The 56,491-nt window shown below is 72.4% G+C and carries 49 protein-coding genes and 2 pseudogenes (1 of these 51 cut by a window edge); 31 read left to right on the plus strand and 20 right to left on the minus strand.

What is annotated here, in order from left to right:
* The first annotated feature begins 94 nt into the window (after positions 1-94).
* Positions 95-1,072, plus strand: a complete 978-nt coding sequence (locus IO24_RS0130835) for a D-2-hydroxyacid dehydrogenase (protein WP_031141337.1) — start codon at positions 95-97, stop codon at positions 1,070-1,072.
* A gap of 74 nt (positions 1,073-1,146) precedes the next feature.
* Here the strand turns inward: IO24_RS0130835 and IO24_RS0130840 are convergent, their stop codons facing one another.
* Both IO24_RS0130840 and IO24_RS0130845 read right to left on the minus strand, forming a co-directional pair.
* Positions 1,147-2,904 (minus strand): ABC transporter permease subunit, encoded by a 1,758-nt coding sequence (locus IO24_RS0130840; RefSeq protein WP_031141339.1) that lies wholly within the window; start codon positions 2,902-2,904, stop codon positions 1,147-1,149.
* A 5-nt stretch (positions 2,905-2,909) separates the two neighbouring features.
* The gene (locus tag IO24_RS0130845) at positions 2,910-4,421 is read right to left on the minus strand and encodes an ABC transporter substrate-binding protein (protein WP_031141341.1); all 1,512 of its coding nucleotides are present in this window, start codon (positions 4,419-4,421) and stop codon (positions 2,910-2,912) included.
* Positions 4,422-4,592: 171 nt separating this feature from the next.
* On the opposite strand from IO24_RS0130845, the pseudogene IO24_RS43560 reads away from it, so the two are divergent.
* The 3 genes and pseudogenes from IO24_RS43560 to IO24_RS0130860 all read left to right on the plus strand — a co-directional run.
* Positions 4,593-4,955 (plus strand): annotated as a pseudogene (locus tag IO24_RS43560) (oxygenase MpaB family protein); the annotation flags it as partial.
* Positions 4,956-5,016: 61 nt separating this feature from the next.
* Positions 5,017-7,248 carry a serine/threonine-protein kinase gene (locus IO24_RS0130855; RefSeq protein WP_031141343.1) on the plus strand — a complete coding sequence of 744 codons (2,232 nt, stop codon included), beginning with the start codon at positions 5,017-5,019 and terminating at the stop codon, positions 7,246-7,248.
* Positions 7,249-7,310: 62 nt separating this feature from the next.
* Positions 7,311-8,888: a phytoene desaturase family protein gene (locus IO24_RS0130860; RefSeq protein WP_031141345.1), complete on the plus strand. Its 1,578-nt coding sequence runs from the start codon at positions 7,311-7,313 to the stop codon at positions 8,886-8,888.
* 4 nt (positions 8,889-8,892) lie between these two features.
* On the opposite strand, the gene IO24_RS0130865 is transcribed toward IO24_RS0130860, so the two are convergent.
* Positions 8,893-10,608 (minus strand): serine hydrolase domain-containing protein, encoded by a 1,716-nt coding sequence (locus IO24_RS0130865; protein ID WP_078899430.1) that lies wholly within the window; start codon positions 10,606-10,608, stop codon positions 8,893-8,895.
* Positions 10,609-10,833: 225 nt separating this feature from the next.
* Between IO24_RS0130865 and IO24_RS0130870 the strand changes: the two genes are divergently transcribed.
* The 3 genes from IO24_RS0130870 (at position 10,834) to IO24_RS0130880 (ending at position 14,862) form a co-directional block, all read left to right on the plus strand.
* Complete coding sequence (locus IO24_RS0130870) at positions 10,834-11,946, plus strand: NAD(P)H-dependent flavin oxidoreductase (protein ID WP_031141349.1); 1,113 nt, start codon at positions 10,834-10,836, stop codon at positions 11,944-11,946.
* The gene (locus IO24_RS0130875) at positions 11,943-13,493 is read left to right on the plus strand and encodes an acyl-CoA synthetase (RefSeq protein ID WP_031141351.1); all 1,551 of its coding nucleotides are present in this window, start codon (positions 11,943-11,945) and stop codon (positions 13,491-13,493) included. Before IO24_RS0130870 ends, IO24_RS0130875 begins: the two co-directional genes overlap by 4 nt.
* Before the next feature lie 112 nt (positions 13,494-13,605).
* Complete coding sequence (locus IO24_RS0130880; protein WP_031141355.1) at positions 13,606-14,862, plus strand: DUF418 domain-containing protein; 1,257 nt, start codon at positions 13,606-13,608, stop codon at positions 14,860-14,862.
* 41 nt (positions 14,863-14,903) lie between these two features.
* Here IO24_RS0130880 and IO24_RS0130885 read toward each other — a convergent pair whose 3' ends face one another.
* Positions 14,904-17,330 (minus strand): penicillin acylase family protein, encoded by a 2,427-nt coding sequence (locus tag IO24_RS0130885; protein ID WP_031141357.1) that lies wholly within the window; start codon positions 17,328-17,330, stop codon positions 14,904-14,906.
* Between the two features lie 183 nt (positions 17,331-17,513).
* On the opposite strand from IO24_RS0130885, the gene IO24_RS0130890 reads away from it, so the two are divergent.
* Together IO24_RS0130890 and IO24_RS0130895 are read left to right on the plus strand one after the other, a co-directional pair.
* Positions 17,514-19,016, plus strand: a complete 1,503-nt coding sequence (locus tag IO24_RS0130890; protein ID WP_031141359.1) for a fatty acyl-CoA synthetase — start codon at positions 17,514-17,516, stop codon at positions 19,014-19,016.
* Between the two features lie 58 nt (positions 19,017-19,074).
* Positions 19,075-19,908 carry an alpha/beta fold hydrolase gene (locus tag IO24_RS0130895; protein WP_031141361.1) on the plus strand — a complete coding sequence of 278 codons (834 nt, stop codon included), beginning with the start codon at positions 19,075-19,077 and terminating at the stop codon, positions 19,906-19,908.
* Positions 19,909-20,020: 112 nt separating this feature from the next.
* On the opposite strand, the gene IO24_RS0130900 is transcribed toward IO24_RS0130895, so the two are convergent.
* Complete coding sequence (locus IO24_RS0130900) at positions 20,021-21,838, minus strand: alkaline phosphatase family protein (RefSeq protein WP_031141363.1); 1,818 nt, start codon at positions 21,836-21,838, stop codon at positions 20,021-20,023.
* 113 nt (positions 21,839-21,951) lie between these two features.
* Complete coding sequence (locus IO24_RS0130905; RefSeq protein WP_031141365.1) at positions 21,952-23,571, minus strand: acyl-CoA synthetase; 1,620 nt, start codon at positions 23,569-23,571, stop codon at positions 21,952-21,954.
* A 176-nt stretch (positions 23,572-23,747) separates the two neighbouring features.
* Between IO24_RS0130905 and IO24_RS0130910 the strand changes: the two genes are divergently transcribed.
* The 8 genes from IO24_RS0130910 to IO24_RS0130945 all read left to right on the plus strand — a co-directional run bounded on the left by IO24_RS0130910 (position 23,748) and on the right by IO24_RS0130945 (position 30,549).
* On the plus strand, positions 23,748-24,548 hold the full coding sequence (locus IO24_RS0130910) for a crotonase/enoyl-CoA hydratase family protein (protein WP_031141367.1): 801 nt from the start codon (positions 23,748-23,750) through the stop codon (positions 24,546-24,548).
* A gap of 118 nt (positions 24,549-24,666) precedes the next feature.
* Positions 24,667-25,608, plus strand: a complete 942-nt coding sequence (locus tag IO24_RS0130915; protein WP_031141369.1) for a Zn-ribbon domain-containing OB-fold protein — start codon at positions 24,667-24,669, stop codon at positions 25,606-25,608.
* Positions 25,605-26,669 carry a thiolase domain-containing protein gene (locus IO24_RS0130920; protein ID WP_031141371.1) on the plus strand — a complete coding sequence of 355 codons (1,065 nt, stop codon included), beginning with the start codon at positions 25,605-25,607 and terminating at the stop codon, positions 26,667-26,669. The genes IO24_RS0130915 and IO24_RS0130920 overlap by 4 nt, the downstream gene beginning before the upstream one ends.
* Positions 26,666-27,832: a thiolase domain-containing protein gene (locus tag IO24_RS0130925; protein WP_031141373.1), complete on the plus strand. Its 1,167-nt coding sequence runs from the start codon at positions 26,666-26,668 to the stop codon at positions 27,830-27,832. The genes IO24_RS0130920 and IO24_RS0130925 overlap by 4 nt, the downstream gene beginning before the upstream one ends.
* Positions 27,833-27,914: 82 nt before the next feature.
* Positions 27,915-28,157 carry a DUF397 domain-containing protein gene (locus IO24_RS0130930; protein ID WP_031141375.1) on the plus strand — a complete coding sequence of 81 codons (243 nt, stop codon included), beginning with the start codon at positions 27,915-27,917 and terminating at the stop codon, positions 28,155-28,157.
* Between the two features lie 161 nt (positions 28,158-28,318).
* Positions 28,319-29,221, plus strand: a complete 903-nt coding sequence (locus IO24_RS0130935) for a universal stress protein (RefSeq protein ID WP_031141377.1) — start codon at positions 28,319-28,321, stop codon at positions 29,219-29,221.
* A gap of 40 nt (positions 29,222-29,261) precedes the next feature.
* On the plus strand, positions 29,262-29,936 hold the full coding sequence (locus tag IO24_RS0130940; RefSeq protein WP_031141379.1) for a CGNR zinc finger domain-containing protein: 675 nt from the start codon (positions 29,262-29,264) through the stop codon (positions 29,934-29,936).
* Between the two features lie 115 nt (positions 29,937-30,051).
* Positions 30,052-30,549: a glycosyltransferase family protein gene (locus IO24_RS0130945; RefSeq protein ID WP_031141380.1), complete on the plus strand. Its 498-nt coding sequence runs from the start codon at positions 30,052-30,054 to the stop codon at positions 30,547-30,549.
* A gap of 69 nt (positions 30,550-30,618) precedes the next feature.
* On the opposite strand, the gene IO24_RS0130950 is transcribed toward IO24_RS0130945, so the two are convergent.
* Complete coding sequence (locus IO24_RS0130950) at positions 30,619-31,758, minus strand: aminoglycoside phosphotransferase family protein (RefSeq protein ID WP_031141382.1); 1,140 nt, start codon at positions 31,756-31,758, stop codon at positions 30,619-30,621.
* A 232-nt stretch (positions 31,759-31,990) separates the two neighbouring features.
* Here IO24_RS0130950 and IO24_RS0130955 point away from each other — a divergent pair, with 232 nt between their 5' ends.
* A complete protein-coding gene (locus tag IO24_RS0130955; RefSeq protein WP_031141384.1) occupies positions 31,991-33,484 on the plus strand; it encodes a DNA-binding protein NsdB in 1,494 nt (497 codons plus the stop codon).
* A gap of 6 nt (positions 33,485-33,490) precedes the next feature.
* Here the strand turns inward: IO24_RS0130955 and IO24_RS0130960 are convergent, their stop codons facing one another.
* The 3 genes from IO24_RS0130960 to IO24_RS0130970 all read right to left on the minus strand — a co-directional run bounded on the left by IO24_RS0130960 (position 33,491) and on the right by IO24_RS0130970 (position 37,885).
* Positions 33,491-34,894, minus strand: coding sequence for a PP2C family protein-serine/threonine phosphatase (locus tag IO24_RS0130960; RefSeq protein WP_031141386.1), 1,404 nt, complete (start codon positions 34,892-34,894; stop codon positions 33,491-33,493).
* 274 nt (positions 34,895-35,168) lie between these two features.
* A complete protein-coding gene (locus IO24_RS0130965) occupies positions 35,169-36,263 on the minus strand; it encodes a baeRF3 domain-containing protein (RefSeq protein ID WP_031141389.1) in 1,095 nt (364 codons plus the stop codon).
* Between the two features lie 50 nt (positions 36,264-36,313).
* Positions 36,314-37,885, minus strand: a complete 1,572-nt coding sequence (locus tag IO24_RS0130970) for an alpha/beta hydrolase (protein ID WP_031141391.1) — start codon at positions 37,883-37,885, stop codon at positions 36,314-36,316.
* Positions 37,886-38,280: 395 nt separating this feature from the next.
* On the opposite strand from IO24_RS0130970, the gene IO24_RS0130975 reads away from it, so the two are divergent.
* On the plus strand, positions 38,281-38,922 hold the full coding sequence (locus IO24_RS0130975) for a chaplin (protein WP_037668846.1): 642 nt from the start codon (positions 38,281-38,283) through the stop codon (positions 38,920-38,922).
* 10 nt (positions 38,923-38,932) lie between these two features.
* Here the strand turns inward: IO24_RS0130975 and IO24_RS0130980 are convergent, their stop codons facing one another.
* Together IO24_RS0130980 and IO24_RS0130985 are read right to left on the minus strand one after the other, a co-directional pair.
* Positions 38,933-39,667 carry a hypothetical protein gene (locus IO24_RS0130980; RefSeq protein ID WP_031141395.1) on the minus strand — a complete coding sequence of 245 codons (735 nt, stop codon included), beginning with the start codon at positions 39,665-39,667 and terminating at the stop codon, positions 38,933-38,935.
* Between the two features lie 239 nt (positions 39,668-39,906).
* On the minus strand, positions 39,907-40,392 hold the full coding sequence (locus IO24_RS0130985; RefSeq protein ID WP_031141397.1) for a nucleoside deaminase: 486 nt from the start codon (positions 40,390-40,392) through the stop codon (positions 39,907-39,909).
* Between the two features lie 151 nt (positions 40,393-40,543).
* Between IO24_RS0130985 and IO24_RS0130990 the strand changes: the two genes are divergently transcribed.
* Positions 40,544-41,320 (plus strand): GNAT family N-acetyltransferase, encoded by a 777-nt coding sequence (locus IO24_RS0130990; protein ID WP_031141399.1) that lies wholly within the window; start codon positions 40,544-40,546, stop codon positions 41,318-41,320.
* 341 nt (positions 41,321-41,661) lie between these two features.
* Here the strand turns inward: IO24_RS0130990 and IO24_RS0130995 are convergent, their stop codons facing one another.
* Positions 41,662-42,102, minus strand: a complete 441-nt coding sequence (locus tag IO24_RS0130995) for an SPW repeat protein (RefSeq protein WP_031141401.1) — start codon at positions 42,100-42,102, stop codon at positions 41,662-41,664.
* 229 nt (positions 42,103-42,331) lie between these two features.
* On the opposite strand from IO24_RS0130995, the gene IO24_RS45780 reads away from it, so the two are divergent.
* The 4 genes from IO24_RS45780 to IO24_RS0131010 all read left to right on the plus strand — a co-directional run bounded on the left by IO24_RS45780 (position 42,332) and on the right by IO24_RS0131010 (position 44,657).
* Positions 42,332-42,508 (plus strand): hypothetical protein, encoded by a 177-nt coding sequence (locus IO24_RS45780; RefSeq protein WP_167551642.1) that lies wholly within the window; start codon positions 42,332-42,334, stop codon positions 42,506-42,508.
* Between the two features lie 122 nt (positions 42,509-42,630).
* Positions 42,631-42,708 carry a putative leader peptide gene (locus IO24_RS47690; RefSeq protein ID WP_351405193.1) on the plus strand — a complete coding sequence of 26 codons (78 nt, stop codon included), beginning with the start codon at positions 42,631-42,633 and terminating at the stop codon, positions 42,706-42,708.
* A gap of 192 nt (positions 42,709-42,900) precedes the next feature.
* Complete coding sequence (ssuE, locus tag IO24_RS0131005; protein ID WP_031141403.1) at positions 42,901-43,455, plus strand: NADPH-dependent FMN reductase; 555 nt, start codon at positions 42,901-42,903, stop codon at positions 43,453-43,455.
* 50 nt (positions 43,456-43,505) lie between these two features.
* Positions 43,506-44,657: an LLM class flavin-dependent oxidoreductase gene (locus IO24_RS0131010; RefSeq protein ID WP_031141405.1), complete on the plus strand. Its 1,152-nt coding sequence runs from the start codon at positions 43,506-43,508 to the stop codon at positions 44,655-44,657.
* Between the two features lie 197 nt (positions 44,658-44,854).
* On the opposite strand, the gene IO24_RS0131015 is transcribed toward IO24_RS0131010, so the two are convergent.
* Positions 44,855-45,904, minus strand: a complete 1,050-nt coding sequence (locus IO24_RS0131015; RefSeq protein WP_031141406.1) for an acyl-CoA dehydrogenase family protein — start codon at positions 45,902-45,904, stop codon at positions 44,855-44,857.
* 69 nt (positions 45,905-45,973) lie between these two features.
* Positions 45,974-47,077, minus strand: a complete 1,104-nt coding sequence (locus tag IO24_RS0131020; RefSeq protein ID WP_031141407.1) for a substrate-binding domain-containing protein — start codon at positions 47,075-47,077, stop codon at positions 45,974-45,976.
* 79 nt (positions 47,078-47,156) lie between these two features.
* On the opposite strand from IO24_RS0131020, the gene IO24_RS0131025 reads away from it, so the two are divergent.
* From IO24_RS0131025 to IO24_RS0131040, 4 genes are all read left to right on the plus strand, one after another.
* On the plus strand, positions 47,157-47,606 hold the full coding sequence (locus tag IO24_RS0131025) for a MarR family winged helix-turn-helix transcriptional regulator (RefSeq protein WP_037668850.1): 450 nt from the start codon (positions 47,157-47,159) through the stop codon (positions 47,604-47,606).
* A 207-nt stretch (positions 47,607-47,813) separates the two neighbouring features.
* On the plus strand, positions 47,814-48,704 hold the full coding sequence (locus IO24_RS0131030; protein ID WP_031141409.1) for a glycoside hydrolase family 19 protein: 891 nt from the start codon (positions 47,814-47,816) through the stop codon (positions 48,702-48,704).
* A gap of 77 nt (positions 48,705-48,781) precedes the next feature.
* Positions 48,782-50,143: a phosphoinositide-specific phospholipase C-related protein gene (locus tag IO24_RS0131035; RefSeq protein ID WP_031141410.1), complete on the plus strand. Its 1,362-nt coding sequence runs from the start codon at positions 48,782-48,784 to the stop codon at positions 50,141-50,143.
* A gap of 42 nt (positions 50,144-50,185) precedes the next feature.
* Positions 50,186-51,094: an oxidoreductase gene (locus IO24_RS0131040; protein WP_031141411.1), complete on the plus strand. Its 909-nt coding sequence runs from the start codon at positions 50,186-50,188 to the stop codon at positions 51,092-51,094.
* Between the two features lie 7 nt (positions 51,095-51,101).
* Here the strand turns inward: IO24_RS0131040 and IO24_RS0131045 are convergent, their stop codons facing one another.
* Both IO24_RS0131045 and IO24_RS0131050 read right to left on the minus strand, forming a co-directional pair.
* The gene (locus tag IO24_RS0131045; RefSeq protein WP_031141412.1) at positions 51,102-51,560 is read right to left on the minus strand and encodes a pyridoxamine 5'-phosphate oxidase family protein; all 459 of its coding nucleotides are present in this window, start codon (positions 51,558-51,560) and stop codon (positions 51,102-51,104) included.
* A 48-nt stretch (positions 51,561-51,608) separates the two neighbouring features.
* Positions 51,609-52,010, minus strand: coding sequence for a tautomerase family protein (locus IO24_RS0131050; RefSeq protein WP_031141414.1), 402 nt, complete (start codon positions 52,008-52,010; stop codon positions 51,609-51,611).
* Between the two features lie 136 nt (positions 52,011-52,146).
* Here IO24_RS0131050 and IO24_RS0131055 point away from each other — a divergent pair, with 136 nt between their 5' ends.
* Both IO24_RS0131055 and IO24_RS0131060 read left to right on the plus strand, forming a co-directional pair.
* Complete coding sequence (locus IO24_RS0131055) at positions 52,147-52,539, plus strand: VOC family protein (RefSeq protein ID WP_031141415.1); 393 nt, start codon at positions 52,147-52,149, stop codon at positions 52,537-52,539.
* Positions 52,540-52,583: 44 nt separating this feature from the next.
* Complete coding sequence (locus tag IO24_RS0131060; RefSeq protein ID WP_031141416.1) at positions 52,584-53,663, plus strand: adenosine deaminase; 1,080 nt, start codon at positions 52,584-52,586, stop codon at positions 53,661-53,663.
* On the opposite strand, the gene IO24_RS0131065 is transcribed toward IO24_RS0131060, so the two are convergent.
* The 3 genes and pseudogenes from IO24_RS0131065 to IO24_RS0131075 form a co-directional block, all read right to left on the minus strand.
* Positions 53,645-54,160, minus strand: coding sequence for a mycothiol transferase (locus IO24_RS0131065; protein ID WP_031141417.1), 516 nt, complete (start codon positions 54,158-54,160; stop codon positions 53,645-53,647). The genes IO24_RS0131060 and IO24_RS0131065 overlap by 19 nt on opposite strands.
* Before the next feature lie 27 nt (positions 54,161-54,187).
* Positions 54,188-54,571, minus strand: a pseudogene (locus IO24_RS41100) (carotenoid oxygenase family protein); the annotation flags it as partial.
* 267 nt (positions 54,572-54,838) lie between these two features.
* Positions 54,839-55,753 (minus strand): LysR family transcriptional regulator, encoded by a 915-nt coding sequence (locus tag IO24_RS0131075; RefSeq protein WP_031141419.1) that lies wholly within the window; start codon positions 55,751-55,753, stop codon positions 54,839-54,841.
* Between the two features lie 117 nt (positions 55,754-55,870).
* Between IO24_RS0131075 and mgrA the strand changes: the two genes are divergently transcribed.
* A protein-coding gene (gene mgrA / locus IO24_RS0131080) for an L-glyceraldehyde 3-phosphate reductase (RefSeq protein ID WP_031141423.1) crosses the window boundary here: on the plus strand, positions 55,871-56,491 show its 5' portion. Its footprint extends 372 nt past the window's final position; the window shows 621 of its 993 coding nt (coding positions 1-621); it begins with the start codon at positions 55,871-55,873; the stop codon falls past the right edge of the window.

A 56,491-nucleotide genomic window follows, 5' to 3' on the forward strand; every position in this document is an offset into this window, starting at 1 on the left:
GTCAAGCAGTCCGGCCTCGGCCGCGAAGGCGGCCGCGTCGGCATCAGCGAGTTCCTCGAATACAAGTACATCGCCATCCCCACCGGAGCCTGACATGCCCGACCGCCTCGTCGTCCTGTACCGGGGCAACCGGCCACCCGCCACCGGGCTCATCGAACGCCTCGCGGACACCGTCTACGCCACCGAAGAGGAACTGCCCTACCTCCTCCCCGGCGCCGACGCCCTCCTGGCCTGGGTGACCATCACCCCGGCCATCCGCGAAGCCTGGCCCGACAACCCGGAGAAGGCACCCCGCTGGGTCCACGCGTCCTCCGCGGGCGTGGACTCCTTCCTCTTCCCCGCGCTGGTGGACGATCCGGGCGTGGTCCTGACCAACGCCCGCGGGGTCTACGACCAGCCGACCGCCGAGTACGTCCTCGGCCTGATCCTCGCCCTGGCCAAGGACTTTCCCGGCACCTGGGAACACCAGCAGCGCCGCGAGTGGCGTCCGCGTCCCAGTGACGGCATCACCGGACGCACCGTGCTGGTCTGGGGGACGGGGCCGATCGGCCGGGCCGTCGCCCGGCTGCTGCGCGCGGTCGGGATGCGGGTCTGCGGTGCGGGCCGCAAGGCCCGCACGGACGACCCCGACTTCGGCACGGTCCACGGTGCGACCACCCTGCACTCCGCCTTGGCGGAGGCGGACTACGTCGTTCTGGCCGCACCCCTCACCCCGGACACCCGGGAAATGGTCGACGCCCCCGTGCTCGCTGCCATGAAGCCGGGGGCGCGTCTGATCAACGTGGGCCGGGGCGGGCTCGTCGACGAGGAGGCGCTCATCGACCACCTCGCCGCCGGACGGCTCGCCGGCGCAGCCCTGGACGTGTTCGCCCGGGAACCGCTGCGCGCCGAATCGCCCCTGTGGGACATGCCCGGCGTGATGATCTCCCCGCACACGGCGGGCGAGACCACCGGCGAGCGGGAGGCGCTCGTCGAGGTGTTCCTCGACAACCTCACCCGGCACATCGAGGGCCGGCCGCTGCGCAACGTGGTGGACAAGCGGCGTGGATACGTGAGCGGCGTGGATACGTGAGCGACGAGACGCGCTCCGCCTGAGGGCGAGGAGCAGGCGCCCCGGCCGGTAACTTTCACCGGCCGGGGCGCGTGCTACTCGCCCTTTCCGCGTCCCAGCACGCCGGCCGTCACCGCCAGCACGGACAGCACCACGAGCGCGGCGGCCGGGCCGAGGACGGTCCAGGGGGCCAGTTCGGCGTACGGCTGGTTCTCCGAGAGGAGCCGGCCCCACTCCGGGGTGGGTGGCTGTTCGCCCAGGCCCAGGAAGCCCAGGGAGGCCAGGACCAGGACGGTCGTGGGCAGCCGGAGCACGGCGTTGCGCAGCAGGGCCGGGACCACCGAGGGCAGCAGGTGGCGGCGCAGGAGGTGCAGCCGCCCCGCGCCGAGCGCGACGGACGCGGCGATGTGCCCGCTCGCGCGTTCCTGTTCGAGCAGGGCCGCGGTCTGGGCGGCGTACGGGCTCCAGCCGACCACGCAGACCGCGCAGGCCGCGCCCCACACCGACGGTCCGGTCACGCCCGCGATCAGCAGGCCCGCGAGGACGGCGGGCAGGGTGGACACGACCTCCGTCGGGCCCGCGCTCGCTCTCGGTGCCATGCCCAGCAGCAGTCCGGTGACGGCGCTGACCGTCGTCACGACGAGGGCGACCCCGGCCGTGCGCATCGCCCCGTGGCCCAGCCGGGCCAGCAGGTCACGGCCCAGGGCGTCCGTGCCCAGCGGGTGTTCGAGGGACGGGGACAGCAGCCGTGCCGCCGTGTCGACCTGGAGCGGGTCGCGCAGGAGACCCGCCGTCACCAGGGCGAGCAGGGCAAGCGCACAGACCGCGGTGATCCAGCGCAGGGAGCGCGGCACCGTGAGCGGAGGCCGGTGCAGGGTCGGCAGGACACCGTCGCGCAGAGGCCGGCCGAGGAGTGTGTGGCGCAGGGCGCGGATCACCATGCCCGCGGCGACGCCCAGCAGGACCAGAGCCAGGGTCGCCGTCTGCAGTACGGGGAGGTCCTGCGCGACGGCCGCCTCCAGGGCGAGCCGGCCGAGCCCGGGAATGTTGAAGATCTTCTCCACGGCGACCGCACCGCCGACCAGGGCCACCACGCTCGGCAGCAGCTGCGGCAGTATGCCGGGCAGGGTGCGGCGCAGCCCGTTGCGGCCGATGCGACGGGGCGGGAGCCCGGTGGCGTAGGCCGTGCGCGCCCACGGTTCGTGGAAGGCGGCGGGCAGCGCCTGGTCGAGCATCCCGCCGAGCACCGCGCCCGACGGGACGCCGAGGGCGAGCGAGGGCAGCACCATCGACTGCGGCCCCTCCCACCCGCTGGACGGGAACCATCCCCACCACACCCCGCACACGGTGGCAAGCACCGAGGCGAGCAGGAACTTCGGCAGCGACGCGAGGACGGCGGCCGGGGTGCCCGTCCGGTCCTGCCACAGCCGGCGCCGGGAACCGAGGAAGACCGTTCGGGCACACACCAGTCCGGCGACCAGCGCCGTGACCGCGAACGCGCCCAGCATCAGCGTCAGGGAGACCGACAGGGCCGTCCCCACCTGCGGCATGACCGGTGCGCCGGAGACCCACGAGACGCCCGTGTCCCCGCGTGGCAGGCCGCCCAGCCAGTGCGCGAGGTGGACCCAGGGGCCCTCGTCCAGGCCCAGCTGATCGCGCACGGTGGCCAGTTCAGCCGGTGTGGGGTTCTGGTCGGCGGAGCGCGCGCGGAGCACCGTACGGGCCGGGTCGGCGCCGGACAGCCAGGGGAGCAGGGCCACGGCGCCGAGCAGTGCGGCGCCGGCGAGCACACGGCCGGCCGCCGCCGGCCACAGGGACGGGCGGGCGGCGGAGGGGCTGTGCGCGAGGCTCATGCGGGCTACTTCAGGCGCGTGTCGACGTCGATCAGGGACCGCTCGCGCGGGTCGAGGATCACGCCCTCGACGTCGTCCGCGATGCCCTGCAGGGCCTGCTCGTGGACCAGCGGCACCACCGCGTCGGTGCGCAGGATCTCCGCCTCCGCCCGCATGATCTTCTCCCGGCGGCTCTCGGTGGCCCGCTCCGCCGCGGCGGCCCGGATGGCCTTGTCCACCGCGGCGTTCTTCAGGCCGGCGATGTTGTAGACGCCCTCGCTGGTGAAGTCGCTGGCCAGGTAGTCGACCGCGTCACCGGTGTCGAGGAGCGTCACCCGGGAGAAGACGAGGGCGTCGTACTTCCCGGCGAGAAGGTCGCTCTCCATCTGTGTGTACTCGCGCACGTCCTGCTTCACGGTGAACCCGGCCTTCTCCAGCTGCTGCTGGAGCACGGTCGCCGCCTCGGGCAGTTCGGCCCGGTTGGTGTAGGTGGCCAGCCGCAGCGTCCTGCCCTTGGTGGCGGTCCTCACCTCGGCTGCGGTCGCGGCCTTGGCACGGCCCGTCACCTCGACGCGCTTGTCGGCCGCCCAGGGGACGGCGGGCCCGAACAGGCCCTGCGCGGGGTCGGCGTAACCGCCGAAGACGGAGTCGACCAGCGCGGAGCCGTCGACGGCCTCGCGGGCGGCGGCGCGCAGCCCGGCGTCCGTGAACAGGCCGCTGCCGGTGTTGAGGATCAGGCTGTCGGTGCGCACCGAGGGGACCTCGTGCCGGGTCGCCTTGTCGAGCAGTTTCGCCTGGGCGGTGGGGATCCACTCGGCGATGTCGGTCTCGCCGCCGCGCAGCGCGTTGGCACGGGCCGTCCCGTCCGCGATCCAGCTGACGTCGATGCCGGGCGCCTTCGCCTTGCCGTCCCAGTAGCCGTCGAAGCGGTCGAGAGTCGCCTTGGTCTTGCCGTTCAGCCGGGTGATCTCGAACGGACCGGTGCCGGTGCCGACGGGGCTGACGGTGCCGTCCTTCGCGTACGCCTTCGCCGACAGGATCGCCAGCGCGGGGCTGGCCAGCCGCAGCGGCAGCACCGGGTCGGGCGACTTGGTGGTGAGCGTGACGGTGTCGGTGTCCTCGGCCTTGGCGGTCAGTGACACGTCGCTCAGGACGCGGGGCTTGGGCTTGGCCGCGCCGGCGTGGTCGAGCGCGTTGACGACGGCCTGGGCGGTGAGCTCGGTGCCGTCCTGGAACTCGGCCTTGCGCAGTTCGAAGGTCCAGGTGGTGCCGCCGTCCTGCTTCCAGGACTTCGCCAGAGCGGGCTTGGCCGTGCCGTTCTTGTCGAGGGCGGTGAGGCCCTCGGCGACGGACAGCTTGCTCAGCACGGTGGCGTCGTTGCTGTACGGGGACAACGCCTGTGCCGGCGGCACGGCCAGCGCGACCCGCAGTCGCCCGCCCGATCCCGCGTCGGCGTCGCTGTCGCCGGGTGCGAAGCAGCCGGCCAGCAGAGGGGTGAGAGCGAGCGCCGCCATGAGGCCGCGGGATGTGGTGCGCATGTCGGATCCTGTCGTGCGGGAGGTCGGGCAGGCCGCTGCGGCCCGGGCCGGGTCGTGATCGGCGACGTCAGCATATAAGGGGAGCCTTACCAAACCCCCAGCCGGGTAGGTGAAAACTCAACGAATGGACGGTCACAGGCCGAACCCCCAATGCTCATGTGGGTGCGCGGCGCCGAGATGGCCGAGTACTTCGAGAAGGTGCGCCCGGGCCTGGCCGCCGGACCGGAGGCACGCGAGGTGGACGACTTCCTGCTCCGCCCGCCGACGCACCCGCTCCTCGTACCGGCGCGCGAGGTGCTGTGGCGGCGCGTGGCACACTTGGCGTACGCCTGCCTGCCGCCGTACGCCCACGAGTTGTACGGCAGACCGGCCCCCCGCACCAGCCACCGTCACCCGCCGACTGCGTCTCGCGGGCCTCCTGCTGCGCCGTGTTCCCGCACGTGTGCGGTGGCAACTCCCGCCCAAACACATGGTGCGGGCCACGGCGAGCTCGGTCCCGGCGCGCGTCCGGCACCGTACAAACTCGGACGATAAGCCGCCATACTGGGTGGGGCAGGGGGCGGGCGAACAGCTACCGGGGGGAGCGTCGCGCGACATGGGGGACAGCAAGCTCATCCATGGCCGGTACCGGCTGCTCGATCTGATCGGGCGCGGCGGCATGGGCGAGGTGTGGCGGGCACGGGACGAGTCCCTGGGCCGGCACGTCGCCGTCAAGTGCCTCAAACCGCTGGGCCCGAACCACGACCACGCCTTCACCCGCGTGCTGCGGGAGCGGTTCCGCCGCGAGGCCCGGGTGGCCGCCGCGCTGCAGCACCGGGGCATCACCGTCGTGCACGACTTCGGCGAGTCCGACGGCGTCCTCTACCTCGTCATGGAACTGCTGGACGGCCGCAACCTCAGCCAGCTCCTGGAGGACAACAAGCAGCACCCGCTGCCGGTCGCGGACGTCGTGGAGATCGCCGAGCAGGTCGCCGCCGCCCTCGCCTACTGCCACGAACAGGGCATCGTCCACCGGGACCTGAAGCCCGCCAACATCGTGCGGCTCGGCGACGGCACGGTGAAGATCTGCGACTTCGGCATCGCCCGCCTCGGCCACGACATCGGCTTCACCTCCCGGCTGACCGGCACCGGCATCGCCATGGGCACCCCGCACTACATGTCCCCGGAGCAGATCGGCGGCGACGGGGTCGACCACCGCAGCGACCTCTACTCGTTCGGCTGCGTCCTGTACGAGATCGCCACCGGCGTACCGCCCTTCGACCTCGACGACGCCTGGGCGATCCTCGTCGGCCACCGCGACACGCCGCCCCGCCCGCCGCGCGAGCACCGCGCCGAACTGCCCGAGTACCTGGAGCGGGTCGTCCTCGACCTGCTCGCCAAGGAACCCGGGCAACGTCCCGGCGACGCCCGCGAACTGGCCCGCCGGATCAGCGCCCACCGGGCCGCGCCGGCGTACGTGCCCGCCGTCGCGGCGGTCCGCCCGGCACCCGGGGTACCGGCCGGCGCGGGCCGGCTGCCGTCCTGGACCCGCGGCATGACCACCGGCCACAAAGCGACCGGTACGGGGCTGCGCACCACACCACCGGACCCGTCGGCAGGGCTGTCCGGCGAGTGGATCGCACGGCCCGCCACCGGCCCCGTCGTCGCCGAACCCGCCCCCGTGGAGCGGCCCGCCCCGCCCACGGAGGTCCTGACCGCCCTGGCCGGCCGGCACAACGCGGGCCTGAGCCTCGGCCGGCTCGGCCGCTGGGCGGAGGCGGGCGAGGTGCACCGGGCGGTCGCCGCCGAACGCGAGCACCTCCTCGGCCCCGACCACCCCGACACCCTCTCCAGCCGCTACGAGGTCGCCTTCACCCTGAGCCGCACCGGCCGCGCCGCGGACGCCCTGCGCGAGTACAAGCGCGTCACCGAGGCCAGGATCCGCACCCTCGGCCCCGAGCACGCCGACACCCTGGCCGCCCGCCAGGAGATGGCCTACGTCCTCGGTCAGCTGGGCCGCCCCTTCGACGCCCATCGCGTCTACACGTCGGTGCTCACCGCCCGCGAGCACCTCATGGGCCCGGACCACCCCGACACCCTGCGCTGCCGCCACAACCTCGCCTTCAACCTCAGCCGCCTCGGCCGCCTGGAGGACTCGTACCGCATGGCCCGCGAGGTGGCCGGCGCCCGCGCCCGCGTGCTCGGCCCGGACCACCCCGACACACTCGTCACCCGCTACGAAGTCGCCTACGCCCTCGGCCAGCTGGGCCGATGGGCCGAAGCCCTGGAGACCTACCGCGAGGTTGCCGAGGCCCGCGCACGCGCCCTCGGCCCCGACCACCCCGACACCCTCGCCGCCCGGCACGAGATCGGCATCAGCCTGGGCCGCCTCGGCCGCAGCACCGAGGCCCTGAACCTCTACAGCGGCCTGGCGCAGGACCGAAGCCGCAGCCAGGGCCCGACCCACCCCGAGACACTGCGCGCCCGCCACGGCCGCTGCGTCAACCTCGGGCGGCTCGGCCGCTGGGGCGAGGCCCTCGCCGAATCCCGCGACGTGGCCGCCCTCCGCGAGCAGGTCCTCGGCCCCGACCACCCGGACACGCTGGTCAGCCGCCGCGAGGTCGCCGTAGGCCTCGGCTGGCTGGGCCGCTGGGCCGACGCGCTCACCGAGTACCGGCGCGTGGCCGGCGCCCGCGCCCGCGTGCTCGGCCCCGACCACCCCGACACGCTCGCCAGTCGCAACGACGAGGCCCACTGCCTGGAACAGCTCGGCCGCGGTGCCGAGGCCGTCGCCCTGTACCGAAGAGTGGCGGCCCTGCGGGAACAGCGGGCCGCGGCGGGGCGCTGACCCCCGAGCGAGCGGTCAGGCTCCGTCTGGCCGACCCGGATCACTCCGTGTTACCAAGAATCATGACCGCACCCGAGGGACCCCGCGCACACCGGACGTACGACGCCGTCATCGTCGGCGGCGGCCACAACGGCCTGGTCGCCGCCGCCTATCTGGCCCGGGCCGGCCGCTCCGTGCTGGTTCTGGAGCGACTGGACCACACGGGCGGCGCGGCGGTGTCCACCCGGCCCTTCGCCGGGGTCGACGCCCGGCTGTCCCGCTACTCGTACCTGGTCAGCCTGCTGCCGAAGAAGATCGTCCGGGACCTTGGCCTGGACTTCCGGGTCCGCACCCGCACCGTCTCCTCCTACACACCCGCCGAGCGTGACGGCCGGTCCACCGGACTCCTCGTCGGCGGCGGCGAACGGCGCACCCGGGAGGCGTTCACCCGGCTCACCGGCTCCGACCGCGAATACCGGGCCTGGCAGGCGTTCTACGGCATGACCGGCCGCGTCGCCCGGCGGGTTTTCCCGACCCTCACGGAGCCGCTGCCCACGCGCGACGCACTGCGCCGCCACCTCGACGACGAGGAGGCCTGGCGGGTGCTGTTCGAGGAGCCGATCGGCGTCGCCGTGGAGGAGCGCTTCGCGGACGACCTGGTGCGCGGCGTCGTCCTCACCGACGCGCTCATCGGCACCTTCGCCGACGCCCACGACCCCTCCCTGAAGCAGAACCGCTGCTTCCTCTATCACGTGATCGGCGGCGGCACCGGCGACTGGGACGTACCGGTCGGCGGGATGGGAGCCCTCACCGACGCCCTCGCCGGCACGGCACGCGCGGCGGGCGCGGTCCTCGCGACCGGCCACGAGGCGCTGCGCATCGCCACGGACGGCCGAACCGCCGAGGTCACATATCGCACGGCCGACGGCGAAGGCACCGTCGCCGCCCGGCACGTCCTGGTGAACGCCTCACCGCAGGCCCTGGCGGAACTGACCGGCGACACGCCCCCGCCGCCCGCCGAGGGCGCCCAGCTCAAGGTCAACATGCTGCTCAAGCGGCTGCCGCGGCTGCGCGACAGCTCCGTCGACCCGCGCGAGGCCTTCGCCGGCACCTTCCACATCGCCGAGGGCTACGAGCAACTGGCCGCCGCCCACGCCCAGGCCGCCGCCGGCGACCTGCCCGCCGCGCCGCCCTCCGAGATCTACTGCCACTCGCTCACCGACCCGACCATCCTCGGACCCGACCTGGCCGAGCAGGGCTACCAGACGCTCACCCTCTTCGGCCTGCACACCCCGGCCCGCCTGTTCGAACGGGACAACGACGCCGTCCGCGAGGACCTGCTGAAGTCCACCCTCGCCCAGCTCGACGCCCACCTGGCCGAACCCCTCGCCGACTGCCTGGCCACCGACGCGGACGGACGCCCCTGCATCGAGGCCCGGACCCCGCTCGACCTGGAGCGGGACCTCGGCCTGCCCGGCGGCAACATCTTCCACCGCGAGCTGAGCTGGCCCCACGCCCAGGACGGCACCGGCCGCTGGGGCGTGGAGACCGGGCACGCCAACGTGCTGCTGTGCGGGGCGGGCGCGGTGCGCGGGGGCGGGGTCAGCGGGGTGCCGGGACACAACGCGGCCATGGCCGTGCTGGAGAACGGCCCCGAGTGAGCCCTCAGCCGGCCGCTCGCGTCCACCCGACGGTCCGCAGACGCGCCGCGTCCGCCGGACGCCTCTCGTCGAACAGGACGTCCCCGGCGGCCTCCACACGCAGCCCGTCCACATAGCAACCGCGGCCGACGTACAGCCGGTCCGTCGCGTACCGCCAGCGCAGTGCGACCCCCCGCGCGGCGGGGACGTCCGCGGTGAGCCGGTGCCAGGCGCGGCCGGACCAGCCGGTGACCGAGCCCGACGGGTGCGGCTCGGGGGCCGCGCCGCGCCGGGACGTCGTGAAGGGCACGGGCTGCCAGCTCGTGCCGCCGTCGGTCGAGGCCTCCAGGGTCAGGACGTCGGCCTTGGGTTCGGTGTCCCACCACAGCGCGCAGCGCAGCCGCGCCCGGCCGGCAGACGTGTCGAGCGCGGGGAGCGTGAGGGCCGCCGTCGTGGAGACCGCCATCCCGGAGAACCAGGCCGTGCGTCCCCGCGCCGGCCGGACCGGCACGGCCCGTGCCATGTTGTTCGCGGCGGCGACCCTGGGCGCTGACCCGGAGCGCCAACTCCGCACGGGATGCACCGAGTTGCCGAGGACGACGAGAAAGGAGTCGGTCGTCGGGTCGAGCACCAGCGAGGTGCCCGTGAAACCGGTGTGGCCGGCCGTGCGCGGCGTGGCCATCGCGCCCATGTACCAGTGCTGGTAGAGCTCGAAGCCGAGGCCGTGCTCGTCCCCCGGGAAGGCGGTGTTGAAGTCGGTGAACATCAGCTCCACCGACTCCGGCGTCAGGATCCGGGCCCGCCCGTAGACGCCGCCGTTGAGCAGCGTACGGCCGAGGACCGCGAGGTCCCACGCGTCGGAGAACACGCCCGCGTGGCCCGCGACACCGCCCAGGCTGAAGGCGTTCTCGTCGTGCACCTCGCCCCACACCAGGCCCCGGTCGAGCCCGGACCACGGCGGGCGCGCGTCCTCCGTGGCCGCGATCTTCGGCCGCCAGGACACGGGCGGGTTGTAGCGGGTGCGGCGCAGGCCGAGCGGCCCGGTGATCTCGTCGCGCAGGAGCGTGTCCAGGGTGCGGCCCGTGATCCGTTCCAGCACGAGCTGGAGCGAGATGAGGTTCAGGTCCGAGTACAGGTACGCCGCGCCGGGCGCGCTGACCGGCGCCTCGTTCCAGATGAGCTGGAGCTTCTCCTCGTGAGTCGGCGCGCTGTACAGCGGGATCCACGCGCGGAACCCCGAGGTGTGGGTGAGGAGCTGGCGGACCGTGATGTCCTGTTTGCCCGCGCGTCCGAAGTCCGGCAGGTAGGAGGCGGCCTTCGCCTCCAGCTCCAGTGCCCCTCGCTCCATCTGCTGCACCGCGAGGATCGAGGTGAACAGCTTCGACACCGACGCCAGGTCGAAGACGGTGTCCTCGGCCATGGGGATCTGCTCGCCGGGCGGGAACTCCACACCGGCGTCGGCCCTCTCGTCGTAGGCCCGGTAGCGCACCGCCATGCCGATGGGACGGTGCAGGGCGACGGTGCCGCCGCGTCCGGCGAGCAGGACGGCGCCCGCGTACCAGGGGTGCTCGGGGGAGGGGCCGAGGAACGCCTGCGCGTCGGTGACGAGCCGGCGCAGGTGGGAGGTGAGCAGGCCGGCGCGTGCGGCGGAGCCGTGCCGCAGGGTGGGGCGGTGGCCGGTCGCCGCCGGGGCGGGCCCGGCGGGCAACGAGGCGAGGGCGAGCGCGCCGCCCAGGGCCATGCCCGCTCTGCCCAATTGACGCCGGGTCGGTTCGCTCACCGCATCGTCGGTCACCGCGTACCCCTTCGCCTCGACCGCCTCGCGTGTCCTCGAAAGTATGTCCCTCACGCGCCGTCGGGAATCCGGCGGAGAATCCTGCACGGCGTCCCACCGGGACGCCAGTAAATCTGACGGAGCATCAGAGAACCTCTTCCGTCCTCCGGAGGACTCCGGCATCCTGCGCCCATGCAGACGGAGCTGAGCCAGACACTGGGAATCGAGCACGCCGTCTTCGGCTTCACGCCGTTCCCCGCCGTCGCCGCGGCCATCAGCCGGGCCGGCGGCTTCGGCGTGCTCGGCGCGGTCCGCTACACCGCCCCCGACGAGCTCAAACGCGACCTGGACTGGATCGAGGCACACGTCGACGGCCGGCCGTACGGCCTGGACGTCGTGATGCCGGCGAAGAAGGTCGAAGGCGTCACCGAGGCCGACGTCGAGGCGATGATCCCCGAAAGCCACCGGCAGTTCGTCCGGGACACCCTCGCCAAACACGGCGTGCCCGAGCTCGCCGAGGGCGAGGCGTCCGGCTGGCGCATCACCGGCTGGATGGAGCAGGTCGCCCGCAGCCAGCTCGACGTCGCCTTCGACTACCCGATCCGGCTCCTCGCCAACGCCCTCGGCTCCCCGCCCGCCGACGTCATCGCCCGCGCCCATGCCCAGGACGTCCTCGTCGCCGCACTCGCGGGCAGCGCCCGGCACGCCCGCAAGCACCGGGACGCCGGGATCGACGTCGTGGTGGCGCAGGGATACGAGGCGGGCGGCCACACCGGCGAGATCGCCTCCATGGTGCTCACCCCCGAGGTCGTCGACGCCGTCGCCCCGCTGCCCGTGCTGGCCGCGGGCGGCATCGGCAGCGGACAGCAGGTGGCCGCCGCGCTCGCCCTCGGCGCGCAGGGTGTGTGGCTGGGCTCCCTGTGGCTGACCACCACAGAAGCGGACCTCCACTCGCCCGCCCTGACCCGCAAGCTGCTCGCCGCCGGCTCCGGCGACACGGTCCGCTCCCGCGCGCTGACCGGCAAGCCCGCACGCCAGTTGCGCACCGAGTGGACCGACGCCTGGGACGACCCGGACGGGCCCGGCACTCTCCCCATGCCGCTGCAAGGGCTGCTGGTCGCCGAGGCCGTTTCGCGCATCCAGAAGTACGAGGTCGACCCGCTGCTCGGCACCCCGGTCGGCCAGATCGTCGGCCGGATGACCAGCGAACGCAGCGTCCAGGCCGTCTTCGACGACCTCACCCGCGGCTTCGAGCAGGCCGTGAACCGCGTCAACCGCATCGCCGGAAGGAGCGGACAGTCGTGAACACACCGCCAGTGGGCTTCTGGGCCCAGGCCACGAAGGACCCCGGCCGCACGGTGCTCGTCGCACCCGACGGCGAGGCCTGGACCGCCGGGCGCCTGCACGCCGCCGCCAACCGGCTCGTGCACGGCCTGCGCGCGGCCGGGCTGGAACACGGCGACACCTTCGCGGTGGTCCTGCCCAACGGCGTCGAGTTCCTCACCGCGTATCTCGCCGCCAGCCAGGCCGGGTTCTACCTCGTCCCCGTCAACCACCACCTGGTCGGACCGGAGATCGCCTGGATCGTCTCCGACTCCGGCGCCAAGGTGCTCCTCGCCCACGAGCGCTTCGCCGACGCGGCCCGCCATGCCGCCGACGAGGCAGACCTGCCGGGCACCCACCGGTACGCGGTCGGCACGGTCGAGGGCTTCCGCCCGTACGCCGAACTCCTCGAAGGCCGGCCCGAGTCGCCACCCGGCGACCGCACCCTCGGCTGGGTCATGAACTACACCTCGGGCACCACCGGCCGACCGCGCGGCATCCGTCGGCCGCTGCCCGGCAAACCGCCGGAGGAGGCGTATCTCGGCGGTTTCCTCGGCATCTTCGGCATCCGGCCGTTCGACGGCAACGTGCACCTGGTGTGCTCGCCGCTCTACCACACGGCCGTACTCCAATTCGCGGGCGCCTCCTTGCACATCGGCCACCGGCTGGTCCTCATGGACAAGTGGACGCCCCAGGAGATGCTCCGCCTCATCGACGCCCACCGCTGCACCCACACCCATATGGTCCCCACCCAGTTCCACCGCCTGCTGGCCCTGCCCGACGAGGTGAAGGACCGCTACGACGTCTCCTCCATGCGGCACGCCATCCACGGCGCCGCGCCCTGCCCCGACCACGTGAAACGGGCCATGCTCGACTGGTGGGGCCCCTGCGTGGAGGAGTACTACGCGGCCAGCGAGGGCGGCGGCGCGTTCGCCACCGCCGAGGACTGGCTGAAGAAGCCCGGCACCGTCGGCAAGGCCTGGCCCATCAGCGAACTCGCGGTCTTCGACGACGACGGCAACCGGCTGCCGCCCGGTGAACTCGGCACCGTCTACATGAAGATGAACACCGGCGGCTTCTCGTACCACAAGGACGAGGCCAAGACCCGCAGGAACCGCATCGGCGACTTCTTCACCGTCGGCGACCTCGGCCACCTCGACGAGGACGGCTACCTCTTCCTGCGCGACCGCAAGATCGACCTGATCATCTCCGGCGGGGTCAACATCTACCCGGCCGAGATCGAGTCGGCCCTGCTCGCCCACCCCGCCGTCGCGGACGCCGCCGTCTTCGGCATCCCGCACGACGACTGGGGCGAGGAGGTCAAGGCGGTCGTGGAACCGGCCCCCGGACACCGGCCAGGGCCCGCCCTCGCGGCCGACCTCCTCGACCACTGCGCGCACCGGCTCGCCGGGTACAAGCGGCCCAGGACCGTGGACTTCATCACCGAGATGCCCCGCGACCCCAACGGCAAGCTGTACAAGCGGCGGCTGCGGGAGCCGTACTGGGAGGGCCGGACGCGACCGGTGTGAGGCGGCGGTGCGGCTTTGGTCGCACCCGCGGGCCCGGGCGTCATCCTTTGGCCGCCGCTCACTCGCCCTCCGGCCGATGCCCGGCGCCACCCCGCCTTCCTAGCGTGAAGCCATGACGATCGCGACCGAAGAGCGACTGCCGCGTGGGGGTGTACGGCCGAACGAGCGGGCACTCGCCCCCGATCTCGCACGCGGGATCATGCTGCTCGGCATCGTGCTGTCCAACACCGCCTTCCACCTGTGGGCGGCCCGGCGAGGGCCCTCCGGATGGCAGCCCGTGGACGGCTCCTGGCTCGACCACGCCGTGCAGTTCACCATGATCATCGTGCTCGACCTGCGGGTCTATCCGCTCTTCGCCTTCCTCTTCGGCTACGGCATGATGCAGCTCTACCTCCGCCAGACCGCCGCCGGCGCCGACGGCCGCGCCGCCGCGAAGATCCTGCGCAGACGCGGCCTCTGGCTGATCGTCATCGGCCTCACGCACGCCGCGCTGCTGATGGCGGGGGACATCACCGGCTTCTACGGCGTCCTGAGCCTCGTCCTCGGGACGGCCCTCCTGCGGCGCGGCGAACGCGCCCTCAAGTGGTGGACCGGCATCGGCGTCGCCCTGCTCGTCCTCGTCTCGGCCGGGCCCGCCCTCGCGGCCCTGCTGCGGGGCGAGCTGGGCACGTTCGGCGACACCGGAGCCGACCCCGGCCTCGAGGCCTACGCACCGGACGAGGCCGACTGGCTCACCGCGGCGGGCATCCGGCTGGAGACCGGCCTGTTCGTCACCTTCGCCGCCGCCTCGCTGACCCTCGTCGGCGGCGGGTACGTCATCTTCCTGCTCGGCTTCTGGGCCGCCCGCCGCCGCGTCCTGGAGGAACCCGGCGACCACCGCACCCTGCTGCGCAGGACGGCGGTGCTCGGCATCGCCGTCGGCTGGCTCGGCGCGCTGCCCGCCGCCCTCGCCCACACAGGTGTCCTGCACGTGACGGACGCGATGCAGAGCGACAGCGGTGCACTCATGGTCCTCCGCGACATCACCGGCAACGCCGCGGGCCTCGGCTATGTCGCCGCCATCGCCCTCTTCGCACACAGGTGGACCACCCGGCGTCCCCGGCGTGGCGCGACCGCGGTGGCGGCCGTGGCCTCCGTGGGTCAGCGCTCCTTGTCCTGCTACCTCGCCCATTCGCTGCTCTTCGCCCCGGTGCTGGCCGCGTGGGGACTCGGCCTGGGCGGGCATCTGGGCAGCGCGACCATGGCGCTCTTCGCGTGCGCGGTCTGGCTGGTCACGCTGGCCGGGGCGTACGCCCTGGAACGGGCCGGCCGCCGCGGCCCTGCCGAAGCGGCCCTGCGGCGGCTGATGTACAGATCCCGCCGGGCCTGAACAGGGTGCCGCCCCACAGGGGCGGCACCCTTCGCGCACGGTCAGCGGCGCTCGTGCACCCGCACGACCTTCAGCTTCGGCGAGGACAGGATGTCCTTCTCGCAGAAGCGCGACGTCACCCACTTCTCACCGGAGAACAGCCGGGTCTGATCGGCGGAGTGCGGCGAATTCGGGTTCGACGACTGGGAGTACGTCAGCAGTGTGCGGGCCACCGGGCAGCGGCTGCCGTCCCAGCCCACCGCCTGCAGGTGGCTGGTCCCGAACGGCACCTCCGTGTAACCGCCGGCGGCCCCGTCCCACGTCGGCTCGATCACGTTCCACACGCCGAGCCGTCCCCCGCCGCCCGGCACGGGCAGGCGCTTCCCGTCGCGGACGACGAACTGGTGCGCGTCGAGCGGCGCGTCGAGCGCGATGCCCGCGGCCCGCAGCTCGGCCACCGCGTCGGCGAGGGCGGCGGGGAAGCCGGGGGCGTCCGTGTTCAGGGTGTTCGGGGTGCGGACCGGGTCCGCCGCCGAGAACGGCACCTTCCACAACCGGTCGGACGGCACCGCCTGTTCGAGCCTGCGCCAGAACCGGTCGAAGAGCAGTGCTCCCCGGCTCCCGGTGTCCATGGTGCGGTCCCACGCCTTCAGCACCCCGCAGGCCTCCGACACGTCGACGGCCTCACCGTCGCTGCCGGTCGCCGTACCGCCGGGCAGCGCGGCGCACGCCCGCGCCACGTCCCCGGCGGCGAGATCACCGGCGGGCACCCGGTTGGCGAACTGCTGCCGTTGCAGGTCGCGTACGGTCAGACCGCCGCGGTCCGCCATCGCCGCCACGTCCTCGATCGCGCCGCGGGTACGCAGGCCGAGCTGGGTGCCCACCGTGCCGAAGACCCGCTCATAGCCGGTGAGGGGGCGGTCGGCGTTGGTCATCCACGCGGTGCCGTTGGAGTTCTCCGCGTACGGGGCGTCCTTCAGCGTCGGCATCCGCCCCGGCCCGAAGATCCCCGGTACGACGGCGTCGGGGTCCCGGCCGAGAGCGCAGTCGCCGCGCGAGCCGTCGAGGATCGCGATCCCGGACGCCGGGTACATGGTCCTGCCGAGTTCCGTCGAACAGCGCCCGACCAGCTCGTCGGTGATGCGGGGGAGCACCTGCGACTGGGTGTAGAGGGAGTGCCCCGCCCGGTCGGCGGCGATCGTGTTCACCCAGGGGAGGCCCTGGTGCCGGTCGAGCGAGGCGAGGACGCCGGCCGTGCTCCGCGCCTTGCTGAAGCCGAGTGAGGTGTCGGCGAAGCGGAGGTTCGCGGCGTTGGGATCGTTCAGGGCGTACGCCGCCTCACCGGTCCACGGCAGCGGGACCTGGGCGCTGAGAGAGGTGACGACGGGGCCGTAGCGGGTCCACCACTGGGTGCGGGTCACCGGCGCGCCGTCCTTCACCGCGACCGTCACGGTCCGCTTCTTCATGCGTTCCGGCCTGCCGTCCACGAGGTAGGTCGTGGGATCGGCCGGATCGAGCGTCAGCCGGTGGAAGTTGGCCGGAATGCCGGTGGTGACGGTGTGGCTCCACGCCACATGTGCGTTGAACCCGATGGAGATCGCCGGGGTGCCGAGCAGGGACCCGCCGGACACGTTCAGCTCGCCCGGGATCGTCTGCTGCGACTGCCAGAAGCGGCGCCCGCCCTCCCACGGGTAGTGCGGGTTGCCCAGCAGCAGACCACGGCCGTTCGCCGTCGTGTCACCGTGGAAGGCGACCGCGTTGGAACCCATGCCGGGGTCGCCCCACAGCTCGTCCGCCGCCTTCGCCACGGCCTTCGCGCTCGGCGTGCGGGCCGACGAAGCCCCTGAGGAGGCGACTTTTCCGGTCGGCGGCCGCGCGGCCGTGATCGTGTCCACGAACCGCCCCTCGCCGGATATCGAGGCGATGGCCAGACCTCGGGCCGCCACGTCCAGCTCGGTGACCGGCCGGACCCAGGACGCGCCCGCACAGGCCGGATCCGTGATCTTCCGCTGCTTCAGCCAGGCGTTGTAACCGGCGGCCCAGCCCCGCATCAGGTCCCGGACCTCACGGCTGGGGCCCACGGGAGCGCGCTCGGCGAGCACCTTCTCCACGGTGCGGCTCTCACGCACCCCGCGGAAGTACAGGTCGCTGGCGAGGTTCGTCCTGGCCGCCGAGAGATCGCCGCCGGCGGGCGCGTCGGCACCGAAGTACCGGGACCGCTCGCCCCGCAGGGTCACGAACCCGTCGGCGAGCGCGCACACCTCGTCGGCGGCCTGCGCCCAGCCCGTACCGAAGCCCAGGTCCGCGTGGTCCTTCGCGAGAATGTGCGGAATGCCGTGTTCGGTGTAGCGGATGACGGCGGACAGGCCGTCGCGGGAGGGGTGTTGCTCTGCCCGCTCGGGGGCCGTGGCGGCGGCCGCGGGTAACGCGGACGCGGCGGTGAACAGGGCCGTGGCCCCGAGAGCGAGTCGTCTCAGACGGCTGCGCATCGTGCCCTCCAACATCGTCGAGGGAAAGGAGTGACGAGTGTACGAACCTGATTCGAACGCCCGTCGGTTTCATGACACCGGACGCCGGCGGAGGCGCCAGGGTTGCTCGGGGCCGGCCGGCGTCGCGGCTGCCCCGCTCCGGGTCCTTGACCTCCTCGGGCGGTGAACCGAGGATCATGTGTCATGACGACGCCCGGACACGGCAGCACGGTCGACGGAGTCCTGCGGCGCACCGCCCGGCGCACACCGGCGCGCGTCGCGGTGGAGTACGCCGAGCGGACCTGGACGTACGACGAACTCGACACCGCGGTCTCCCGCGCGGCGAGCGTCCTCATCGGACAGGGGCTGTCCCCCGGGGACCGGGTCGGCGCCTACGGCCACAACTCCGACGCCTACCTGATCGCCTTCCTGGCCTGCGCCCGCGCGGGCCTGGTGCACGTACCCGTCAACCAGAACCTCACCGGCGACGACCTCGCCTACATCGTCGGCCAGTCCAAAAGCTCCCTGGTCCTCACCGACCCCGGCCTCGCGGCACGACTGCCGCACAACGTACGGACGTTGCCCCTGCGCGACGCCGACGGCTCGCTGCTGGCACGGCTGCCCGAGGCACCCGCGTACGACGGTCCCGAGCCGCGCACCGACGACCTCGTGCAACTGCTGTACACGTCCGGGACGACCGCCCTGCCCAAGGGCGCGATGATGACGCACCGGGCCCTGGTGCACGAGTACCTGAGCGCGATCACCGCCCTCGACCTCAGTGCGGGCGACCGCCCCGTGCACTCCCTGCCGCTGTACCACTCGGCGCAGATGCACGTCTTCCTGCTGCCCTACCTCACCGTCGGCGCGACGAACATCATCCTCGACGCACCCGACGGCGACCGGCTCTTCGACCTCATCGAAGCGGGCCGCGCGGACAGCCTGTTCGCGCCGCCCACCGTCTGGATCGCCCTCGCGGGCCGCCCCGACTTCGCCACCCGCGACCTGAGCGGTCTGCGCAAGGCCTACTACGGCGCCTCGGTGATGCCGGTCCCCGTCCTCGAACGGCTGCGGGAGCGCCTGCCGGGCCTGGCCTTCTACAACTGCTTCGGCCAGAGCGAGATCGGCCCCCTGGCCACGGTCCTCGCGCCCGACGAACACAAGGGCCGCATGGACTCCTGCGGCCGGCCCGTCCTGTTCGTCGACGCCCGCGTGGTCGACGAGGACGGCAAGGACGTACCCGACGGCACCCCCGGCGAGATCGTCTACCGCTCCCCGCAACTGTGCGAGGGCTACTGGGACAAGCCCGAGGAGACCGCCGAGGCCTTCCGCGACGGCTGGTTCCGCTCCGGCGACCTCGCGGTACGCGACGCGCACGGCTACTTCACGATCGTCGACCGGGTGAAGGACGTCATCAACTCCGGTGGCGTCGTGATCGCGTCACGCCAGGTCGAGGACGCGCTGTACACCCACCCCCAGGTTGCCGAGGCCGCGGTCGTGGGCCTGCCGGACGAACGCTGGATCGAGGCGGTGACGGCCGTCGTCGTCCCGCGCGGCGAGGTCTCGGAGGCGGAACTGATCGACCACGTCCGCGACAGACTCACCCGCTTCAAGGCGCCGAAGCGGGTGGTGTTCGTGGACGAACTCCCGCGCAACGCCAGCGGGAAGATCCTCAAGCGGGAACTGAGAAACGACCTCGGGAACGGGTAGCGCGCCCGGCCGGAGAACCCGGTTGTGCCGGACCGCCCCGGACAGCAGGATCGACGACGTGCCGGTCTTCAGCGCCCCCGACGGAACCCGGCTCGCCTGTCACCTGCACGGTGAGGGCGAGCCGCTCGTCATCCTGCCCGGCGGACCCATGCGGGCCTCCGCCTATCTGGGGAACCTGGGCGGTCTGGACGCTCACCGGCAGTTGGTGCTGCTCGACCTGCGCGGCACGGGGGAGTCCGGGCCGCCGGCGGATCCGGGGACGTACCGCTGTGACCGGCTCGTCGACGACGTCGAGGCGTTGCGGCTCCATCTGGGACTGGAGCGGATGGACCTGCTCGCGCACTCGGCGGGCGGCAGTCTCGCCATGCTGTACGCGGCCCGGTATCCGGAGCGGGTGGGACGGCTGGCGCTGGTCACCGCCACCCCGTGGGCGCTGGGATGGCCGGCGACGGCAGGGGACCGGCTGACGGCGGCCCGGCTGCGGACGTCGGAACCCTGGTTCGCGGAAGCGTTCCCCGCGTTCGAGGCCTGGCTGGGCGGCACGGGTGACTTCGACCCGGTGTTCCTCCCGTTCTTCTACGGGCGCTGGGACGACACCGCCCGGGCCCACGCCGCCCGGGAGGAGGCCGAGACCAACGACGACGCGGCGGATCTCTACGGTGCCGAAGGCGCCTACGATCCGGACGCGACGCGCAGTGCGCTCGCCCGGCTGACAGCCCACGTGCTCGTTCTGGCCGGTGGAGTCGACGGCGGCCCGAGTCCGTCGCTGGCTCGGCGTGCCGCAGAGGTCTTCCCGGCTGCCGAGTTCACGGTGCAGCCGGGTGCCGGGCACTACCCGTGGCTCGACGACCCGGAGTGGTTCGTGCGGCGCCTGGCCGCCTTCTTCCCCTGACGGAGGGTCGCCCTTCTGCCGCAGGCAGAGCGGCCCCGCCGACCGCGGGACGCGGTGCCCTTCGCGTACGAGGCCCGCTCGGAGGAGTTCCCCGCCGCCGTGGAGGAGTTCCTCAGCCCTGCGGACCGTACGCCGTCATGAAGCGGTCGCGGAACTTGTCCATGCCCCACCGCGGGGCGTCCTCGGCCGGCTTGAGGCCGTCCGTCCAGCCCCAGTCGGCGACCCGGTCCAGGACCTTCTTGTCGTGGGCGACGATCGTCACCGGCACGTCCTTGCCGGTGTCCCCGGCGGTGACGGTCGGCACCGGCTGGTGGTCGCCGAGGAAGACCAGCACCGTGTCCTCGTCGCCGTAGCGCTCGACCCACTCGGTCAGGCTGCGGATCGAGTACTCGACGGCCCGCCGGTACTCGGTGCGCACCTTCTCCGGGTCCTTCCAGACCTCCGTGGGGTCGGTGCCCTCCTTCTTGATCCGGTGGAACACCGAGCCGTCGCCGAGGTCCTCCCAGTCGATCATGCGGGCGATGGGCGACCAGGGGTTGTGGCTGGAGGCCAGGATGATCTCCGCCATGATCGGCTCGCGGTCCTTCTTGCCGTGCTCCAGGCGCTGGAAGGCCTCCATGCTGAACTGGTCGGGCACGGGCGTCCAGCTGAAGTACGGGCCGTGGTAGCCGAGATGCTCGGAGTCGTAGATGTGGTCCAGGCCGAAGTACTTCCCCTCCGGCCAGGCCCGCCGCACCCCCGGCACGATGCCGACGGTCCGCCAGGCGCCCGTCTTCCCGAAGTACTTCGTCAGCGTCATGCGATCGCTCGTGGTCAGATTGCGGTACCGCTGCTGGTTCTTGATCCACAGTCCGGACAGGAAGGTCGAGTGGGCCAGCCAGCTGCCCGCGCCCGTCACCGGCGACTGCAGCCAGCCGCTGCGCGACTCGAAACCGGCCGCCTTCAGCGAGCCGGTGCCCTCCTTGAGCACCGCGTCGATCCGGGGCGCCATCGCCGGGTCGTCGATCGCGACCCGGCCGTAGCTCTCGATGAACGTGAACAGGACGTCCTTGCCGCGCAGCCCCGTGAGCAACTGGTCGGGCGGCGTCTTCGCGAAGGCGTCCAGGGCGGCCTGCTTCTCGAAGACGCGGGCGTCCTTCAGGCCCGCCCGGACCTGCTCCACCCGGTTGCCCAGGAACTCCGCGTTGCCCTTGGTGGCGATCGGGACGGTGCCGATCTGCACGCCCAGCGTCATGCAGGTGATCCACGCCGTGCCGAGGATCAGGACCGTACGGCCGGCGACGGGCCGGTTCCGGACCATCAGGTGCGTCAGCCGCACCACGGCGAGGGTGGTGAGGACCAGCACCGCGACGAACAGGACGATCACGCCGGCCACGGCCAGCACCTGGCCGGTACGGCCGAACGTCTCCCTCAGGAAGTCCGTGCCGTTCTCGATCAGTATCCAGTCCAGGACCAGGTCGAAGGGCCGGGCCAGGATCTGGTAGAAGCCCATGTCGACGAACTTCAGGATCGTGACCAGGCCCAGGAACGCGCCCGTGACGACCGCCGTGATCCGCCGGGGCTTCGGCGGCAGCGCGAGCAGCAGCCCGGCGAGCAGCACGCCCTCGGCGGGAATGCGGACGAACGACGCGAACTCGATCCGCTCGACCCGGTTCGGCACGAGCAGCGCGAACAGCACGAGGGCACCGGCCAGCACCGTTGTGCCGATGGAGATGCCTTGTGCCGTACGGGGGTGGCGACGCCGCCAGCCGAACCAGCCGGGCTTCGCCGTCGGCGGCTGCTCGGAAGCGGCCTGCGGTGCCGGGGCGGCGTCCTCGGGAGAGTCCGTGTCGGTGCCGCCCTCCGGATCCGCCGTACCGGTGTCGTCATCCGGTTCCGCCCTGCCCTCGGTCGTGTCCGAAAGCTGACGGGAGCGAGTGAAGAGCGACACCCGGGGGTCCTTCCGTGCGGTCTTGCTGGCATGGCTGACAGGGCTCGGTGACCGAGCCTGCCACCACCAGTACGTCCGCACGTCACCTGGGGTTCAATGGTCCGGCCGGAGATTCACCCGTCCGCCGTCACCGCCACCTCCCGCGCCCACCGGTAGTCCGCCTTGCCGCTCGGCGACCGCTGGATCGACTCGGTGATCACCAGCCGGCGCGGGATCTTGTAGCCGGCGAGCCGGTCGCGGCAGTGCGTCCGGATGTCCTCCAGCGACGGCCGTGCCGCACCCTCGCGCAGTTGCACCACCGCCGCCACCTGGTGGCCCCACCGGGGGTCCGGCACCCCGGCCACCAGCGCGTCGTAGACGTCCGGGTGGGACTTGAGGGCCTGCTCGACCTCCTCCGGGTACACCTTCTCGCCGCCGGTGTTGATGCACTGCGAGCCCCGGCCCAGGACGGTGACCACGCCCTCCTCGTCGACGGTGGCCATGTCGCCGAGCAGCACCCACCGCTCGCCGTCCCTCTCGAAGAAGGTCCCCGCGGTCTTGGCCGGGTCGTTGTAGTAGCCGAGCGGCACATGACCGCACTGGGCGATCCGGCCCACCTCACCGGCCGCCACCGGCGCGTACGTGGCCGGGTCGACCACCTGGGTGCGGGCGTTGACCCGCACCCGGAAGCCCCGCTCCGGACCCGAGTCCTCGGTCGCCGTGCCGTTGAAGCCCGACTCCGACGAGCCGAAGTTGTTCAGCAGCATGGCGTTCGGCACCAGCTCCTGGAACTGCCGGCGCACCGTGTCCGACAAGATCGCGCCGGACGACGACACGCTGAACAGCGACGAGCGGTCGATGTGCCGCAGCGGGCCGCTCAGCGCGTCGACGAGCGGCCGCAGCATCGCGTCCCCCACCAGCGAGATGCTGCTGACCCGCTCCTTCTCCACGGTCCGCAGCACCTCGTCGGGCACGAACTTGCGGTGGATCACGACCCGCTGCCCGAAGTTGAAGCCGATGAACGCGGTGAGGGTGGAGGTGCCGTGCATCAGCGGGGCCGTCGGGAAGAACGTGATCCCCGCGCCGCCGGCCGCGACCCGTTCGGCGAGCTCCTCCGGCTTCTTCACCGGCTCCCCGGTCGGGGCGCCGCCGCCGAGGCCCGCGAAGAACAGATCCTCCTGCCGCCACATCACGCCCTTGGGCATCCCGGTCGTGCCACCGGTGTAGATGATGAACTGGTCATCGGCCGAGCGGGCCGGGAAACCGCGCTCGGGTGACCCGGCGGCCTCCACCTGGGCGAACTCCACGCAGGGCACCTCCGCGGCTCCCGGCGCCGCAGCGCCCACCCGGATCAGGTGCCGCAGCTTCCCGGCCCGGGGCCGCGCCGCCGCCACGCGGTCCGTGAACTCCGCGTCGAAGACCAGCCCCACCAGATCCGCGTCCCGGTAGAGGTACACCAACTCCTCTTCCACATAGCGGTAGTTGACGTTGACCGGGACGATCCGCGCCTTCAGGCAGCCCAGCACCGTCTGCAGGTACTCCACGCCGTTGTAGAGGTGGAGCCCGACGTGCTCACCGGGCCGTATCCCGCTGTCGAGCAGGTGGTGGCCGACGCGGTCGGCCGCCGCGTCGAGCTCCGCGTACGTCAGGCGGCGCTCCGCTCCCGTGCCCGGATGGTCGGCGTACACCAGCGCCTCACGGTCGGGGACGACGTCGACGACCGACTCGAACAGGTCGGCAAGGTTGTACTCCACCGCTCCTCCTGACCCCGGGGCGTGCCTGGCATCGGACGGTTCGCCGGTCATCAGAGCAAAGGGCGGTCCAACTGTGAAGGGTCTCCGCGAAAGAATCTGACTGACTGTCAGAAAACCCTTGAAGTGCTTCCCGCCCTACTGCAACCTGTTCTCGTTCCATGAGAGGGGAGTTCGCCATGGGTGGGACGGAACACCTCACCGTGCAGCGCGAAGGCGCCACACTGGTGCTCACGCTCAACAGGCCACAGGCCAGGAACGCGCTCTCACTGCCGATGCTCGTCGGCCTCCACGACGGGTGGCTCGAGGCGGATGCGGACGACTCGGTGCGCTCGATCGTCCTCACCGGCGCGGGCGGCTCGTTCTGCTCCGGCATGGACCTCAAGGCCCTCGCCGGGAACGGCATGGCCGGAGAGGAGTACCGCGACCGGCTCAAGGCCGACCCCGACCTGCACTGGAAGGCGATGCTGCGCCACCACCGCCCGCGCAAGCCGGTGATCGCCGCCGTCGAGGGGTACTGCGTCGCGGGCGGCACCGAGATGCTCCAGGGCACCGACATCCGCGTCGCCGCCGAGTCCGCCACCTTCGGCCTGTTCGAGGTGCGGCGCGGCCTGTTCCCCATCGGCGGCTCCACCGTCCGGCTGCCACGCCAGATCCCGCGCACCCACGCCCTGGAGATGCTGTTGACCGGCCGCTCCTACAGCGCCCACGAGGCCGCCGCCATCGGTCTGGTCGGCCACGTCGTCCCCGACGGCACCGCACTCGCCAAGGCGCTGGAGATCTCCGAGCGGATCAACTCCTGCGGCCCGCTGGCCGTCGAGGCCGTCAAAGCCTCCGTCTACGAGACCGCCGAGATGACCGAGTCCGACGGCCTCGCCGCCGAACTCACCCGCGGCTGGCCGGTCTTCGGCACCGCTGATGCCAAGGAGGGCGCCCGCGCCTTCGCGGAGAAGCGACCACCCGTCTACAAGCGCGCCTAGCGCTGCGCCGGCTCAGGCCGGTTCAGAGCTGCGGGTCGTCGGTGGCCGAGCGCGCAGTTCCCCGCGCCCCTGAGGGGGCGCGCCCCGTGCACGCCGATTCGAAGGAGGCGGGCCCTCGATGTCCGCAGTTCTCAAGGCGCCGCTTGTCGTCGAATTTCCCTTCACCCGCTCCCTCGGGCCCGTCCAGAGTGCCTTCCTGACCGGTCTGCGGGAACGTGTGATCCTCGGGGTGAAGACCCGCGACGGCCGTATCCTGGTCCCACCCGTCGAGTACGACCCCGTCACCGCCGAGGAACTCCGCGACCTGGTCGAGGTCGCCCCCACCGGCACGGTCACCACCTGGGCCTGGAACCCGGCCCCACGCCGCGGCCAGCCCCTCACCACGCCCTTCGCCTGGGTCCTGGTCCGCCTCGACGGAGCCGACACGGCCCTTCTCCACGCCCTCGACGCCCCGGGCCCCGCCGCCGTGCACACCGGCATGCCGGTCCGCGTCCGCTGGGCCGCGGCACGCACCGGTGCCATCACCGACATCGCCTGCTTCGAGCCCTACGACGGCCATCGAGCCGAACCGGCAGGACACCAGGGCGAGTTCGAGGATCCCGTCACCGGCATCGTCGCCGCCGCCCGCCTCGACTACACCTACTCGCCCGGCCGCGCCCAGACCGCCTACATCAACGCCCTCTCCGGCCGGCGGACCGTCGGCGAACGCTGCCCGTCCTGCCGCAAGGTCTACGTCCCCCCGAGGGGCGCGTGCCCCACCTGTGGCGTCGCCACGTCCGAGCAGGTCGAGGTCGGTCCCCGCGGCACGGTGACCACGTTCTGCATCGTCAACATCAAAGCGAAGAACCTCGACATCGAGGTGCCGTACGTCTACGCCCACATCGCCCTCGACGGCGCCGACCTCGCGTTGCACGGCCGGATCGGCGGCATCCCGTACGACGAGGTCCGCATGGGCCTGCGCGTCGAACCCGTGTGGACCGACGGCGCCCGCTACCCCGACCACTACCGGCCCACCGGAGAACCCGACGCGGACTACGACGCCTACAGGGAGCTGCTGTGACGAGCGCACCGCGGGACCGCGAGATCGCCGTCGTCGCCTTCGCCCAGACCGACCACCGGCGCACCAGCGACGAGTTCTCCGAGGTGGAGATGCTGATGCCGGTGCTGCACGAGGTCCTCGACCGGACCGGCCTGAAGACCGCCGACATCGACTTCACCTGCTCCGGCTCCAGCGACTACCTCGCCGGCCGCGCCTTCTCCTTCACCCTCGCCCTCGACGGCGTCGGCGCCTGGCCCCCGATCTCCGAGTCGCACGTCGAGATGGACGGCGCCTGGGCCCTGTACGAGGCCTGGACCAAACTCCTCACCGGCGACGCCGACACCGCCCTGGTCTACGCGTACGGCAAGTCCTCGCCCGGCTCGGTCCGCGACGTCCTGACCCGCCAGCTCGACCCGTACTACGTGGCACCCTTGTGGCCCGACTCCGTGGCCCTCGCCGCCCTCCAGGCGCAGGCGCTCATCGACGTCGGCCACACCGACGAGCCCGCCCTCGCCGCCGTCGCCTCCCGCAACCGTGAGGCCGCTGCCGCCAACCCCCACGCACAACTGCGCGGCCCCGTGCCGCAGGGCGACTACCTCGTACAGCCCCTGCGCACCGGTGACTGCCCGCCCGTCGGGGACGGGGCCGCCGCCGTGATCCTCGCGGCGGGGCACCGGGCCCGTGAACTGTGCGCACGCCCCGCCTGGATCCGCGGCATCGACCACCGCATCGAGGCCCACGGACTCGGTGTGCGCGACCTGACCGACTCGCCGTCCACCCGGCTGGCCGCCGAGCGGGCCGGAGCCTTCGAGCGTCCCGTAGACACCGCCGAGCTGCACGCGCCCTTCTCCGCGCAGGAGATCGTCCTGCACAAGGCCCTCCGGCTGGGTGAGGGCGTGGACGTGAACCCCTCCGGCGGGGCCCTCGCCGCCAACCCGATCATGGCCGCCGGCCTCATCCGCATCGGCGAGGCCGCCGCCCGCATCCACCGCGGCGAGTCCGACCGCGCCCTCGCCCACGCCACGTCCGGCCCCTGCCTCCAGCAGAACCTGGTCGCCGTACTGGAAGGGGAAGCCCGATGAGCAAGGAGCCCGTGGCCGTCGTCGGCATCGGCCAGACCAGGCACGTCGCGGCACGCCGGGACGTGTCCCTCGCGGGACTGACCCGGGAAGCGGCCCGGCGAGCGCTCCAGGACGCCGAGCTGACCTGGGCCGACATCGACGCCGTCGTGATCGGGAAGGCGCCCGACTTCTTCGAGGGCGTCATGATGCCGGAGCTCTACCTCGCCGACGCCCTCGGCGCCGTCGGCAAACCCATGCTCCGCGTGCACACCGCCGGTTCCGTCGGCGGCTCCACCGCGCTCGTCGCGGCGAACCTCGTCGCGGCCCGCGTCCACGGCACCGTCCTCACCCTCGCCTTCGAAAAACAGTCCGAGTCGAACGCCATGTGGGGGCTGTCCCTGCCCATCCCCTTCCAGCAGCCCCTGCTGGCCGGGGCGGGCGGGTTCTTCGCGCCGCACATCCGCGCGTACATGCACCGCAGCGGCGCGCCCGAGACGATCGGTGCCCTCGTCGCCTACAAGGACCGCCGCAACGCGCTCAAGAACCCGTACGCCCACCTGCACGAGCACGACATCACCCTCGACAAGGTCATGGCCTCGCCCATGCTGTGGGACCCGATCCGCTACTCGGAGACCTGCCCCTCCTCCGACGGCGCCTGCGCGATGATCCTCACCGACCGCGTCGGAGCCGCCCGGGCGCCGCGGCCGCCCGCCTGGATGCTCGGCGGCGCGATGCGCAGCGAACCGACCCTCTTCGCCGGCAAGGACTTCGTCTCCCCGCAGGCCGGGCAGGACTGCGCCGCCGACGTCTACCGGCAGGCCGGGATCACCGACCCCCGCCGCGAGATCGACGCCGCCGAGATCTACGTGCCGTTCTCCTGGTACGAGCCTATGTGGCTGGAGAACCTCGGCTTCGCCGGCGAGGGCGAGGGCTGGAAACTCACCGAGGCGGGCGTGACCGAACTGGACGGGGCCCTGCCCGTCAACATGTCGGGCGGCGTGCTGTCCGCCAACCCCATCGGCGCCTCCGGCATGATCCGCTTCGCGGAAGCGGCGCTCCAGGTGCGCCGGCAGGCCGGAGAACACCAGGTGGACGGGGCTCGCAGGGTCCTCGGCCACGCCTACGGCGGCGGATCGCAGTTCTTCTCCATGTGGCTCGTGGGCGACCGGCCCCCGGACTCCTGAAAGGTCCCCCTCACGTGCCCTGTTGGCCGTGGGGCACGATCGCTAGGCTGGCCGCGGACGACGAACCGGGAGGAGCACGGACGTGGCCGAGACCACCACCCAGCAGCGCCCGCTCACGGGCTGGGACAAGCCGGAGCTGGACCTCACCAACGCACAGTGGCAGTCCAGCAGCCAAGGGCGGGGGGATGTCCAGATCGCCTTCGTCGAGGGCTTCATCGCCATGCGGAACAGTGCCCGCCCGGAGAGCCCTTCGCTGATCTTCACACCCGCCGAGTGGGGCGCGTTCGTGTCGGGAGCGCGGGAAGGAGAGTTCGACCTCACCTGAGGACGGGGCGAACCATTCCGGACGGCCGGGATCCGACGGCCGATCCGGGGCTGTTCCACCCGCATTTCCGGACACGCGACCGGAGGCATCTTCCCGGAGCCACCGCCTGAGTCAGGCTGGCCCCAGGGAGGGGACGGTCGGATCTCGGAGGTGAAGAACCCATGAGCACCCTGCCTGTCGTCGCGGCGGTCGACGGTTCGGACGACAGCCTGCGCGCCCTGGAGTGGGCTGCCGACGCCGCTCGCCGGCGCGCGGCACCCCTGCGCGTGGCGCACGTACGCCAGTACGCCCATTGGGCACAGCCCGATGTCCTCGCCGCCGGGCCCGCGGACCCGCAGGACGACCCCGTTCTCGACCAGGTCCGCACCCACCTGGAGGGCCGCGCCGACCAGCCGGACACGGAGTACGCCGGCCTGGAGGGCGCGGCCGGCGCGGTCCTGCCCGAACTGGGCGCCACCGCCCAGCTGCTGGTGCTCGGCTCCCGGGGCCGCGGCGGCTTCGCCAGTCTGCTGCTCGGCTCGAACAGCATGGCCGCCGCCCGCGACGCCGAGTGCCCCGTCGTCGTGGTGCCCCGGCCCGGACGCGAGGTCCACGGCGAGACGCCGGGCGGTCCCGGCTCGCGGGTGGTCGTCGGCCTGAAGGTGGACGGCCCCGACGAGGCCACACTCGAGTTCGCCTTCGCCGAGGCCGCCCGGCGTGGTGCCCGGCTCCAGGCGGTCGCCGCCTACCCGTGGCCGGCGCAGCCCTGGATGATGCCCGGGGAGATGCCCCCGCCGATCGTCGACCAGGACGTCATCGAGGACGAGACCCGGGTCCTCGCCGACGGCTTCCTCGCCCCGTACCGCGAGCGGCACCCGGACGTCCCGATCCAGCTGGTCCCGGCGGCGGGCGACGCGGCCGGCCACCTCGTTGCGGCCTCCCGGGACGCCGACCTCGTCGTGGTGGGGCGCCACCGGCGGCGTCTGCTCTCACCCGTCCGCATGATGGGCTCGGTCACCCACGCCGTTCTGCTGCACGCCGCGAGCCCCGTGGCCGTGGTGCCACCGTCGCGCCCGGCGGACTGACTTCGCCGTAATGGATACGGCCGGGCCTATCATTAGCCGCATGCGGGAACCGATCAACAGGGACACCCGGCTCGCCCTGGACCTGGCCCTCACCATCCGCCACGACGGCAACGGCGGCGTCGCCGACGACCTGACCGACCCGGCAGACCTCACCGCCTGGGTTCGGGCACACCCCGAGGCCCTGCCGGACACCGCTCCCGACCGAGCCGACGATCACCGCGAGGGCCTTCCCGCCGGCACGGCACCGCAGCCGGCCGACGGCGGCGCTGCCGGGTTCACCGCCGACGCCGCGCAGCTCACCGCCGTCCGCGAGCTGCGGGCCGCCGTCCGTGCGCTCTTCGCCCGGGCGGTGCGCCCGGGCGAGCCCAGCGCGGCGGACGCGGCCCGCCTCATGCCCCTGCCGGAAGCGGTGCGGCACCTGAACGAGATGGCCGCCCGCACCCCCAGCGTGCCGGTCCTGGACTGGCCCGAAGGCGCCGCCCCGGTCCTCCGTCACCAGCCCGTCGGCCCCGGCGACGACCTGACGGCGGCCCTCGCGCACGCCGTGATCGCGTTCCTCGCGAGCCCCGACCGCGACCGGCTGCGGGCCTGCCACGCGCCGCGCTGCGTGCGCTACTTCCTCAAGGACCACCCGCGCCAGGAGTGGTGCAAACCCTCCTGCGGCAACCGCGCACGGGTGGCCCGCCACCACCAGCGGCACAAGGCGCCGGCCTAGGCCGACCGGCACGTCCGAGTGGCCTCGCACCGCTCGCGGCACCGGGTGACAGCCCGGCCCCCCGGTCCGCCGCCCGCCCCGCACTTCGCAGGCCCGGGCACGTACCATGGGCGACATGTCGTTCCTCCGCCGCCGCAGCGCCACGCCCGCCGGGCCCGACTTCGACGTACTGGCCATGGACCCGGGCGACTGGCCCGGCAACCTCGGCGCGGGACTGCTGCCCGCGCCCGACGGGACCTGCCAGGGCGTCTTCCTGCGCTACGACCTGTTCGGCGGTCGCGGCCCCGCCATGATCATCGGGAATCTGCCGGAGGGCTCCCCGGCCCGCGAGGTCCCCGAGGGCCAGGTCCCCTTCGAGGTCGCGCAGCTGCTGCTGGCGCTGGAGAACGACGAGGAGGTCACCGTCGTCAGCACCGAGGACGTACCGGTGATGCAGGGCGACAACCTCCTGATCGTGCGCCGCGTCAAGCTCTCCGAGAGCCGGATCTCCTGCGTGCAGTTCGACCGCAGCGACAACGTCCTGGTGACCATCGCCGCCTGGGACCGCCCCATCACGGACGACCTCTACGCCCTCCTCAAGCCGCTGCCCGCGGAACTCTTCCAGCAGGGCTGAGCCGAACCGGCCGCACACGAAAGGGCCGCTGCACGCCTGCCCCGGCGTACAGCGGCCCTTTCGTCCCCGTCAGCGAGTGCCGACCGCCGCGCGAACGGCGCGCCGGGCCAACTGGCAGTCGTCGTGCAGCCGCCGCAGCAGCAGCCTCTGCTCCTCGCCGGACGGCGCAGCACCCGGGTGGGCCGTGCCCGGTGCCGCCGGGGTCGCGTCGTGCATCGAACGCTGCACGGCCGTCTCGTAGGTGCGGATCTCACGGGTCAGCACCAGCATCAGGTTCACCAGGAAGGCATCCCTGGACGCCGGTCCCGCCGACTGCGCGATCTGGCTGATCTGACGGCGAGCGACCGGTGCGTCCCCGAGCACCGACCACAGCGTCGCCAGGTCGTAGCCCGGCAGGTACCAGCCGGCATGCTCCCAATCCACCAGCACTGGACCGGCCGGTGACAGGAGCATGTTCGACAGCAGTGCGTCGCCGTGGCAGAACTGGCCCATGCCCTGCCGTCCGGACGCCTGCGCGATGCCGTGCAGCAGCTTCTGCAGGTCGCCCAGGTCACGGTCGGTGAGCAGACCCAGCTCGTGGTACCGGGAGATCCGGGCCGCGTAGTCGAGCGGGGCGTCGAACGTGCCCGCCGGTGGCCGCCAGGCGTTCAGCCGGCAGATCGCGCCGAGTGCCGCTCTGATGTCCGCCCGGGGCGGCGCCTCCGCCGGGTGCCGCTGGAGCGCCGCCACCCGGCCCGGCATCCGCTCGATCACCAGGGTGCAGTTGTCCGGGTCCGCCGCGATCAGTCTCGGCGCCCGCACAGGAGGACGGTGCCGGACGAACGAGCGGTACGCCGCTATCTCGTGGCGGATCCGCTCGGACCAGGCGGGGGAGTGGTCCAGTAAACACTTGGCGACGGCCGTGCTGCGGCCGGTCGTACCGACCAGGAGCACGGACCGTCCGTTGCGGCGCAGCACCTGCACCGGGGCGAACTCCGGGCAGATGCGGTGCACGGACGCGATCGCCGTGCGCAGTTGCGCGCCCTGGGGGCCGGACAAGTCGAGTCTCCCGCTGAGCGGTTGGGTGCCGATGACCGCGCCGCGCCGAGCCTTGCCCGCGCCGAGCACGGGGGCCGCCGGCCGCGCGGGGGCGAGGTAGGGGCCGCTGTCCGTGGGACGCGGGTGCAGCGACCGGTGCGGTGCGGACACGGAGGACGATGCTGTGTACATGGGCGAAACAGATCCCTTCGTGTGCCTGCGACGACAGCGCACCACCCGGCCCGGATGCCCGGGAGAACCCTGGGGAGTGTCCCCGGCGACCGGGTCGGGGTGGCGCGTTCCTACCTGACACCGGATGACCGGTGGCACACCATCTGGCGCACCCTGGCGAACCCTGGCGAATAGTCGCCCGGCATGTCTCCCCGGGCTACTGTCAACTCAGCCGAGAACCTGGGGGCTTGACGTGAGCGGACAACCCAACACCCGGCTCGCGGATCTGTTCGGCCTGGCCGGCTGGTCCAAGGGCGAACTCGCGAGGCTGGTCAACCGGCAGGCGGCGGCCATGGGCCATCCCCAGCTGTCGACCGACACCTCCCGGGTGCGGCGGTGGATCGACACGGGAGAGATCCCGCGCGATCCGGTGCCGCGGGTGCTGGCGGCTCTGTTCACCGAGCGTCTCGGCCGTGTCGTGACCATCGAGGACCTCGGTCTGGTCCGGCACGGGCGCGCGGGAAAACGGCAGGACGGCGGGAGCTCCGATGCTCCCGACGGTGTGCCGTGGGCGCCCGAGCGGACCGCTGCGGTCCTCACCGAATTCACGGGAATGGACCTCATGCTCAACCGACGCGGCTTGGTGGGCGCGGGCGCCGCGCTCGCCGCGGGATCCGCACTCAGCAGCGCCATGTACGACTGGCTGCACACCGACCCTTCCCTGGCTGCCGACGCCCCCGACCTCGACCGTCCCCTGCACGCCGACCCCGCTGGGTTCGACCGCTACGAGGCCGCCCCCATCGGGTCGCAGGAGATCGAGGAACTGGAGCGCTCGGTCGAGGTGTTCCGCGCCTGGGACGCGGCCCGCGGCGGCGGGCTCCAGCGCAAGGCCGTGGTGGGCCAGCTCAACGAGGTGGGCGGCATGCTCGCCTACCGTCACCCACCCCACCTTCAGCGGCGCCTGTGGGGCGTCGCCGCCAACCTGGCCGTCCTCGCGGGCTGGATGTCGCACGACGTCGGCCTGGAGCCCACGGCGCAGAAGTACTTCGTCATCGCCGCGCACGCGGCCAGAGAGGGCGGGGACCGGCCCCGTGCGGGTGAGGCACTGTCCCGCGCGGCCCGCCAGATGGTGCACCTGGGCAAGCCCGACGACGCCCTGGACCTGATGAAACTCGCCACGTCCGGCTCGGGCGACGAGGTGCTGCCCCGCACCCGGGCGATGCTCTACACCATCGAGGCCTGGGCGCAGGCGGCCATGGGCAAGGGCCAGGCGATGCGACGCACACTCGGCCGGGCGGAGGACCTGTTCGTCTCCGACAAGGCCGACGTCCCGCCGCCGGACTGGATGCAGACCTTCAAGGAGGAGGACCTCTACGGCATGCAGGCGCTGGCCTACCGCACGCTCGCCGAGTTCGAGCCGGGCGCGGCCGCCCACGCCCAGCACTACGCCGAGAAGGCGCTGGCCCTGCGTGTCGACGGCCGGCAGCGGTCGAAGATCTTCGACTATCTGTCGATGGCGTCGGCCTGCTTCATCGCGGACGACCCCGAACAGGCGGATCGCTACGCGCGACTGGCCCTGGTGTCGATGGGCTCCAACTCCTCCCACCGCACCTGGGACCGGCTGCGCCAGATGTACCGGCTCACGGCCGAGTACTCCGGATACCCGAAGATCCAGGAGCTGAGGGAGGAGATCAGCCTCGCCCTGCCGAAGACGAAGGGCAGGGGCGGCAACCGCGCACAGGCCTGAGTTTCCTCAAGACATGACCCTGGCGACGAGCACACAGGCGTTGTCCTCGCGCTCGCTCCCGCCGAACTCCTCGACCACGGTCCGTACGGCGTCCTCCGCGGTGCCGGTCAGGCGTGGTGCCAGGCTGAGGAGGAGGTTCGCGGCCGCCGGCCCGGTGTGCCCGGGGACCAGCCCGTCGGTGTGCAGGAGCAGCAGGTCGCCCACCTGGAGCGTCTCTTCGGCCTGCCCGTAGACGGCGCCCGAGGTGGCGCCGAGCAGGACGCCGTCCGGTGCGTCCAGTACACGCCCTGTCCCGTCGCGGAACAGCAGCGGGGTGGGATGTCCGGCCTGCGCCCACGCCAGGGTGCGGGTAGCGGGCCGGTAGCGGCAGCAGACGGCGCTGCCCAGGGCGGGTTGCACGGTGGCGTCGAGTAACTGGTTGAGCCAGGCCATCAACTGTCCCGGCCGGGCGCCGGCCATGGCCATGCCGCGTACGGCGCCGAGCAGCATGGTCATGTTCGAGGTGACGCCGACTCCCTGGCCGGTCAGATCGCCGACGCTGAGGAGCGTTTCGCCGTCGGTCAGTTCGAGTGCGTCGTACCAGTCGCCACCGATGCGTGTGTGCGTGGACGCCGGAAGGTGGTGGGACGCGAGGTCGAGGGTCCGGGGGCCCCGGTGCGGGAGCCGCAGGGAGCCGCGCCAGGGCGGCAGCACGGCCTCCTGCAGCTCGGCCGCGAGCCGGTGCTCGTGGTGCGCGGCCTTCTGCCGGTGGTGGAGCGAGTCACGGGTCTCGTTCACCGCCCGCTGGCTGCGGCGCAGTTCGCTGACGTCGCGCAGCACAGCCCACATCGAGGCGGTGCTGCCGTCGGTGTCGAGTACCGGTTCGCCCATCATGTGCACGGTCCGTACGTCGCCGCCCCGGCGGGCGATGCGGAACTCGCCGTCGATGGGCCGGGCGTCGACGAGGCAGTTGGTGACCATCGCCGTCAGTTTCGGCCGGTCCTCGTCCACGACCAGTGACGGCAGCTCGTCGAGGGTGAGTGGGGGAGCGGCCGGGTCGCGGCCCAGGATCTGGTAGAGCTCCCCGGACCAACTGGCCTCGTCCGTCAGCAGGTTCCACTCGGCGCTGCCGACGCGGCTGAGCAAGGAGTCCTGCGAGGGGACGGGGGGTTCGGGTACCGCTGCCGTGGGCAGGGGGCCGTCCCGCAGCTGGGCCAGGTGCTCGTCCAGGTCGTTGAGCTGGTGCAGAGCCAGGTCGTACAGGGCGCGCTGCCAGCGTTCGCGCGGGTGGTCCGATGCCTCTTCCTCACAATCGCGGCGCACCGCGTCCACGTCGCCCTTGAGCCGCCGCGTCTGCGATATGAGCGCGTCGACCGGGCCGCGTCCGGGCGGCTGGGCGGCTGGGCGGTCCGCGGAGAGGTGGGACGGCATGACGCACTCCGATGCGGGGACGGTACGACCAAGGCGGACGGAGGGACCGTTACGACTGTTGCACAGCCTGCGACGCCCTGTAAGGGATTCGGCGACACCCGATACGGTGGTGCTTCTGGCATATGCCACAGTCTCCCCGAGCTACTCCGGGGTAGGTGGGGAACGCCTTCCCCGCCGTCTCAAGTCGTAGATTACACAGGCCACTTGACGATCCATCGGAAACACCCGCACGAGGCTCATGCGGGTGTTCGACGACCTTGCGTTCGACCCTCGGTCAGTACCGCAGCACCCCGGCCATGCCGTCCGCCTCCCCGAGGGTGCCGTCCGGTACGAAGCGGACGTCGGCCCCGGTCTCCAGGCACTGCTCGACGATCTCGTCCACGATGTCCTCGCGGGAGTCGAGGTCGCCGCTGTCGGCCAGGATCAGATGGTCCCCGGCGTCGCGGACCGTCACGCGGTAGTTCTCCTCGACGGCCAGCAGCCGGACGCGGCCGTCCCGGGCGCTCTGCCACAGCTCGTCGACACCGGCGGCGAAGTCCCGCCGCCCGCGGGCCGTTTCGAGTGCACGGGTCACGGCTTCCGTACTCCTGCGGGCCTCCGCCTCGACCACCGGGCGCACGGCCTGCCACACGGTCTCCGGGGTCCCGTGCGCGAGCCCGCCGTGCGGGAGGTGCACCGCACCCCGGGCGGTGCCGCCGACCTCGTCCAGCAGGGAGAGGGCGGCCGGCTCGCCGGTGACGTACAGCTGTCTCGGGTGATCGCGCAGCACGGCGGTCATCGCGGTGTCGGCCTCGCGGAGGAACTGGCGGGTGCGTTCCTCCCGGAAGGCGCTCGGCGTGTCGCCGATCCGCTGCAGCCGTTCCGGGTCGAAGTTCTCCACCCGCCGGGTCAGCGGGAAGCCGCCGACGCGGGCCTCGGCGACCCGGTCGACGCCGCCGTTCCACAGCGTGGCGCGGTCCGCGGCGAGCGACAGGACCCAGAAGGGCCGCCCGGCCGTCTGGGCGGAGACGAGGTTGCGGGTGAGGAAGGTGTCCGAGAGCACCACGCGTTCGGGTACGGACCTGGCCAGAGACCACACCTGGTGCTCGCCGGGAGCGGCGAAGATCGCCAGGCCGTCCTCGGCGTGCGTCAGGTCGACCTCGGACAGTGCCCGGTCGAGATGTCCGGCGACCTCGGTGCGTCGCTCGCGGGTGACGGCCGGATCGGCCTCCAGCTGCCTCTTGGCCTCGGCCACCGCATTGCGCAGCCGGACCTGGTCCTGGGTGTTGTAGGGATCGCGCCGATGTGTCGGCGTCAGCACGGAGACCGCGGGGTAGGGGCGCGGGCGCCGCAGCTCGGCAAGGGTCGCGGGACTCAGAACGCTCTCCATGACAGAACGATAGAGCGAATTCGCCATTAGGGCATTTGGGGCAGTCGATCTCATTCGTCGTCGCGGTCGGAGCCGCAGGAGCTGCCGTCCGGCGGCAGCGTTCCGTACAGCAGAAAGGCGTCGACCTTGCTGTGCACACACTTGGACGAGCCGTAGCCGGTGTGGCCTTCGCCCCGGTTGTCGAGCACCACCGCCGACGACCCGAGCCGCCTGGCCGTCTCCACCGTCCAGCGGTACGGCGTGGCCGGGTCGCCCCGGGTGCCCACGAGCAGCATCCTCGGTGAGTCCACGTCCTTGACGTCGTCGCGGATGAAGTCGGTGCCCTTGGGGCGGCCGTAGCACATCAAGACCTGGGTGAGCCGGTAGCGGCCGAAGACGGGTGACGCCTGCTCGTAGCGGTCGCGCAGCCGGCCGAGGTCCCTGGTGATCTGCGCGGCGGCGGGGCGGTCGGGGTCGTCCGCGCAGTTGACCGCCATCAGCGCCGCCGGCAGGTTGTCCTGCGGCACGTCCGCGGGGTCGGTGAGTCCGGCGTGCGGGCGGCCGCGCAGCGGGACGGTGAAGCCCCCGGACAGGAAGGCCTCCAGGCCGCTCGGGTCGCCGTCCTCGAGCAGCCGGCCGATGGCCCGCTGCAGCGAGGGCCACAGCTCCCGGCTGTAGAGGCCCTGCCCGAGGGCGCCGGCGAAGTCCTGGCCGGAGAAGGCCTCACCGAAGTCGGTCGGCACCGGGTCCCTGTCGAGCGACTCGACCACGTCCACGACGTGCTCCCGGGCCTCGCGCGGATTCCGTCCGAACGGGCAGGCGATGTCCTCGGTGCACCAGGTCAGGAAGTTCTCCAGCGCGGTCTGCTGCCCCTGGGCGCTCACCACACCCTGGTCGGCCAGCGGCTCGGTCAGCGTGTCGACGCCGTCCAGCACCATCCTGCCGACCTTCTCGGGGTACTGGGCCGCGTACACCGCGCCGAGCCGGCTTCCGTAGGAGAAGCCCAGGTAGTTGAGCTTGTCGTCGCCGAGTGCGTCGCGCATGACGTCCAGGTCGCGGGCGGCGTCGACCGTGCCGATGTGGGGCAGGACCGGGCCCGAGTGCTCGGCGCACTCGGCCGCCGCCGCGCGCAGCTCTTCGAGCACGGCCCCGGGATCGGCCACGTCGGCGTTGCCGTCGGTGGCGTCCAGGGCGCTGTCCGAGGCGTTTCCGCAGCTGACCGGCGAGGAGCGGCCGACGCCGCGGGGGTCGAAGGAGACGACGTCGTAGCCGTTCGTCAGGCCCATGAAGTCCTTGCCGCCCATGGCGAGTTGCGCCACGCCCTGACCGCCCGGGCCGCCGAAGTTCAGCAGGACCGAGCCCCGGGACTTGCCCGTGGCCCGGTAGCGGGCGACGGCGACGTCGAGGGTGCCCTTCCCGGGCTCGCCGTAGTCGAGCGGGACGGTGACCTTCCCGCACTGGAGGTCCTTCGGCATGTCCATGCCCTCGCACTTCGACCAGGTGACCTTCTGGTCGTAGAAGCGCGTGAGGCCGGGCGGCGGGTCGTCGGCGGCCGGCAGTGCGGTGCCCAGCAGGGCGAGTCCGGCCGTGCCGACGACCGCGCAGCGCCGTATCGAGGGGCGCGTGGACAGCTTGGCCAGCATCGGTGCCTCCAGGAGACGCGGGGCGCCCCACAGCGGACCGGGATCGGCGCCCTCGCTCACCATATGCGGGCCCCGGAAGCCGCGCCTCCGGGCAGGCGGGGCAGGGTCACGTGCCGTGACCTGCACGGCTCGCCCCGCATGCGAATCCCGCAGACGGGTCTGGATACGAAAGGCCGCACACGAGGGCCGCAACCCGCCCCCGCATGCGAAGGCCGCACACCGAGCCCGCATACGAAGGGCTTTACCGCTTGTTCGACAACCGGGCCGCTCGATGGAGTGAAAGGCCGATAACCCATAACTCGGATCGGGTGCCCCGCGTTCTATCCGGTGCGGGTGAGTGCCCGCGACGATGTCTGGAAGGCAGGGGTCCCATGAGACGGGTTACCCGAAACGGAATGATCGCCGTCGCCGCCGCCTCGGGCGCGATGACCGTGACCGTCCCCGCGTACGCCGGTTCCGGTGCGGACGGCTCGGCGGCCGGTTCGCCCGGGGTGGTCTCCGGCAACACCGTCCAGCTGCCGGTGCACGTCCCGGTGAACGCGTGCGGGAACACCGTGAACGTGGTGGGGCTCCTGAACCCCGCTGCCGGCAACAGCTGTGCGAACAAGGACGACGGGCGGGGCGGCCGGCCCGGCGGGTCCGGCGGCGCGGTCGCCGAGGGCAGCGGAACGGATTCGCCGGGCGTGATCTCCGGCAACGGCGTGCAACTGCCGGTCGACCTCCCCGTCAACGTCACGGGCAACTCGGTGAACGTGGTCGGCATCGGCAACCCGGCGACCGGCAACGAGTCCTCGAACACCCCCGGCGACCCTCGTCCGGTCCGGCCCCAGCACCCGCCGAAGCCGGTGCCGAAGCCGACTCCGCCGCCCCGGCCGAACCCCGCGCCCGAACCGGCCCCCCACACCGTCCCGCACGCCACCGGCGCCTTGGCGCACACGGGCACGGACCACACCCTCCAGGCCGTCGCGGCGAGCGCGGCGCTGATCGCCGGGGGAGTGGTGCTGCGCCGGAGGTTCCGTCCGGGGGCGGACGCCTGACACGCTCGGGCTACACCGCCTCCGCAACGCCCGTGAGCAGCACCATCCCCGAGTCCCCGTAGTCCGGCAGGGTCGGGTCCATGTCGATGTGGTCCACGTCCAGCTCTCTGGTCAGGGGCGTGAAGACCTCCGTGACCGTCGTGGGGTTCACCGGACAGCCCGGCCAGCGGGAGGCCGGGCCGATGCGGTACGTCGGCATGTTCTCCCTGAACGCGGCGACCAGGTAGCCGCCCGGCCGGGCCGTACGGACGAAGGTGCGGCAGAGGTCGGCGAACTCGGCGAAGTCCTCCGTGACGCTCTCGGCGACGAAGTGCATGGAGGCGAGTTCGTACGTGCCCGGCGGCAGGACCCGGACGTCGGCGTGGACGATGTTCACCGGGGCCAGCGCCCCGGCCAGCGTCGGAGGCACCTGGGGGTTGAGCCGTCGGCACAGCGCGTGGAAGGGCAGCCAGCTCGCGTCGAGACGGTGGCAGATCTGGTCCTCGAGGTAGGCGACATTGCTCGCTCCGGCCTCCACGGCGTCGATCCTGCGGCACGCGGCGGACGCCAGCATCAGCGGATACAGGTTGGGGCCCGCCCCGAACTCCACCGAGCGGGCGATCCCGCCGGGCCGTAGGCCCCGGTAGAACGCGGAGTGGTGCGCGATGATCGCCGCGTCCGACGCGTGCACCTCGCGGTAGTTCTCCGCGAGGTAGTCGGCGACCGGCCAGCGGTCCCAGTCCACGTCGTCGTTGTGCGTCGTCATGGCCGCCCAGCCCTTCAGTCGCAGCGGGTGACGACCGTGACCAGGGTGATGCAGACGGCCATCAGCCGGCGTGCCGGCAGCGAGGACAACATGCCTCCCCCCGTCGGGGAGCCTGGACGTATGGCTGGTCTTACACCTGGTCCCGTTCAGATCGATCGTATGTTCGCCCGAGGGGCCCTGCATCTCGGGCGGGGGCCCGCCGGCCCGGGCTCGACGCTCCCGGGCCGGGGCCCCGTGTCTCAGTCGCGTCCGCGGTGGAACCTGATGTGCAACTCCCTCACCTGGCCGGTCAGTTCGGGAACGGGACCGTCCACCACTACACCGGGTGCGACGTCGCGCACGGGGAGTGTCCGCACCGGCGGCGCGGGGACACCCAACTCACCCAGCCAGGAAGCGAGTTGCTCGGACGACGCGACGTAGACAATGCGCCCGAGGCCGACCCAGGCGTGCGCGGCCGCGCACATCGGGCAGTGCTCGCCGGAGGTGTAGACCGTGGCGGCCGCCCGTTCCCCGGGCGTGAGGTGGGCCGCCGACCAGCGCGCCAGCTCGAACTCGGGATGCCGGGTGCGGTCGCCCGAGGCCACCCGGTTGTGGTCCTCGCCGAGGACGGTGCCGTCCCCACCCACCAGGACCGAACCGAACGGCTCGTCCCCCGCCTCCAGGGCCTCCGCCGCGAGCTCCACACAGCGGCGCAGGTGGGGCAGCTCGGTGTCCTTCACGACCATGCGGCAGGCCTTTCCCACGACAATGCGACCAACAGGACCTTAGGACGCCGGTGCGCGAGGGCAAAGGAACGGGGCCGCCGCGGGGCCGAGAGGGGGCCACTGCGCCGGAAAACCCGTTGCCCTCCGGCCCGGCTGCTGCTGAAGTCCGCTCATGGATCATGCCGAGTTGCTCGCCCTGTTCGACCGCGACCTGCGTGAGGGAGCGCGGCCGGACGGCCCCGATGCCCGTGTCGAACGGGCCGGCGACGTCGTCCGCCAGGTCGCCTCCGCGCAGGGCTGGAACGGCGTCGTGTGGTCCGCCCTCGACGAGGCCGGAGCGGACGCGGCGATCGCCGGGCAGATCGGCCACTACACCGGGCTCGGCCTCGACTTCGAGTGGAAGCTGTACGGGCACGACCGGCCGGCGGATCTCGGGCGGCGGCTGCGTACGGCCGGGTTCACGCCCGGGCCCCAGGAGACGCTGATGATCGGCGAGGTCGACGCCCTGGCCCTCGACACCGAACCGCCCGCGGGCGTGCGCATCGTGCAGGTCACCGACCCGGCGGGCGTGGATCTCGTGGCCGACGTCCACGAGAAGGCGTTCGGCGCGGACAGCTCCTGGCTGCGCCGCCGGCTCCTCGCCCGGCTGTCGGGCGACCCGGACACCGTCGTCGCCGTCGTCGCGATGGCCGGCGACGAGCCGGTGAGCGCGGCCCGCATGGAACTCCTGTCCGGCACGCCGTTCGCCGGCCTGTGGGGCGGCGGCACCGTCCAGGGCTGGCGCGGCCGCGGCATCTACCGCACCCTGGTCGCCCACCGCGCCCATGCCGCCGGGACCCTCGGCTACCGCTACCTCCAGGTCGACGCCTCCAGCCAGAGCCGGCCCATCCTGGAACGGCTCGGCTTCGTGCCGCTGACGACCACGACGCCGTACGTGTACACGTCGTAGCCGAGCGGGGGCCTGCGGATGTCACTTCCTCGCCCGGCCGATCCGTCGCACCGGGCGGAGCGCGAACTCGGCTGGACGCCGCGCTACGCGTCGAGCGGCGAGGGCTCGCCGCGCTGCGGTCGGCGGGTCCCCCCTGAGGCCCGCAGTCGGCGGAGGCGGCGCAGGCCTGGTGTGCGGCGACTGCGGCCGGTGGCTGTCCACGGCCGGTCCCGGTAGTGCTTCTGCCCCCGGACGGCCGGGGCGCCCGGCTCCGGGTCCCGTCACCGCGGGCGGCCGCCCGGTGGACATGAACGGGCCGGTCCGGGGTGTGGACCGGCCTTCGGTTCCCTTCCGGCGGAGCGCTACGGCCTGGGCGAGGCCTTCGCCGCCGCTCCGGCGCACACCAGCCCCAGGATCACGGTCAGTGCGCCGATGATGATGTTGTTCCACAGGACACCGGCGTCCGGGCTTTCGCCCACGACCCACGGCGAGATGATCAACCACACGCCGAGGGCGCACATGGCCCAGCTCAGGCCGTACATGCGCTCCGGAGCGCGAGTGAACCCGAGCGCCAGCAGGCCGATCGCGATACCCATGATCAGGTTGTGGGTGACGAGAGCCGGCTGGCTGGTCGTGTAGTGGACGATCCACGGGGAGGCGGCGCAGTACAGACCGAGCAGGAACACCGGTCCGTCCACGAGCGCCACATCGCGGCCGCCGAGTACGCGGGCATACCGGTCCCGCATCTCGGAGGCGTCAGGGTGGGTGGTCATGTCACCTCTGGTGGGCGAGACGTTGGCCATGACTCGTCTCCTTCATGATGCAGGGCGACCGCGTCTGGAGGGGTATGCGGTAAACGCCGCGTAAGCATCATTCTGCTCTTATTTCGCCTTTATGTGTAGAGGTGGGTGAGGAGCGTGGCACCTACCCGGCGGTACATGTCCGGTTGGATCGGGGGCATCCGGATGTGTACGACAGTGACCGATCGACGTCGCCCCGGCGGGCGGCGCGGGACAGGGGAGGGCAGCGGACGTGACTGCGGCCATCAGTGCGAAGGTGTTGGAGCGGTTCCCGGCGGGGTCTCCGCGCGGATCGTGGCCCGCTGAGGAGTGCGCGGCCCGCCACCGCGCCGAGGGCGAGCCCGCCACCGTCGTGATGGACCTGGAATCCGACGCGTTCCTCGTGGTCGTCCCGGCGGACGAGGACTGAATTCCTCCGTCTCGTACGGCCTTTCGTGTCACCTTCTGTGAAATCCGCGGTCCGGAATACGAGATGGGTCGCGGATTTCTTGACGGGCGTCGTCTCCCACTGCCACGATCCATGGCATGACCATGCGACTGGACCTCACGCGGCGACGCCACGTCGACCTCGCGCGCGTCTCCAGCGCTTCCTGTCGCGCCGCAGCCTGAGTCCTCCGGCTCGCCGCTTCTCCACACCGCCGTACCCGCCGCCGGCCGCACCCCGCCGTGCCGGCGTGACGCCCCGCGCGGTGCTTTTCCTGCACGCCTGAATTCGGCGTTCCAGCACGCCTTTTGAACGGGGCGTTCCCGAATTCGGCCCTGCCTGCGCGCAGTCGCGCCTTCTGCTTGAAAAGAGAACCCATGGCCACCGTTCTGTCCGTCTCCGGCAGCCCCTCCGCCGCCTCCCGCACCAGCCGACTGCTGCGCCACCTGGACAAGCGGCTGGCGGCCCAGGGCCATGACGTCATCCCGCTCGACGTCCGCACCATCCCCGCCGAGGCCCTGCTCGGCGCCGACTTCCGCCACCCCGCGATCGTCGAGGCCACCGAGCTGTTCGCGCGGGCCGACGGCGTCGTCGTCGGCACACCCGTCTACAAGGCGTCCTACTCCGGTGTCCTGAAGGCCTTGCTGGACCTGCTCCCGCAGTACGCCCTGGCCGGCAAGACCGTGCTGCCGCTCGCCACCGGCGGCAGCGTCGCCCACGTCCTGGCCATCGACTACGCCTTGCGCCCGGTGCTCAACTCCATGGGCGCGGCCCACATCGTGCAGGGCTGGTTCACCCTCGACAAGGACATCGCCGTGCGGGACGACGGCTCCCTGACCGTCGCGCCGGCCGCCACCGAGGCACTCGGCCAGGTGGTCGACCAGTTCTCCGCGGCGCTCGGCCGCACTCCGCTGCTGGCGGTGGCGGGCTGACACCTCCCGCCGCCGAGCCACCCCACGTTCCCCCTCGATCGGAGACCCCCGTGTCCCTCACCTTCCACTGGTTCCTGCCCACCAACGGCGACAGCCGCCATGTCGTCGGCGGCGGTCACGGCACCCCGGCCACCGCGTCCGGGCGGGACCGGCCGCCGACGGTCGCCTACCTGAGCCAGATCGCCCGGGCCGCCGAGGAAGTGGGCTTCGCGGGCGCCCTCACGCCCACCGGCGCCTGGTGCGAGGACGCGTGGCTCACCACCGCGATGGTCGCCCAGCACACCGAACGCCTGAAGTTCCTCGTGGCCTTCCGGCCGGGGCTGATCTCGCCCACGCTCGCCGCGCAGATGGCCGCCACCTTCCAGCGGCAAACCGGCGGACGGCTGCTGCTCAACGTCGTCACCGGCGGCGAGAACAGGGAGCAGCGCGCCTTCGGCGACTTCCTCGACAAGGACGGGCGATACCGCCGGACCGGCGAGTTCCTGCACGTCGTACGGGGATTGTGGGAGGGGCGGACCGTCGGCCTGCACGGCGAGCACGTCCGAGTGGAGGACGCGGCACTGGCACGGGTGCCCGACCCCGTGCCCGAGGTCTACTTCGGCGGCTCCTCGCCCATCGCCGGTGAGATCGCCGCCCGGCACTCCGACGTCTATCTCACCTGGGGCGAACCGCCCGCACAGGTCGCCGAGAAGATCGCCCGGATCCGGTCCCTGGCCGCCGCACAGGGCCGCACCCTGCGCTTCGGTATCAGGCTGCACGTCATCACCCGTGACACCGCCGAGCAGGCCTGGGCCGAGGCAGACCGGCTGCTCGACGGATTCGACCCGGAGACGGTGGCGTCGGTGCAGGCCGGGCTCGCCCGCAGCGAGTCCGAGGGACAGCAGCGCATGCTCAACCTGCACGGCGGCCGCCGCGACCGCCTGGAGATCCACCCCAACCTGTGGGCCGGCATCGGCCTGGTGCGCGGCGGGGCGGGCACCGCCCTGGTCGGCGGCCACGACGAGGTCGCCGAGCGGATCCGGGAGTACCACGCCCTCGGCATCGACGAGTTCATCCTCTCCGGCTACCCGCACCTGGAGGAGGCGTACTGGTTCGGCGAGGGTGTCCTGCCGCGCCTCGCCGCGCAGGGACTGTGGCGGCACCCCGCGGGCGAGGAGACCACGTCCGCGGCTCCGGCCCCCTTCGTGCCGGTCGCGAGCTGACACCCGGCGGCTCGCCTCACGAAGACCAACCCTGGAGCCACCCGTGAAGCAGCCTGCCGCACACACCGTCTCGATCACCGCCGGGCCGCGTCACTCGCACCGGTCGAGCCGCTGAAGCCGCGCGGTACACCGTCCCCCGAGGCGACTTGCCGGATCCCGGCCCGGACGGACCAGGTACCGGCCGTGCCCCGGCTCGGCTAGCCGGACGCCAGCGAGCCGAGGTGCGTCCGGCGCGCCTCGGCCGTCTGGCCCTGCACCAGCAGGAACATCCCCTCGCGCGCGAGCCGCTGCGCCCGGCTGCCCAGGTCCATGGAGCGGCCACCCCCCGCCACGACGGCCGCGGTGGTGGCCGCGCGCAGGAGGTCGTAGGCGCGTGTCTTCACGGCCAGTCGCTCCGGTACGCAGGCGTGCGGGGCGGGCCGGTCGGCCAGGGCGTAGGCCTCCCGGCGGACCTCGTCGAGCCGGGCCCGCAGCGACCGGGCCGTCTCCACCCCGTCGGGGGTCTGCGCCACCAGGTCCAGCGCCGCGTACGCCACCCCGAACACGGCCGGACTGGCGTTGGCGGCCCGGCCCAGGTCGACCAGGGCGAACTCCTTCTGCGACGTGCGCAGCACCACGGCCTCCTCCGGCACCCGCAGGCCGTCCAGGTCCAGGGACACCGTACGGGCGGCGGTGAGCGCCGCGAGCCGCATCGGCGCCGATGCCGTCAGCCCCGGCTGCTCGCAGGCCTCGGCGAACACGAACACCACCTCGGCCGTGTCCGTCACCCCGGCCAGCAGCATCACGTCGTTCAGACCCCAGCCCGTGTACCAGGGCACCCTGCCCTCGAACCGCCAGCCGCCCTCCTCGGGAACGGCCCGTACGGGCACCCGGGGAAAGGCACGGACATGGGCGAAGGCGATGCCGGCCATCAGCTCGCCGGTCGCCAGTGGGCGCAGCAGCTTCTCGCGGACGGGCGAGTCGTATGTGGCGAGCAGCTTCACGGGTGTGTGGTGCTGTGTCTGCACGAACCATGTCGAGCAGCACGCCCCGGCCAGGATCTCCGCGGTCTCCCGCGCCACGGCCACGGGCGCGTCAGCCCCGCCGTATTCCCGTGGCGCGCCCACCCCGAGCAGCCCCGCCCGCTTCACCGCCGCCACATGGCTCGCGGGCACACCCTCCTGGTCGACGCGCTCGGCCTGCGGGACGAGGAGGTCGCTTGCCAGTCGCTGTGCGCGGGCGACGAGGGGGTGGGGTGTGGTGGTCATGAGGGGATTCTCGCGGTCGGGCGGCGTGGGGCGCCGATCCGGGGGTGTGTCGCCGGCCGGACCGTCCGCTCAGGGGCGCGTGTCCAGCTCCGTGAGCACGTCGAAGTCGAGCCCGTCGGCCCGCGCCAGGTAGATCCGCTGACGCACATGAGCGTCCCGCAGATGCAGCAGCCCGCGCGGGCCCTCGTACGACACCGCCCCGGCCGCGGCGCCGATCGCCGCGACGTCCAGCGTCCCGGCCCTCCTCAGCAGGGCGGCCAGCAGCAGCACGCCCTCGTAGCAGGACTCGCCGAGGCTGCCGAGGGCGGGAGCCTCGACGCCGTACCGGGCGGCATACTGCCCGTGGAAGTCGAGAGTGTCGCGATTGGCCAGCGAGGCGAAGAACCCGGCCGTGCTGTAGAGGTCCTCGGTGGCCGCCGGGCCGCTCGCCACCAGCATGTTCTCGTCCATCAGCGTGCTCAGCCGCAGACAGCGCGCGTGCAGGCCGTACTCCGCGAACGCCCGGTTGAAGCGCACCGCGTCACTGCCGACGAGCAGCATCAGCACCGCGTCGGCGTCCGAGCGTTCGACGCGGCGCAGCACCGGCTCGAAGTCCTGGGTGCCGAGCGGCAGGTACACCTCACCGGCGACGCACCCACCGGATCCCCGGGCGTACCCGCGTGCCGACCGGGCCGTGTGCCGCGGCCACACGTAGTCGTTGCCCACCACGAACCACCGCCGCACCCCGCGCTCGCGTGCCAGCAGATCCATCGCCGGCCGGAGCTGGTCGCGCGGCGTCTCGCTCGTCAGGAACACCCCCGCCGTGTCCTCACCGCCCTCGTACAGCGCGGTGTACACGTACGGGACGCGGTGCGCGATCCTCGGCGCCAGCGCCTGCCGCACCGAGGAGATGTGCCAGCCCGTGACGCCCTGCACGGCCCCCAGGTCAACCAGCGCCTCGACCTCGTCGGCGATCTCCCGCGGCGTGCCCGAGCCGTCGACCGGCACCAGCCGGAGCTGTCTGCCGAGCACGCCGCCGTCCCGGTTGACCTCCTCGGCGGCCAGCCGCGCGCACAGCTCACACGTGGGCCCGAAGATCCCTGCGGGGCCCCGCAGGGGGAAGACGAGAGCCACGCCGAGTACCGAGTCGTCGGCCGTGAACCACTCGGGCCCGGGGAGGTCGTGCCGGAACATGGCGTCATGATTCCGGCTCCCCCGGGCGAACTCCAGTGCGTCTCCTACGATGGACATCCCTCGTGACCTAGGAGCAGGGATGCCCAGCCCCACCCCGCGTCGGCCAGACGACCTCGTGCAGTTGCTGACCCGGGCCGAACGGCTCGCGGCACGGCGATTGCAGGGCGTTCTGGAGGCGGAGGGCTGCTCTCTCGACGCGTGGCGGGTGCTGGCCTCGCTGTCCGACGGCGAGGGGCACCACATGACGGGGCTCGCGGACGCCGCCTTCCTGCCGCCTCCGACGCTCACCAAGCTGGTCGACCAGCTCGTCGACCAGAACCTCGTGCACCGCAGGGTTGATCCGTTGGACCGCCGCCGTGTCCTCGCCCATCTCACCCCGCGCGGCCGGGCGTACTGGCAGCGCGTCGACCGCGCGGTCCGCGCCGGCCGGCCCTCGCTCGGCGACGGCGACGACCTGCTGCGGTCCCTGCTGGACCGGCTGGCGGCGACGCTGGAGGAGTCCGCGCACGTAGCCCGGGCACGCGGCTGACCGGTCGTCACCCGGCGCGAACAGCACCTCTGGACCTGACTGGTCTACACCCTTGACTGGTACAGACCAACGCGGTTGAGTGTGCCTCCACAGCCCCCACCACGGCCGCCCCCACGCCGTGACCGGACCACCGGTGCGTGCGGTCAAGGGTCTGCTTCACCCTGCCCCCGACAGGGTGCGGCCGTGCTCCGCGAAGGAGTCGCACCCGTGTCGAGACGCCGTATCTCCGCAGTCCTGGCCATCCTCGCCCTCGCCGGCGCCGCGCCGGTTCTCCTGCCCGCCTCGAACGCCTCGGCCGCCGCCTGCTCCAGCTACCCGAACTGGACGGCGGGGAAGGCGTACGCCGCCGGCGACATCGTCCGCTACACCGACGGCAAGGCCTATATCGCCGAGCACGCCAACCCGGGCTACGACCCGGTCATCAGTACCTGGTACTGGGAGCCGTACGCCTGCGACAGCGGCCCCGGCACGCCCAACGCCCGCTTCGTGGTGACCGAGGCCCAGTTCAACCAGATGTTCCCGAACCGGAATTCCTTCTACAGCTACAGCGGCCTCACCGCGGCCCTGAGCGCCTACCCCGGCTTCGCCAACACCGGCAGCGACACGGTGAAGAAGCAGGAGGCCGCCGCCTTCCTCGCCAACGTCAGCCACGAGACCGGCGGCCTGGTGCACGTGGTGGAGCAGAACACCGCCAACTACCCGCACTACTGCGACTGGAGCCGGCCCTACGGCTGTCCGGCCGGCCAGGCCGCCTACTACGGGCGCGGCCCGATCCAGCTGAGCTGGAACTTCAACTACAAGGCCGCGGGCGAGGCGCTCGGCATCGACCTGCTGAACAACCCCTGGCTGGTCCAGAACGACTCGGCCGTCGCCTGGAAGACGGCCCTGTGGTACTGGAACACCCAGACCGGCCCCGGCTCCATGACCCCGCACAACGCCATGGTGAACGGCGCCGGCTTCGGCCAGACGATCCGCAGCATCAACGGCTCCCTGGAGTGCGACGGCAAGAACCCGGCGCAGGTGCAGAGCCGCGTGAACAACTACCAGCGGTTCACGCAGATCCTCGGGACGTCTCCCGGCGGCAACCTGTACTGCTGACGCCGGACCCCACGGCGTGGTGTCATGCGGGATGTCATGAACCTGACTGGTTGATCCGAAGGGCATCCCTCATGCGACTGAGCACCCCCCACGCCCTGCTCGCCACGACCGCGGCGCTGGCCGCCGTGGTCGTGGCCCCCCAGACCGCTGCCGCCGCTGCTCCGGCCCCGGGTACGTACTACGTCCAGAGCGCCACGACCGGCCTCAACGCGGCCGACAGCGGCGGAGCGGTCGAGCAGCACAGACCCCGCGGCAACGAGGGCCGCCAGCAGTGGCAGCTGAAGCCGAACGGTTCCTCGTATCTCCTGGAGAGCACCGACGTGTCCGGCAACTGCCTCGGCCGCAGCGGCGACCAGGCCGCGACCGTCGCCTGCGCGAGCGCCGACGCCCTCTGGGAGATCAACCCGCTCGACGCCGACCGCTACACGCTCAAGGCCCCGGGAACCACGCGTCACCTGACGGTGGCTCCCCAACCGCCCGGCGCCACCTACCCCGTCCGCCTCGCCCTCGGCGGCTCCGGCGACCTCGCCGCCTGGTACCTCACCCCGGTCGCCCCCGCCACCAACCCCATGCCGCCGCAGGACCGGCGCACCCTGGACCAGGTCACGTTCCTCACCACGCACAACGCGTACGCCAACGGCGTCGACGGCGGCTTCGCGCCGCCCTTCGTCAGCCTCGTGCCCAACCAGACCCGTGGCATCGAACGCCAACTCGCCGACGGCGTGCGCGGATTCATGCTGGACATCCACCAGACCCCGGACGGCGCGATCCTCTGCCACAACAGCTGCACACTCGTCAGCAGGCCCGTAGCCCTGTGGGTCGACCTCCAGCGCATGGTCGACTTCCTGAAGGCCCATCCCGACCAGTTCGTCACCGTCTTCCTGGAGGACTACGTCGACCCGGCCGTCCTGCGCGCCGAACTCGCCCGCGTGGCCGGCCTGTCGGACGTGCTCTACCGGCCCGACCGCACCGGCGTACGGCAGAACGGCTGGCCGACGATGGCGGAACTGGCCGCCGCGGGCGACCGGCTGCTGATCTTCACCGACCACAGCCGCTCCGCCGACCAGGCCGCGGGCCTGACCCGGGACAGCTTCGGCGTCATGTACCAGCGCGAGTGGACCGTCGAGAACCACTGGTCGATGGGCTCGGGCATCGGCTCCTCCGACTGGTCGTGCTACAGCCGCTGGTACGGCCCCGACACCAACATCCCGCTGACCCGCACCGAACCCGGTTTCCGCCCGCTGTTCGTCATGAACCACTTCCGTGACGTCCCGATCGCCGGCACGGCCGGCACGGACAACACCAAACTCGCCGACCGGGCCCAGAGGTTCTGCCAGCCGGCCGCCCGCAAGAAGCCCACCTTCCTCGCCGTGGACCACTACGACCGCGGCAACCCGGCCTCCGCCGTCACCACCCTCAACTCGTACACGTATCCGTAAACCGGCTTCGCCGGCCGGCTCGTGATGTGTGAGACTCCGCCGATGAGCTCACAGACGATCACCGCGGCCACCGCCGGCACCTGGAAACTCGGCGACCTGCCCGTCCACCGCCTCGGCTTCGGCGCGATGCGGCTGACGGGCAGCGCCGCCTTCCACCACGGCACACCGAGCGACCGCGACCGGTCGATGGCCGTCCTGCGCAAGGCGATCGACCTCGGCGTCAACCACATCGACACGGCCGCCTTCTACTTCTCGTCGCTGCGCTCCGCCAACGAACTCATCAACACCGCGCTCGCGCCCTACCCGGACGACCTGGTCATCGTCACCAAGGTGGGCCCCCACCGGTCCTACGACGGCGAATGGGGCACCTCGGCCCGCCCCGAGGAGCTGCGCGGCCACGTGGAGGAGAACCTGCGCCAGCTCGGCCGCGACCACCTGGACGTGGTCAACCTGCGCCGGATGCCGAAGTACGATTCCGTCGCCGAGCACTTCGGTGCCCTCGCCGAGCTGCGCGAGGCAGGCCTGATCCGCCACCTCGGCATCTCCAACGTCACATGCCGCCATCTCGCCGAGGCCCGGGCCATCGCCCCCGTGGTCTGCGTCCAGAACCGGTACGCCCTCGACCACCCCGACCCCGGCACCGACGAACTGCTGCGCGTCTGCGGCGAACAGGGCATCGCCTTCGTGCCGTTCTACGCCGTCGCCGGCGAGGCCGCCGAGCAGGGCGCCACCACCGCCCACGACGAGGACGTCCGCGCCGTCGCCCGGGCCCATGGCGCGACCCCCGCCCAGATCCGCCTCGCCTGGACCCTGCACCAGGGCCCCCACGTCCTCGCGATTCCCGGCACCGGCAACCCCGACCACCTCGCGGAGAACGTGGCAGCGGGCGCGATCCGCCTCACCGACGAAGAACTGGCACGGCTCGACGCGCCGCGCCACAAGGCCGGTTGAGCGACGACTACACGGCCCAGACACCCTCCCGCATGAGATGCCTGCGCGGCAGCTCGTGCTCCTCGCACCACGCCTGCACCCCGCGCGGCCGCACCCGGAAGAACGCGTACGACGCGTGGTCCTCGCGCGGATCCCAGCCGGTCTTCGCGCGGAACGCCTCGGCCGCCGCCGACGGCACCTCCCGCATCGGGTAGGTCCGCACCTCACCGTCGACGAGCACGACGTCCCGGGTGTCCCCGAAGGCCAGCCGGGTCCGCCCGCCGTCCCGGAGATTGCGGCCGGTGGGGTTGGTCAGCCGGGTGCACAGCCACACCGCGTCCTCGTGCCACACGAACCACAGCGGCACCAGACAGGGCACCCCTTCGGGATCCGCCGATGCGACCCAGATGTCCATCTCCCGCTCCAGACGGCCCAGCAGGTCCGCCTTGCGCTGCTCGGGGGTGCGGGGCGGTTCGGTGATCTTCATGGCCCCGACGCTAGCGGTCGCAGGAGCCCGGCGCCTCGGGCCGCGGTCCTAGTCCCGGGGCCCGGGACTTTCCACATACTGCGCCACGCCCTCTCCCAGCGACCAGTCCGCCGACTCGTTCTCCGTCAGCACGACGAACACGTTCCGCGGCTCGGTGCCCGCGTACGCGTGGGCCAGCTCTGCGATCCGGCGGTACAGCGCCCGCTTCTGCGCGGGCGTGCGGCCGGAGCGCAGCGTGATCGCGATGTAGGCGATGCCGTCGTCGCGGTGCACGCCGAGGTAGTCGTCGCAGCGCAGGGTGCCGGTCGTGCCGTCGTGGTCCGCCAGGACCTGGAACCGGTCGTCCGGCGGGATGCCGATCGTCTCCTTCAGGGCGTCGTGCACGGCACGGCCGAGTGCGGCGAGGCGCTCGGGCCCGGCCCGGAGCGTGTCGATACGGACGAAGGGCATGGGGCCTCCGATAGTCGGGATCGTTAGTGTACATACTAGTAGTTACAGAACATGGGCCGGTCGTCGGCGGACGGTTGGCATCGATGGGGTTTTACGTATAACCTCTCCGGTCAACCGCCCGCTCCGAGAGGCCCCGATGAGACGTATCGCCCTGGTCACCCTCGTCGTCGACGACTACGACGAGGCGATCCGCTTCTACACCGACGCCCTCGGATTCCGCCTCGCCGAGGACGCACCCCGGCCCGACGGATCCCGCTGGGTCGTCGTCGAACCCGGCACCCCGGGAACCGGCACCGGTCTGCTGCTGGCCCGCGCCAAGGGGGAGACCCAGACCGCCCGGGTCGGAGACCAGACGGGCGGACGGGTCGGGTTCTTCCTGCACACCGACGACTTCGCCCGCGACCACGCCCGGATGGCCGCCGCGGGCGTGACCTTCCTGGAGGAACCGCGGCGCGAGCCGTACGGCACCGTCGCCGTTTTCCAGGACCTGTACGGCAACCGCTGGGACCTGCTCCAGCCCGCCGGCTGACCCCTTACCGCCGCTTCGAACCACCTGCTCGAGGAAAGACCGCCATGACTGCTACGCGCGTAGACTCCGATCTGATCCGCCGCCTCCCCAAGGCCGTGCTGCACGACCACCTCGACGGCGGCCTGCGCCCCGCCACCGTGGTGGAGCTGGCGGACGCGGTCGGCCACACCCTGCCCACCACCGACCCGGACGAGCTCGCCGCCTGGTACTACGAGGCCGCCAACTCCGGCGACCTGGTGCGCTACATAGCCACCTTCGAGCACACCCTCGCCGTGATGCAGACCCGCGAGGGCCTGCTGCGCACGGCTGAGGAGTACGTGCTCGACCTGGCCGCCGACGGCGTCGTCTACGGCGAGGTGCGCTACGCCCCCGAGCTCAACACCAGGGGCGAGCTGACCATGGCCGAGGTCGTGGAGACCGTCCAGGAGGGTCTGGCGGCGGGCATGGCGAAGGCGGCTGCCGCGGGCACGCCGGTGCGGGTCGGCACCCTGCTGTGCGGGATGCGGATGTTCGACCGGGTGCGCGAGGCCGCCGACCTGGCCGTGGCGTTCCGGGACGCCGGTGTCGTCGGCTTCGACATCGCCGGCGCCGAGGACGGCTTCCCGCCCGCCGACCACCTCGCGGCCTTCGAGCACCTGCGCCGCGAGAACGTGCCGTTCACCATCCACGCCGGGGAGGCGCACGGCCTGCCCAGCATCCACCAGGCCCTGCAGGTGTGCGGCGCCCAGCGCATCGGGCACGGTGTGCGGATCACCGACGACATCCCGGACCTCGCCGCGGGCAAGCTCGGCCGGCTCGCGAGCTGGGTGCGCGACCGGCGTATCGCGCTGGAGATGTGCCCGACGTCCAACCTCCAGACGGGTGCCGCCACCTCGATCGCCGAGCACCCGATCACCGCGCTGAAGGACCTCGGCTTCCGCGTCACCCTCAACACCGACAACCGGCTGGTGTCGGGTACCACGATGACCCGCGAGATGACCCTGCTGGTCGAGCAGGCGGGCTGGAGCGTCGAGGATCTGCGCACGGTCACCGTCAACGCCCTGAAGAGCGCGTTCCTCCCCTTCGACGAGCGGAACGCGCTCATCCGCGACGTGGTGCTGCCCGGTTACGCCGCCGCGCTCTGAAGCAGCCCCCGGAGGTAGGCGGCCTGTCCGATGTGCTGGAGATCGTCGGACAGGACGCTGACCAGCCGGACGCCCAGGGTGACCGGCGGGTCCCAGCGCTCGTCGACGACGCGCTCCAGATCCTTGGCCGCCAGGCCCCGCAGGGCGTCCAGGCTCTGCTCGTGCACGGCGTCGTAGTAGCCGGTCAGCAGTTCGCCCGAGTCGACCCGGACCTTGGTGACCTTGGCGGGGCTGTGGCCGTAGCCCGTGTCACGGCGGGGCAGGCCCAGGCCGAAGCGCTTCTCCCAGTCCTGGGACAGCCAGACCTGTTCATGGCCGAAGGCGTCGGCCAGATGGTCGTCCTGGACGCGGGTGAGGTGCCAGACCAGCCAGGCGATCGAGTTGGTGTCGGGGGAGAGCCGGGCGCTCAGCTCCTCGGGCCCGAGACCCTCGACGGTGGCGTGGACTTCTTCGCGGATGCGGTGATAACCGTCGATGAGGATGTCCTTCGCATGCATAGCTCCACCATCGCGCATCGCCGGGGATCACGCGTCGGGAATCCAGCTCCCGTGGAAGCCCAGCGGCACCCGCCCCGGGAGATGGATGCGGGCCACCGGCTCCCCGGTGAAGTCCTGGGCGGCGAGGATCACCAGGTCCGAGGCCCCGCGGTCGGGGTTGTGCACATATGCGATCGCGTACCCGTCGTCCTCCGCCGCCCCGACGTCGCACGGGTCGGACGGCACGAACACGGCCTCGCTCGCCGCCGCGCCCTCGGGCAGCCGGTGCACCTCGGACGTGCCGCGCAGCAGATCGTGCTTGATCAGCGCGTTGGCGAAGGCCCCGTCGGGCGGGGTGCCGTCGACCGCCTGGTAGGCGAGGGACATCTCCGCGGCGGCGGCCGAGTAGCCGTACCGGTGCCGGCGTGCGGGATACGGCCGGTGACGGGCAGGTCGAAGGCCGTCAGCTCCTCGGTGACCGGCGCGAACGCGCCCTCCAGGAAGGGGAAGCGGCGCGGGGTTCGGGACGCTGCCGCGGCGGACGCTCCTCCCGCTCCGGTGCCGGCCAGCGTGCCGGCTGCCGTGATCGCCGCCGCGCCGCGCAGCACGTTCCGTCGTGTGTGATCCGTCATCTCGCCGACTCCCGACCGCAGTTGCCGTCGGGGACGGTCACGAGTCCGGTGCGCGGGACCGATCGGGTCAGGAGGGGTGGACACCCTCCTGGGGTGGTGCCAGGCCCCCGGTTTCCAGCAGGGCCATCAGTGCCCGGGCCGCCGGGCTGGTCGCCTGCTCGGGCGGCAGCAGAGCCACCGTCTCGTAGACGGCCTCGCCGGTGCCCTTCACGGGAAGCGCGGTCAGGGAGGCGCGTTTGTGTGCGAAGTGCCGCGGCACGACGGCGACGCCGAGGTTCTCGTCGACCAGGTCGAGCAGCGTGTGCACGTCGTTCACCTCCAGGGCCACCGTCCGCCGTACGCCCGCGGCCGCGAACACCGTGTCGGTGGTGCGGCGCGGACCCCAGTCCGGCTGGAAGTCGACGAACACCTCGCCGCCCAGTTCCTCCGGGGTGACCGCCGCACCGGCGGCGGCCAGCCGGTGGCTGGAGTGACACAGCAGCGTCATCGGCTCGCTGGTCAGCGGCACCGATCGCAGCTGGTCGCTGTCCGCCTGCGTCCGCACCGCGAACGCCAGGTCGAGCCGCCCCGCCTCGACGTCCTCCGCGAGTGCGCCCGACCCGGCCTGCCGCAGACAGATCTCCACGTCCGGATGCCGGTGCCGGAAGGCGGCGAGCAGCCCCGCCACGTGCACCCCGGCGATGCACTGCTCGCTGCCGAGCGCGAGCATGCCGCGCAGCACGCCCTGCACCGCCGCCACCGCCTCGTGCGCGGAACGCACCTGCGCGAGGATCCGCTCCGCCTCACCGAGCAGCGCCCGTCCGGCCGGGGTGAGTGTCACCCGGCGGGTCGTGCGCACGAACAGCGGCGTCTGCAGCTCCCGCTCCAGCGCCCGGATCGAGGCGGACAGGCCCGACTGGGACACCAGGAGGCGTTCCGCCGCCCGGGTGAAGTGCTGGTCCTCGGCGACCGCGACGAAGTGCTGCAAGTGGCGCAGTTCCATGACTGAGAAGCGTAGCCGCTGAATTCCATCGGATTCTTCTGTTGGACGCATGGGAGCAGGTCACGCCAGAGTGGACACCGGTTCCATCCCGACCGTGCCAACCCCTCTGGAGTCGCGTTGTACACCGCACACCCCGACCGCTACGCGGACATGCCCTACCGGCGCACCGGACGCAGCGGTCTGAAGCTCCCCGCGCTCTCGCTCGGCCTGTGGCACAACTTCGGCCCGGACCGGTCCGTCGAGACGCAGCGTGCCATCCTGCGCCGCGCCTTCGACCTCGGCGTCACCCACTTCGACCTCGCCAACAACTACGGCCCGCCGCCCGGCGCCGCCGAGTCCGCGCTGGGCGAGTTCCTGAAGACGGACTTCGCCCCGTACCGCGACGAGCTGGTGATCTCCTCCAAGGCCGGCTACCTGATGTGGCCCGGCCCGTACGGCGAGTGGGGCTCGCGCAAGTACGTGCTGTCCTCGCTGGACCAGAGCCTGAAGCGGATGGGCCTGGACTACGTCGACATCTTCTACTCGCACCGCCCCGACCCGGACACCCCGCTCGAGGAGACGATGGGCGCCCTGCACTCGGCGGTGCAGCAGGGCAAGGCGCTGTACGTCGGCGTCTCCAACTACTCCGCGGAGCAGACCCGCGAGGCCGCCCGCATCCTGGGCGAGCTGGGTACCCCGCTCCTCATCCACCAGCCGCGCTACTCGATGCTGGACCGCCGCCCCGAGGACGCGGGGCTG

The organism is Streptomyces flavovariabilis (assembly GCF_000725785.1).
In the GTDB taxonomy this organism is placed as follows: domain Bacteria; phylum Actinomycetota; class Actinomycetes; order Streptomycetales; family Streptomycetaceae; genus Streptomyces; species Streptomyces hawaiiensis.

Bases quoted from the DNA above. Each gene is read 5' to 3' on its own strand.
- IO24_RS0130945 (WP_031141380.1), top strand. From the start codon at position 30,052: ATGTCGTTCCTCCGCCGCCGCAGCGCCACGCCCGCCGGGCCCGACTTC.
- IO24_RS0130880 (WP_031141355.1), top strand. From the start codon at position 13,606: ATGACGATCGCGACCGAAGAGCGACTGCCGCGTGGGGGTGTACGGCCG.
- IO24_RS47690 (WP_351405193.1), top strand. From the start codon at position 42,631: ATGCGACTGGACCTCACGCGGCGACGCCACGTCGACCTCGCGCGCGTC.
- IO24_RS0131055 (WP_031141415.1), top strand. From the start codon at position 52,147: ATGAGACGTATCGCCCTGGTCACCCTCGTCGTCGACGACTACGACGAG.
- IO24_RS0131015 (WP_031141406.1), bottom strand. From the start codon at position 45,904: ATGACCACCACACCCCACCCCCTCGTCGCCCGCGCACAGCGACTGGCA.
- IO24_RS0131075 (WP_031141419.1), bottom strand. From the start codon at position 55,753: ATGGAACTGCGCCACTTGCAGCACTTCGTCGCGGTCGCCGAGGACCAG.
- IO24_RS0130985 (WP_031141397.1), bottom strand. From the start codon at position 40,392: ATGGTCGTGAAGGACACCGAGCTGCCCCACCTGCGCCGCTGTGTGGAG.
- IO24_RS0130870 (WP_031141349.1), top strand. From the start codon at position 10,834: ATGCAGACGGAGCTGAGCCAGACACTGGGAATCGAGCACGCCGTCTTC.
- IO24_RS0130965 (WP_031141389.1), bottom strand. From the start codon at position 36,263: ATGGAGAGCGTTCTGAGTCCCGCGACCCTTGCCGAGCTGCGGCGCCCG.
- IO24_RS0130840 (WP_031141339.1), bottom strand. From the start codon at position 2,904: ATGAGCCTCGCGCACAGCCCCTCCGCCGCCCGCCCGTCCCTGTGGCCG.
- IO24_RS0131045 (WP_031141412.1), bottom strand. From the start codon at position 51,560: ATGAAGATCACCGAACCGCCCCGCACCCCCGAGCAGCGCAAGGCGGAC.
- IO24_RS0130940 (WP_031141379.1), top strand. From the start codon at position 29,262: ATGCGGGAACCGATCAACAGGGACACCCGGCTCGCCCTGGACCTGGCC.
- IO24_RS0131025 (WP_037668850.1), top strand. From the start codon at position 47,157: ATGCCCAGCCCCACCCCGCGTCGGCCAGACGACCTCGTGCAGTTGCTG.
- IO24_RS0131020 (WP_031141407.1), bottom strand. From the start codon at position 47,077: ATGTTCCGGCACGACCTCCCCGGGCCCGAGTGGTTCACGGCCGACGAC.
- IO24_RS0130865 (WP_078899430.1), bottom strand. From the start codon at position 10,608: ATGGCCCTGGGCGGCGCGCTCGCCCTCGCCTCGTTGCCCGCCGGGCCC.
- IO24_RS0131040 (WP_031141411.1), top strand. From the start codon at position 50,186: ATGAGCTCACAGACGATCACCGCGGCCACCGCCGGCACCTGGAAACTC.
- IO24_RS0130890 (WP_031141359.1), top strand. From the start codon at position 17,514: ATGACGACGCCCGGACACGGCAGCACGGTCGACGGAGTCCTGCGGCGC.
- IO24_RS0130860 (WP_031141345.1), top strand. From the start codon at position 7,311: ATGACCGCACCCGAGGGACCCCGCGCACACCGGACGTACGACGCCGTC.
- ssuE (WP_031141403.1), top strand. From the start codon at position 42,901: ATGGCCACCGTTCTGTCCGTCTCCGGCAGCCCCTCCGCCGCCTCCCGC.
- IO24_RS0131060 (WP_031141416.1), top strand. From the start codon at position 52,584: ATGACTGCTACGCGCGTAGACTCCGATCTGATCCGCCGCCTCCCCAAG.
- IO24_RS0130845 (WP_031141341.1), bottom strand. From the start codon at position 4,421: ATGCGCACCACATCCCGCGGCCTCATGGCGGCGCTCGCTCTCACCCCT.
- IO24_RS0131050 (WP_031141414.1), bottom strand. From the start codon at position 52,010: ATGCCCTTCGTCCGTATCGACACGCTCCGGGCCGGGCCCGAGCGCCTC.
- IO24_RS0130915 (WP_031141369.1), top strand. From the start codon at position 24,667: ATGTCCGCAGTTCTCAAGGCGCCGCTTGTCGTCGAATTTCCCTTCACC.
- IO24_RS0130835 (WP_031141337.1), top strand. From the start codon at position 95: ATGCCCGACCGCCTCGTCGTCCTGTACCGGGGCAACCGGCCACCCGCC.
- IO24_RS0130950 (WP_031141382.1), bottom strand. From the start codon at position 31,758: ATGTACACAGCATCGTCCTCCGTGTCCGCACCGCACCGGTCGCTGCAC.
- IO24_RS0130885 (WP_031141357.1), bottom strand. From the start codon at position 17,330: ATGCGCAGCCGTCTGAGACGACTCGCTCTCGGGGCCACGGCCCTGTTC.
- IO24_RS0130990 (WP_031141399.1), top strand. From the start codon at position 40,544: ATGGATCATGCCGAGTTGCTCGCCCTGTTCGACCGCGACCTGCGTGAG.
- IO24_RS0130910 (WP_031141367.1), top strand. From the start codon at position 23,748: ATGGGTGGGACGGAACACCTCACCGTGCAGCGCGAAGGCGCCACACTG.
- IO24_RS0131065 (WP_031141417.1), bottom strand. From the start codon at position 54,160: ATGCATGCGAAGGACATCCTCATCGACGGTTATCACCGCATCCGCGAA.
- IO24_RS0130925 (WP_031141373.1), top strand. From the start codon at position 26,666: ATGAGCAAGGAGCCCGTGGCCGTCGTCGGCATCGGCCAGACCAGGCAC.
- IO24_RS0130980 (WP_031141395.1), bottom strand. From the start codon at position 39,667: ATGACGACGCACAACGACGACGTGGACTGGGACCGCTGGCCGGTCGCC.
- IO24_RS0130960 (WP_031141386.1), bottom strand. From the start codon at position 34,894: ATGCCGTCCCACCTCTCCGCGGACCGCCCAGCCGCCCAGCCGCCCGGA.
- IO24_RS0130855 (WP_031141343.1), top strand. From the start codon at position 5,017: ATGGGGGACAGCAAGCTCATCCATGGCCGGTACCGGCTGCTCGATCTG.
- IO24_RS0130995 (WP_031141401.1), bottom strand. From the start codon at position 42,102: ATGGCCAACGTCTCGCCCACCAGAGGTGACATGACCACCCACCCTGAC.
- IO24_RS0130935 (WP_031141377.1), top strand. From the start codon at position 28,319: ATGAGCACCCTGCCTGTCGTCGCGGCGGTCGACGGTTCGGACGACAGC.
- IO24_RS0130975 (WP_037668846.1), top strand. From the start codon at position 38,281: ATGATCGCCGTCGCCGCCGCCTCGGGCGCGATGACCGTGACCGTCCCC.
- IO24_RS0130970 (WP_031141391.1), bottom strand. From the start codon at position 37,885: ATGCTGGCCAAGCTGTCCACGCGCCCCTCGATACGGCGCTGCGCGGTC.